The sequence below is a fragment of the Enterobacter sp. RHBSTW-00175 genome (assembly GCF_013927005.1).
Classification (GTDB): domain Bacteria; phylum Pseudomonadota; class Gammaproteobacteria; order Enterobacterales; family Enterobacteriaceae; genus Enterobacter.
The window spans coordinates 4,189,897-4,244,817 of the sequence record NZ_CP055930.1; the positions used below are offsets into that span (position 1 = coordinate 4,189,897).

64 protein-coding genes and 3 pseudogenes (2 of these 67 cut by a window edge) are annotated in these 54,921 nt (G+C 50.1%); 42 read left to right on the plus strand and 25 right to left on the minus strand.

The window, feature by feature from the left end:
• The 11 genes from HV107_RS20060 to HV107_RS20110 all read left to right on the plus strand — a co-directional run.
• Positions 1-2,481 carry the 3' portion of a phage tail tape measure C-terminal domain-containing protein gene (locus HV107_RS20060; protein ID WP_182060533.1) on the plus strand. It extends 492 nt beyond the left edge of the window, so 2,481 of the gene's 2,973 nt are visible here — the last part of the coding sequence; the start codon falls outside the window, past its left edge; the stop codon is at positions 2,479-2,481.
• Positions 2,481-2,831: a phage tail protein gene (locus HV107_RS20065; RefSeq protein WP_182060534.1), complete on the plus strand. Its 351-nt coding sequence runs from the start codon at positions 2,481-2,483 to the stop codon at positions 2,829-2,831. The genes HV107_RS20060 and HV107_RS20065 overlap by 1 nt, the downstream gene beginning before the upstream one ends.
• Positions 2,832-2,912: 81 nt before the next feature.
• A complete protein-coding gene (locus HV107_RS20070) occupies positions 2,913-3,662 on the plus strand; it encodes a phage minor tail protein L (protein ID WP_182060535.1) in 750 nt (249 codons plus the stop codon).
• Positions 3,663-3,664: 2 nt separating this feature from the next.
• Positions 3,665-4,381, plus strand: coding sequence for a C40 family peptidase (locus HV107_RS20075; protein WP_182060536.1), 717 nt, complete (start codon positions 3,665-3,667; stop codon positions 4,379-4,381).
• Complete coding sequence (locus HV107_RS20080) at positions 4,362-4,964, plus strand: tail assembly protein (RefSeq protein ID WP_182060537.1); 603 nt, start codon at positions 4,362-4,364, stop codon at positions 4,962-4,964. Before HV107_RS20075 ends, HV107_RS20080 begins: the two co-directional genes overlap by 20 nt.
• Positions 4,965-5,029: 65 nt before the next feature.
• Complete coding sequence (locus HV107_RS20085; protein WP_182060538.1) at positions 5,030-8,818, plus strand: phage tail protein; 3,789 nt, start codon at positions 5,030-5,032, stop codon at positions 8,816-8,818.
• Positions 8,819-8,861: 43 nt separating this feature from the next.
• Positions 8,862-9,176 carry a hypothetical protein gene (locus tag HV107_RS20090; protein ID WP_182060539.1) on the plus strand — a complete coding sequence of 105 codons (315 nt, stop codon included), beginning with the start codon at positions 8,862-8,864 and terminating at the stop codon, positions 9,174-9,176.
• A complete protein-coding gene (locus HV107_RS20095; protein WP_182060540.1) occupies positions 9,177-9,848 on the plus strand; it encodes a hypothetical protein in 672 nt (223 codons plus the stop codon). It abuts the gene before it with no gap.
• 108 nt (positions 9,849-9,956) lie between these two features.
• Complete coding sequence (locus HV107_RS20100) at positions 9,957-10,190, plus strand: cor protein (RefSeq protein WP_182060541.1); 234 nt, start codon at positions 9,957-9,959, stop codon at positions 10,188-10,190.
• A 58-nt stretch (positions 10,191-10,248) separates the two neighbouring features.
• Positions 10,249-11,409, plus strand: coding sequence for a tail fiber domain-containing protein (locus HV107_RS20105; protein WP_182060542.1), 1,161 nt, complete (start codon positions 10,249-10,251; stop codon positions 11,407-11,409).
• A 168-nt stretch (positions 11,410-11,577) separates the two neighbouring features.
• A complete protein-coding gene (locus tag HV107_RS20110; protein WP_182060543.1) occupies positions 11,578-12,738 on the plus strand; it encodes an IS30 family transposase in 1,161 nt (386 codons plus the stop codon).
• A 72-nt stretch (positions 12,739-12,810) separates the two neighbouring features.
• Here HV107_RS20110 and HV107_RS20115 read toward each other — a convergent pair whose 3' ends face one another.
• A complete protein-coding gene (locus HV107_RS20115) occupies positions 12,811-13,359 on the minus strand; it encodes a TetR/AcrR family transcriptional regulator (RefSeq protein WP_182060544.1) in 549 nt (182 codons plus the stop codon).
• A 130-nt stretch (positions 13,360-13,489) separates the two neighbouring features.
• Here HV107_RS20115 and HV107_RS20120 point away from each other — a divergent pair, with 130 nt between their 5' ends.
• From HV107_RS20120 to HV107_RS20140, 5 genes are all read left to right on the plus strand, one after another.
• Positions 13,490-14,581, plus strand: a complete 1,092-nt coding sequence (locus HV107_RS20120; protein ID WP_182060545.1) for an alkene reductase — start codon at positions 13,490-13,492, stop codon at positions 14,579-14,581.
• 72 nt (positions 14,582-14,653) lie between these two features.
• Positions 14,654-15,436 (plus strand): SDR family oxidoreductase, encoded by a 783-nt coding sequence (locus HV107_RS20125; protein WP_182060546.1) that lies wholly within the window; start codon positions 14,654-14,656, stop codon positions 15,434-15,436.
• A gap of 135 nt (positions 15,437-15,571) precedes the next feature.
• Positions 15,572-16,390, plus strand: a complete 819-nt coding sequence (locus tag HV107_RS20130) for an oxidoreductase (RefSeq protein ID WP_182060547.1) — start codon at positions 15,572-15,574, stop codon at positions 16,388-16,390.
• A gap of 2 nt (positions 16,391-16,392) precedes the next feature.
• Entirely contained in the window at positions 16,393-16,785 is a 393-nt protein-coding gene (locus HV107_RS20135; protein ID WP_182060548.1) for a hypothetical protein, read from the plus strand.
• 14 nt (positions 16,786-16,799) lie between these two features.
• Complete coding sequence (locus tag HV107_RS20140; RefSeq protein ID WP_182060549.1) at positions 16,800-17,819, plus strand: NADP-dependent oxidoreductase; 1,020 nt, start codon at positions 16,800-16,802, stop codon at positions 17,817-17,819.
• Positions 17,820-18,002: 183 nt separating this feature from the next.
• Here the strand turns inward: HV107_RS20140 and HV107_RS20145 are convergent, their stop codons facing one another.
• Complete coding sequence (locus tag HV107_RS20145) at positions 18,003-18,860, minus strand: phage tail protein (RefSeq protein ID WP_259349643.1); 858 nt, start codon at positions 18,858-18,860, stop codon at positions 18,003-18,005.
• Between the two features lie 33 nt (positions 18,861-18,893).
• On the opposite strand from HV107_RS20145, the gene HV107_RS20150 reads away from it, so the two are divergent.
• Complete coding sequence (locus tag HV107_RS20150; RefSeq protein WP_182060550.1) at positions 18,894-19,448, plus strand: recombinase family protein; 555 nt, start codon at positions 18,894-18,896, stop codon at positions 19,446-19,448.
• A gap of 145 nt (positions 19,449-19,593) precedes the next feature.
• On the opposite strand, the gene potB is transcribed toward HV107_RS20150, so the two are convergent.
• Both potB and potA read right to left on the minus strand, forming a co-directional pair.
• A complete protein-coding gene (gene potB / locus HV107_RS20155; protein WP_182060551.1) occupies positions 19,594-20,457 on the minus strand; it encodes a spermidine/putrescine ABC transporter permease PotB in 864 nt (287 codons plus the stop codon).
• A complete protein-coding gene (gene potA, locus HV107_RS20160) occupies positions 20,441-21,559 on the minus strand; it encodes a spermidine/putrescine ABC transporter ATP-binding protein PotA (RefSeq protein ID WP_182060552.1) in 1,119 nt (372 codons plus the stop codon). The genes potB and potA overlap by 17 nt, the downstream gene beginning before the upstream one ends.
• Before the next feature lie 267 nt (positions 21,560-21,826).
• On the opposite strand from potA, the gene pepT reads away from it, so the two are divergent.
• Positions 21,827-23,050 carry a peptidase T gene (pepT, locus tag HV107_RS20165; RefSeq protein WP_182060553.1) on the plus strand — a complete coding sequence of 408 codons (1,224 nt, stop codon included), beginning with the start codon at positions 21,827-21,829 and terminating at the stop codon, positions 23,048-23,050.
• A gap of 91 nt (positions 23,051-23,141) precedes the next feature.
• Here pepT and HV107_RS20170 read toward each other — a convergent pair whose 3' ends face one another.
• The 8 genes from HV107_RS20170 to rluE all read right to left on the minus strand — a co-directional run bounded on the left by HV107_RS20170 (position 23,142) and on the right by rluE (position 30,953).
• Positions 23,142-24,263: a cupin domain-containing protein gene (locus tag HV107_RS20170; RefSeq protein ID WP_182060554.1), complete on the minus strand. Its 1,122-nt coding sequence runs from the start codon at positions 24,261-24,263 to the stop codon at positions 23,142-23,144.
• A 91-nt stretch (positions 24,264-24,354) separates the two neighbouring features.
• Positions 24,355-25,818, minus strand: a complete 1,464-nt coding sequence (gene phoQ / locus HV107_RS20175) for a two-component system sensor histidine kinase PhoQ (protein WP_182060555.1) — start codon at positions 25,816-25,818, stop codon at positions 24,355-24,357.
• Positions 25,819-26,490: a two-component system response regulator PhoP gene (gene phoP, locus HV107_RS20180; RefSeq protein ID WP_182063557.1), complete on the minus strand. Its 672-nt coding sequence runs from the start codon at positions 26,488-26,490 to the stop codon at positions 25,819-25,821. It abuts the gene before it with no gap.
• Between the two features lie 125 nt (positions 26,491-26,615).
• Positions 26,616-27,986 (minus strand): adenylosuccinate lyase, encoded by a 1,371-nt coding sequence (gene purB / locus HV107_RS20185; RefSeq protein ID WP_182060556.1) that lies wholly within the window; start codon positions 27,984-27,986, stop codon positions 26,616-26,618.
• Positions 27,987-28,005: 19 nt separating this feature from the next.
• Positions 28,006-28,635 (minus strand): high frequency lysogenization protein HflD, encoded by a 630-nt coding sequence (gene hflD / locus HV107_RS20190; RefSeq protein WP_014069825.1) that lies wholly within the window; start codon positions 28,633-28,635, stop codon positions 28,006-28,008.
• 28 nt (positions 28,636-28,663) lie between these two features.
• Entirely contained in the window at positions 28,664-29,776 is a 1,113-nt protein-coding gene (gene mnmA / locus HV107_RS20195; protein WP_182060557.1) for a tRNA 2-thiouridine(34) synthase MnmA, read from the minus strand.
• Between the two features lie 40 nt (positions 29,777-29,816).
• Positions 29,817-30,290 carry an NUDIX hydrolase gene (locus HV107_RS20200; RefSeq protein ID WP_182060558.1) on the minus strand — a complete coding sequence of 158 codons (474 nt, stop codon included), beginning with the start codon at positions 30,288-30,290 and terminating at the stop codon, positions 29,817-29,819.
• A 9-nt stretch (positions 30,291-30,299) separates the two neighbouring features.
• On the minus strand, positions 30,300-30,953 hold the full coding sequence (gene rluE, locus HV107_RS20205) for a 23S rRNA pseudouridine(2457) synthase RluE (protein WP_182060559.1): 654 nt from the start codon (positions 30,951-30,953) through the stop codon (positions 30,300-30,302).
• Between the two features lie 117 nt (positions 30,954-31,070).
• Between rluE and icd the strand changes: the two genes are divergently transcribed.
• From icd to HV107_RS20220, 3 genes are all read left to right on the plus strand, one after another.
• A complete protein-coding gene (icd, locus tag HV107_RS20210) occupies positions 31,071-32,321 on the plus strand; it encodes an NADP-dependent isocitrate dehydrogenase (protein ID WP_063142859.1) in 1,251 nt (416 codons plus the stop codon).
• A gap of 414 nt (positions 32,322-32,735) precedes the next feature.
• Complete coding sequence (locus tag HV107_RS20215) at positions 32,736-33,218, plus strand: outer membrane beta-barrel protein (RefSeq protein ID WP_182060560.1); 483 nt, start codon at positions 32,736-32,738, stop codon at positions 33,216-33,218.
• A gap of 17 nt (positions 33,219-33,235) precedes the next feature.
• Positions 33,236-33,748, plus strand: a complete 513-nt coding sequence (locus HV107_RS20220) for a response regulator transcription factor (protein WP_182060561.1) — start codon at positions 33,236-33,238, stop codon at positions 33,746-33,748.
• A 10-nt stretch (positions 33,749-33,758) separates the two neighbouring features.
• Here the strand turns inward: HV107_RS20220 and HV107_RS20225 are convergent.
• Positions 33,759-34,456, minus strand: a protein-coding gene (locus HV107_RS20225) for an IS1-like element IS1B family transposase (RefSeq protein ID WP_095033700.1) whose coding sequence is annotated in 2 segments (ribosomal slippage) — positions 33,759-34,207 and positions 34,207-34,456 — 699 coding nt in all. Because the reading frame shifts where the segments join, the coding sequence is not laid out codon by codon here.
• Between the two features lie 235 nt (positions 34,457-34,691).
• Positions 34,692-35,291, minus strand: a complete 600-nt coding sequence (locus HV107_RS20230) for a helix-turn-helix domain-containing protein (RefSeq protein WP_182060562.1) — start codon at positions 35,289-35,291, stop codon at positions 34,692-34,694.
• A gap of 456 nt (positions 35,292-35,747) precedes the next feature.
• Here HV107_RS20230 and HV107_RS20235 point away from each other — a divergent pair.
• Positions 35,748-36,074: pseudogene (locus HV107_RS20235) on the plus strand (transposase); the annotation flags it as partial.
• A gap of 12 nt (positions 36,075-36,086) precedes the next feature.
• On the opposite strand, the gene HV107_RS20240 reads toward HV107_RS20235, so the two are convergent.
• Positions 36,087-36,380, minus strand: coding sequence for a YciI family protein (locus HV107_RS20240; protein WP_182060563.1), 294 nt, complete (start codon positions 36,378-36,380; stop codon positions 36,087-36,089).
• A 129-nt stretch (positions 36,381-36,509) separates the two neighbouring features.
• Here HV107_RS20240 and HV107_RS20245 point away from each other — a divergent pair, with 129 nt between their 5' ends.
• Both HV107_RS20245 and HV107_RS20250 read left to right on the plus strand, forming a co-directional pair.
• Entirely contained in the window at positions 36,510-36,749 is a 240-nt protein-coding gene (locus HV107_RS20245) for a hypothetical protein (RefSeq protein ID WP_182060564.1), read from the plus strand.
• 186 nt (positions 36,750-36,935) lie between these two features.
• Positions 36,936-37,337: a hypothetical protein gene (locus tag HV107_RS20250; RefSeq protein ID WP_182060565.1), complete on the plus strand. Its 402-nt coding sequence runs from the start codon at positions 36,936-36,938 to the stop codon at positions 37,335-37,337.
• Between the two features lie 150 nt (positions 37,338-37,487).
• Here the strand turns inward: HV107_RS20250 and HV107_RS20255 are convergent, their stop codons facing one another.
• Entirely contained in the window at positions 37,488-38,138 is a 651-nt protein-coding gene (locus tag HV107_RS20255) for a GntR family transcriptional regulator (RefSeq protein ID WP_259349644.1), read from the minus strand.
• A gap of 118 nt (positions 38,139-38,256) precedes the next feature.
• On the opposite strand from HV107_RS20255, the gene HV107_RS20260 reads away from it, so the two are divergent.
• Positions 38,257-38,730, plus strand: coding sequence for an OsmC family protein (locus HV107_RS20260; RefSeq protein ID WP_182060566.1), 474 nt, complete (start codon positions 38,257-38,259; stop codon positions 38,728-38,730).
• 79 nt (positions 38,731-38,809) lie between these two features.
• A pseudogene (locus HV107_RS20265) lies at positions 38,810-39,281 on the plus strand (transposase); the annotation flags it as partial.
• Between the two features lie 212 nt (positions 39,282-39,493).
• Here HV107_RS20265 and HV107_RS20270 read toward each other — a convergent pair.
• Positions 39,494-40,855, minus strand: coding sequence for a YncE family protein (locus HV107_RS20270; protein ID WP_182060567.1), 1,362 nt, complete (start codon positions 40,853-40,855; stop codon positions 39,494-39,496).
• A gap of 349 nt (positions 40,856-41,204) precedes the next feature.
• Positions 41,205-41,696, minus strand: a complete 492-nt coding sequence (locus HV107_RS20275) for a lysozyme inhibitor LprI family protein (RefSeq protein ID WP_182060568.1) — start codon at positions 41,694-41,696, stop codon at positions 41,205-41,207.
• 242 nt (positions 41,697-41,938) lie between these two features.
• Here HV107_RS20275 and HV107_RS27365 point away from each other — a divergent pair.
• The 3 genes and pseudogenes from HV107_RS27365 to HV107_RS27370 all read left to right on the plus strand — a co-directional run.
• Positions 41,939-42,058: pseudogene (locus tag HV107_RS27365) on the plus strand (hypothetical protein); the annotation flags it as partial.
• 134 nt (positions 42,059-42,192) lie between these two features.
• Positions 42,193-42,438 (plus strand): YmjA family protein, encoded by a 246-nt coding sequence (locus HV107_RS20280; protein ID WP_182060569.1) that lies wholly within the window; start codon positions 42,193-42,195, stop codon positions 42,436-42,438.
• 197 nt (positions 42,439-42,635) lie between these two features.
• Complete coding sequence (locus HV107_RS27370) at positions 42,636-42,944, plus strand: hypothetical protein (protein WP_259349645.1); 309 nt, start codon at positions 42,636-42,638, stop codon at positions 42,942-42,944.
• A 326-nt stretch (positions 42,945-43,270) separates the two neighbouring features.
• On the opposite strand, the gene HV107_RS20290 is transcribed toward HV107_RS27370, so the two are convergent.
• A protein-coding gene (locus HV107_RS20290) for an IS1-like element IS1B family transposase (protein ID WP_095033700.1) occupies positions 43,271-43,968 on the minus strand; the annotation gives its coding sequence in 2 pieces (ribosomal slippage) (positions 43,271-43,719 and positions 43,719-43,968; 699 coding nt in all).
• Between the two features lie 126 nt (positions 43,969-44,094).
• On the opposite strand from HV107_RS20290, the gene HV107_RS20295 reads away from it, so the two are divergent.
• Entirely contained in the window at positions 44,095-44,448 is a 354-nt protein-coding gene (locus tag HV107_RS20295; RefSeq protein ID WP_182060570.1) for a hypothetical protein, read from the plus strand.
• Positions 44,449-44,544: 96 nt separating this feature from the next.
• On the opposite strand, the gene HV107_RS20300 is transcribed toward HV107_RS20295, so the two are convergent.
• From HV107_RS20300 to HV107_RS20320, 5 genes are all read right to left on the minus strand, one after another.
• Positions 44,545-44,763, minus strand: a complete 219-nt coding sequence (locus HV107_RS20300) for a hypothetical protein (protein WP_182063600.1) — start codon at positions 44,761-44,763, stop codon at positions 44,545-44,547.
• Positions 44,750-45,772, minus strand: coding sequence for a chromosome partitioning protein ParB (locus HV107_RS20305; protein ID WP_182060571.1), 1,023 nt, complete (start codon positions 45,770-45,772; stop codon positions 44,750-44,752). Before HV107_RS20305 ends, HV107_RS20300 begins: the two co-directional genes overlap by 14 nt.
• On the minus strand, positions 45,772-46,131 hold the full coding sequence (locus tag HV107_RS20310) for a hypothetical protein (RefSeq protein ID WP_182060572.1): 360 nt from the start codon (positions 46,129-46,131) through the stop codon (positions 45,772-45,774). Before HV107_RS20310 ends, HV107_RS20305 begins: the two co-directional genes overlap by 1 nt.
• Positions 46,132-46,287: 156 nt before the next feature.
• Complete coding sequence (locus HV107_RS27375) at positions 46,288-46,446, minus strand: hypothetical protein (RefSeq protein ID WP_259349646.1); 159 nt, start codon at positions 46,444-46,446, stop codon at positions 46,288-46,290.
• 321 nt (positions 46,447-46,767) lie between these two features.
• Entirely contained in the window at positions 46,768-46,980 is a 213-nt protein-coding gene (locus HV107_RS20320) for a hypothetical protein (protein WP_182060573.1), read from the minus strand.
• A 331-nt stretch (positions 46,981-47,311) separates the two neighbouring features.
• Between HV107_RS20320 and HV107_RS20325 the strand changes: the two genes are divergently transcribed.
• The gene (locus HV107_RS20325) at positions 47,312-47,767 is read left to right on the plus strand and encodes a hypothetical protein (protein ID WP_182060574.1); all 456 of its coding nucleotides are present in this window, start codon (positions 47,312-47,314) and stop codon (positions 47,765-47,767) included.
• A 399-nt stretch (positions 47,768-48,166) separates the two neighbouring features.
• Here HV107_RS20325 and HV107_RS20330 read toward each other — a convergent pair whose 3' ends face one another.
• The gene (locus HV107_RS20330; protein ID WP_182060575.1) at positions 48,167-48,793 is read right to left on the minus strand and encodes a LexA family transcriptional regulator; all 627 of its coding nucleotides are present in this window, start codon (positions 48,791-48,793) and stop codon (positions 48,167-48,169) included.
• Between the two features lie 99 nt (positions 48,794-48,892).
• Here HV107_RS20330 and HV107_RS20335 point away from each other — a divergent pair, with 99 nt between their 5' ends.
• The 11 genes from HV107_RS20335 to HV107_RS20385 form a co-directional block, all read left to right on the plus strand.
• Positions 48,893-49,108, plus strand: a complete 216-nt coding sequence (locus HV107_RS20335) for a Cro/CI family transcriptional regulator (protein ID WP_001515606.1) — start codon at positions 48,893-48,895, stop codon at positions 49,106-49,108.
• A gap of 22 nt (positions 49,109-49,130) precedes the next feature.
• Positions 49,131-49,685, plus strand: a complete 555-nt coding sequence (locus tag HV107_RS20340) for a YmfL family putative regulatory protein (RefSeq protein ID WP_182060576.1) — start codon at positions 49,131-49,133, stop codon at positions 49,683-49,685.
• A 163-nt stretch (positions 49,686-49,848) separates the two neighbouring features.
• Positions 49,849-50,055, plus strand: a complete 207-nt coding sequence (locus HV107_RS20345; RefSeq protein ID WP_182060577.1) for a DUF4222 domain-containing protein — start codon at positions 49,849-49,851, stop codon at positions 50,053-50,055.
• The gene (locus tag HV107_RS20350; protein WP_182060578.1) at positions 50,018-50,959 is read left to right on the plus strand and encodes a conserved phage C-terminal domain-containing protein; all 942 of its coding nucleotides are present in this window, start codon (positions 50,018-50,020) and stop codon (positions 50,957-50,959) included. The genes HV107_RS20345 and HV107_RS20350 overlap by 38 nt, the downstream gene beginning before the upstream one ends.
• Positions 50,956-51,624, plus strand: coding sequence for an MT-A70 family methyltransferase (locus HV107_RS20355; RefSeq protein ID WP_182060579.1), 669 nt, complete (start codon positions 50,956-50,958; stop codon positions 51,622-51,624). Before HV107_RS20350 ends, HV107_RS20355 begins: the two co-directional genes overlap by 4 nt.
• Positions 51,621-51,839 (plus strand): hypothetical protein, encoded by a 219-nt coding sequence (locus HV107_RS20360; protein WP_182060580.1) that lies wholly within the window; start codon positions 51,621-51,623, stop codon positions 51,837-51,839. The genes HV107_RS20355 and HV107_RS20360 overlap by 4 nt, the downstream gene beginning before the upstream one ends.
• Positions 51,839-52,246 (plus strand): RusA family crossover junction endodeoxyribonuclease, encoded by a 408-nt coding sequence (locus HV107_RS20365; protein WP_182063441.1) that lies wholly within the window; start codon positions 51,839-51,841, stop codon positions 52,244-52,246. Before HV107_RS20360 ends, HV107_RS20365 begins: the two co-directional genes overlap by 1 nt.
• A 70-nt stretch (positions 52,247-52,316) precedes the next feature.
• Positions 52,317-53,111 carry a KilA-N domain-containing protein gene (locus HV107_RS20370; protein ID WP_182060581.1) on the plus strand — a complete coding sequence of 265 codons (795 nt, stop codon included), beginning with the start codon at positions 52,317-52,319 and terminating at the stop codon, positions 53,109-53,111.
• Positions 53,112-53,118: 7 nt separating this feature from the next.
• Positions 53,119-54,108: a DUF968 domain-containing protein gene (locus HV107_RS20375; RefSeq protein ID WP_182060582.1), complete on the plus strand. Its 990-nt coding sequence runs from the start codon at positions 53,119-53,121 to the stop codon at positions 54,106-54,108.
• A gap of 13 nt (positions 54,109-54,121) precedes the next feature.
• Positions 54,122-54,700: a DUF1133 family protein gene (locus tag HV107_RS20380; protein ID WP_182060583.1), complete on the plus strand. Its 579-nt coding sequence runs from the start codon at positions 54,122-54,124 to the stop codon at positions 54,698-54,700.
• A 155-nt stretch (positions 54,701-54,855) separates the two neighbouring features.
• Positions 54,856-54,921, plus strand: the 5' portion of a protein-coding gene (locus tag HV107_RS20385; RefSeq protein ID WP_182060584.1) for a phage holin family protein. The gene runs 330 nt beyond the window's last position; the window shows 66 of its 396 coding nt (coding positions 1-66); it begins with the start codon at positions 54,856-54,858; its stop codon lies beyond the right edge, outside the window.

Consider the following 54,921-nt stretch of genomic DNA (forward strand, 5'->3'; position numbering starts at 1 on the left):
AAAACCATCGAGGCCGCGCGCGCCGACCGCGAGCGCGCCTATGCGCTTGATGAGCATTTTGCCAAACAGGCCGAGGTGAACAAGCAGTACGGGCTGGCCGTCAGCTATGAGGCCGAGCACGTTAAAAACGCCCGAACCATCCAGGAGGCGAATCTTGCTGAAGCGAAGGCGAAGGGTATTCTTGCAGAAGCGACGAAAACGGTGCTGACGGCTGATATTGCCGAGTCTGCCGGGAAGCAGCAACTGGCCACCTCAACGCGGCAGCTGGCCGTGGTCAGCCAGGAGCTGTCGTTAGGTCAGCGAGCCGCTGCAGCCAGCGCGGGCCTGCTGCGCGGCGCGATGGCGATGGTCGGCGGTCCTGTCGGGCTGGCCGTCATTGCCGTCGCCGGTGCGGTGACTGCGATTTACTCGGCCTACTCCAACAGCGAAGCGGTCATTAAAGGGTATACGCAGGCGTTACAGAAATCCGGCCAGCAGTCCGTTATGTCGGTGATGTATCTGCAGAACCTGACCTCCAGCCTCGGTGATTCGGATCGTGCCGTTAAAGCTGTTACGGCATCCGTGTCGGTGGGGTTCGGCGGCACTATGCTGGAGCAGGTCGCCAGCCTCGGCACGCGAATGGAGGACATAGGGCAGAGTTCCGACGATCTCGTGTCGCTACTGTCGAGCCTGAAAGGCGATCCGCTGCAGGCGCTTCAGAAGCTTACCGACCAGGGGATTTTGCTCAACGGCAGCATGATAGACCAGATAGTCACGCTCGAGCGCCAGGGGAAAAGCTCTGAAGCAACGGCGCTTCTGCAGCAGGCGGCGATGAATGACCTTGATACAAAACTTAAGGAGCAGGAAGCGAACGTAGGTGGACTGAAAGGCGCATGGAAATCGCTGAAAGACTTTGTGTCAGATGCGTTTAAAACGATGGGCGATGCGCACATAGCCACCGCACAGGCGATGGCTGCCGGTGCAGGAGCTGACCTCAATACCACTCCTGACCCTGCGATTAAGCAGCGTGAAGAGGCTGAAAAGCAGTATCAGGCGCAGAAAAAGCAGCGGGAAGAAATCTCGAAGCGTCTGAAAGATGAAAACACGCTTTCAGGGCTGCTAAAAGCCGGCACATCGCGTGAAAAAGAGCGGGCCGATGCCGTTGCGCTTGTTAATGCCAGTTTCACCAAAGGAACGGCTGAATACACGCAGGCAATGCGCGGCATCGACAAAATGTATGCCGAGCAGAAAAAATCCCGCGAGAAGACGTACAGCGACGATGCTGCGACTACCCGCCTGAATCAGCTTCGGCAGGAAGAGGCTGCGCTGCGATCCCAGAACGAACAGACCGAGACGCTGACACAGTCGGAAAAGAAACTGGCGCAGTTCAACCAGGAAATCGCGGACCTTAAAGAGAAGCGTATCCTGACCGCTGGCCAGCGCAGCATTATGGCGCAGGAAACTGAGCTGCGTCACCAACTGGAAATTAACGCCAGCCTGGATAAAGCCAACCAACAGCGCAAACTCGGCCTACAGATTCAGGAGCAGAACCAGGAGCTTTACCGCTCAACGCTGCAGCTGCAGCAGGAATATGCGAACAGTGTCGCCCAGATGACCATGAGCTCCGATGCGTATGACCAGATGGTTGCTCAGCAGCAGGTTCGGGAGCGTTTTGCAAAGCTCCGGGAAGAGCAGGATAAAACTATTACCGATCACAGTTCCGAACTGTACCGGAAACAGACGGAGGTGCTGAGGGATGAAGAGCACAAACAGCTGGAAATTGTGCGTAGCGGTGCTGAGCGGAAAAAACAGGTTGAAGAGTCCTGGTATGACGGCATGAAGAAAGGGCTCACAGACTGGGGCCTCGACGCTGAGAATCAGTTTACCCAGGTTCGCAACATCGCCGTGAATGCTATGGACGGCATGGGGACCGCCCTCTGGGATGTCGCATCGAAGGGAAAAGGGGATTTCAAATCGCTGGCCGTGTCGATTATTGATGATATTGGCAAAATGATCACGAAGATGCTGATGATGAACGCCATCAAATCTGGTGCATCAGCTCTTGGCATCAGTAGCTGGTTTGGGTTCGCTGATGGCGGTTATACCGGCGACGGTGGCAAACATGACGTAGCCGGTGTGGTTCACCGTGGCGAATGGGTAGTGCCGCAATCGGTAGTAAATAAGCCTGGAATGCTCGGCTTCCTGAATCAGCTTACATACGGCAATGGCTATGCAGAAGGGGGGCTGGTTGGCGGCGGTATAGCAAAACCATCCGGCGAAGCATATTCGCAGCCTTCTGCTGGCCAGGGCAGCATCCACTTTTCTTTAACTATTCCGCTGCAGGTCATTCAGCAGGGCGGCGCGAGCCAGGAACCTTCCTCAAAAAGTCAGGAGCTTCTGACCAGCGAAACCAAAGCCCGACTCAAGCAGCTTGTAATTGAAACGCTTGACCGCGAACTGGCCAACGGAGGAATGATTGACACCAAAATGAGGACGACCTGATGGCATTGCAGACGTTTACCTGGTCTCCGCGTAATGGTCCAACGGCAGACATAAAGTACCGAACCAGCAGTGTGCAATACGGTGATGGCTATGAGGCAGTAACCGGAGACGGCATAAATCCGGAGACGCAGTCGTGGCCATTAACGTTCACCGGTATGAATGAGGATATGAAGCCTGTGCTCAAGTTTTTGCGTGAGCATGGCGAAGTCAAAGCATTCAAATGGACTAACCCTTTAGGGGAGATAGGTCTCTACCGGGCATCACAACTGAAAGTCACTGCTCTGGATTTTGCGCGCATGACCATTACAGTCACATTTGTCACGGCATATAGGGCAGAGCCACATAGCTAACCAATTAACTGTTCATCCATATGAAACCCCGCATTGCGGGGTTTTTGTTATAGGTGCCACATATCCACATTAGAGGGTTTTATGGGGATAACTGCTGACGATCAAAAACTTGAACCCGGCAATAAGATCATCCTGTTTGAAGTCGATGGCTCTGCGTTCGGAGCCGATGTTCTCTATTTCCACAACCATGCGATACCTTACACGGAGGCTGAGATTATCGCTGCCGGCAATGATGAGTCAAAACTCCCCGGAAAGCCGATTTACTGGCAGGGCATCAGATACGATCTCTGGCCATGTCAGATTGAAGATATTGAAGCGAACGGAGAGGGTGCACCGGTGACTCCCAAATTATCCGTTGGGAATCTGGATGGTTCGATTTCCGCGCTGTGCCGCCTGTTTCAGGATATGAAACAGGCAAAGGTCACCATTCACCGAACGTATGCACATTACCTCGATGCCAGTAACTTTCCTGACGGAAACCCGCAAGCCGATCCGACAGCCGAGCAACTGGAGGTGTTTTATATCGACAGTAAAATCGCAGATAACGAAACTGACGTTCAGTTTAAGCTGAGCTCGCCTGTTGACGTTACTGGGCAAAAGATTCCGGCAAGGCAAATGACCAGTCGGTGCGCCTGGTGCCTGCAGGGCCAGTATCGTGGCGCAGATTGCGGGTATACCGGATCTCGGTATTTCGACAAGTTCGGCAATCCGGTTGATAACCCTGCGGATGATGTGTGCTCCGGTACGGTCGCTGGCTGCAAGCTGCGCTGGGGGGAAGATGAGCAGCTGCCGTTTGGCGGTTTTCCGGCAATTGCGATCACAAGGATTTAATCATGCTGAGCCTGCGACTTATTACCGCAATTGAAAAACACGCTGCTGTAGCCTATCCCAATGAATGCTGTGGCCTGATTATTCGCTCAACGCGCCAGCGCCGGTACATCCCCTGCATTAATTCACACGAACACCCCACCGAGCACTTCATGATTTCTGCGCAGGCCTGGACGGATGCAGAAGATATGGGGGAAGTGCTGGCTATCGTCCATTCACACCCGGATGCGGGGCCACATGCTTCTTCCGACGATCTGAAATCGTGCCATGACTCCGGATTGCCATGGGTGATCATGTCGTGGCCAGGCGGCGAGTTCACGGTGACAACACCGGCAGACAAGCCCCCGATTCTTAAGCGGCCTTTTATACACGGTAGCTGGGATTGCTACGGACTTATCCGGGACTGGTACCAGCAGGAGCAGGGTATCGAATTGCCTGATTTTCACCGTGAAGATAACTGGTGGACACGCGGCGAAAATTTATACGTTAAACATTATGCCGAAGCGGGATTTTATTCACACGCTGACGAGCTGCAAGTGGGGGATGTGATCCTGATGCAGTATAAGGCGGAAGAAATCAATCACGCAGGCATCTATCTGGGCAACGGGAAAATGCTGCACCACATGTACGGCAGGCTGAGTGAAGTCGTTCCCTATGGCGGCATGTGGCGCGAGAGAACAATGTTGACCCTGAGGTATCAGAATGGCGATGAATACAGTTGAGAAAATGGTGCTTGTGCGGCTCTATGGCAAACTTGGAGCTTTATTCGGACGTGAGCATCGTTTGTCAGTCTCATCGGTACGGGAGGCCATCAGGGCGCTCTGTATCATGCTTCCCGGCTTTGAGCGCTGGCTTGATACGAGTGAAGGACGAGGCGTTACGTACAGCGTCTTTAACGGTTCCCGTAACATAACTGCAGAAGAAATGCGCCTGAATGGTGTGCATGATGTTATCAAGATTGCGCCGGTGATTATTGGCAGTAAAAAAGCCGGGGTATTCCAGACCATCTTTGGTGCTGTGCTGGTAGTGGTTGGCTTTGCGCTGAGTTTTACGCCAGCGGCAGTGGCTTCACCGTTCCTCTACAAAATGGGGGCTGCGATGATGCTTGGGGGCGTTGTCCAGATGCTCACGCCCAGCGGAACACAGGGCATGACGATGGACTCCGGTGATACCCGGAAAAGCTATTCGTTTGGCTCCCCAATCAACCAGTCGGCAGCCGGAAACGGCGTCAATCTTCTCTACGGTAAGCGTCTGATCGCTGGTGTTCTTATCAGCGGCGGCATCTACGCAGAAGAACAGCAATAAAGCTTATCTCGCGACATGTTTAATTTTCCCGCACAGGCGGGATTTTTTTTGCCCGGAGTTTGCATATGGCAGTAATCAGAGGTTCGAAAGGAGGCGGTGGCGGCGGTGATAAAGGTGGCAATCGTGGTACCGAGATTGCCTCTGTAGCGTACATGAAAATTCTGCTTGCGCTGACCGAGGGGGAAGCTGCAGGAGACTTTACCGGTAAAGATATTTATCTCGATGGCACTCCACTGCTTGATGATGCTGGCAATGAAAACTTTCCAGGTGTGACGTGGGAGTGGCGCAGCGGAACGTTGGACCAGGACTATATTGCTGGCTTCCCGGCCGTTGAGAACGAAATAAGCATCGGCACGGAACTGAAATACGGGACACCGTGGGTTAAATCCATTAACAACACCCAACTATCGGCCGTGCGTTTGCGTTTTAAATTTCCGAACGGCGTTTATTCACTGCGCGACAGTGGTGGGAAGAATGGATATCGGATTGAGTTCGCTATCGATATTTCAACCGATGGCAGTTCCTACGTTGAATACGGTAAGGATGCAGCGGACGGTATTGCAGATACCGGGTATGAGCGGAGCTATCGAATCGACCTGCCTGCAGCGACATCCGGCTGGCAAATCCGTGTCCGACGCCTGACTGAAAATACCAGCGACGGGCGACATGCGGATACTTCTCGTATTGAGTCGATGACAGATATTGTCGATGCCAAGCTGCGCTATCCGCACACATCGCTGCTGTTTATCCAGTTCGACTCTAAGCTGTTTGACGGCAGAACGCCAAACGTCACCGTAGGAATGAAGGGAATAATCGTCCGCGTACCGGCGAATTACGATCCTGTTTCCCGTACCTACAGTGGCATCTGGGACGGAACGTTTAAGTGGGCCTGGACAAACAACCCTGCCTGGATTTTTTACGATCTTGTGCTGAACAAGCGATACGGACTGGGAAAACGGATCACTGCGGATTTAGTTGATAAATGGACCCTGTACCAGATAGCACAGTATTGCGATGCACCTGTTTCTGACGGTGCCGGCGGGAAAGAGGCGCGGTATCTCTGCGATTTGTACATTTCTCAGCGTACCGATGCATGGACCGTGCTGATGGATTTGGCGAACATCTTCAGAGGGATGATCAGCTGGTCCAACAATCTTCTGTCGGTTGACGCGGATATGCCCCGCGAGCTGGATCCTGATTTTGTGTTCAATAAGTCGAATATAGTGGGCGCGTTTAATTTCTCCAGCACATCGGAGAAGACGAACTACTCATCAGCAATCGTCACCTACAGCAATCCCGCAAACGGCTATCAGGACGATCAGGCCAGTGCCTGGGTACCGGAAGTCTCGAACCGTTTCGGGTTTAATACCATAGAGATGTCCCGCATCGGGTGTACGCGGGAATCAGAAGCCCAGAGGCACGGGCTTTACGCTATAGAAACGAATCGAGATGACAATGGCGTGGAATTTAAAACAGGGATGGAAGGGCGTATCCCACGTATAGGCAAGGTTATCGGCATCAATAACGCTCCATTGGTTGGTCGTGACAACGGTGGTCGCGTGGCGGCAGCCTCAGGAACGAAAATAACGCTGGACCGTATTACGACCGCGAAAGCGGGGGACACGCTTATCGTTAACCTGCCCACCGGCAAATCTGAAGGCAGGAAGGTGAAAAGCGTCTCTGGACGCGCCGTGACCGTTGAGACAGCGTACAGCGTTGCTCCAAATGCCGAATCGGCGTGGGTTCTTGACCAGCCTGATTTAGCCATTCAGCTGTTCCGCGTTAAGCGGCTTATGGTTAATTCGGATAACACGGTCACCATTAACGGCCTGCCTTACAATCCGAATAAGTTTCCGCGCGTTGATGACGGGGCCGTGATTGAAGACAGACCCATTAGCGTTGTTCCGCCTCGCGGACAGGGGATGCCGGAAAATATCACTATCTCCAGCGTGTACCGTGTTGAACAGGGGATAGGCATCACCACGATGGTTGTTACGTGGGATACCGTCAAAAATGCCGTTGCCTATGAGGCGCAGTGGCGTCAGAACAACGGCGACTGGATTAATGTTCCGCGCACCGGCAACACGCGCTTTGAGGTCGACGGGATTTATGCCGGTCGCTACGTGGTTAGAATCCGCGCGGTTAACGCGCTCGATATTGCCTCGCTCTGGGCTACGTCAGCCGAGACGGAGCTTACGGGTAAGGTCGGAAAACCACCGATGCCCGTGAATCTCGCTACACAGCCTTTAGTATTTGGGATCGGTATATCCTGGGGATTTCCGACCGGGGCGCAGGACACGCAGAAGACAGAAATCCACTACAGCGCCACGGCGAACGGTGATTCCCCGCTACTGCTGGCAGACGTGCCTTATCCCTCATCGTCCTACCAGCAGATGGGACTGCTTGCCGGAAAAACATTCTGGTACCGGGCAAGGCTCGTTGATCGCTTAGGCAACCAGAGCGACTGGACCGAATGGGTTCGTGGCCAGTCCAGCGTGGATATATCGGATATCACTGATGCAATCCTCGAGGACATCAAAGGTTCTGAAAGCTTTAAGGACCTGATCGAGGATGCCGTGGCCAGCAGTGACAAACTGGCTGAACTGACTGATGCGATTAAGGAGAATGCTGAGGGGCTGGCGGCTGCTGTAGGCTCGAACAAGCAGACGGCGGAAGCCATTATTGGCAACGCGCTGGCCATCGCTGATGTCGTTGTTCGTCAGACGGCGCAGCAGGGTGCCAACACTGCCACCTTCGAGCAGCTCCGGGAAGTGATTGCCACGGAAACGGAAGCGCGTGTTACTGACGTCACCCGGCTGGAGGCGGAAACGGCAGACAATGCGGCAGGCATTACAGAGGTCAGGCAGGCGCTGTCCGATGAAACGCAGGCCAGGGCCACCGCAGTTGACCAGCTCACTGCCGCGACCCAAGTAATTTCCGACAAAGCGGATGCTGCCGGACAGACCAGCTCGCAGAACAGCGCGGATATCACCAGTTTGCAGCAGGTTGTAACGGATACCACATCGTCTATGGCATCCCGCCTGGATGAGCTGGGAGCCAGAACCGATACGGCAAATGGCGCTATCCAGAACAACGCGATTGCGCTTATCACCAGTACGCTTGCTCAGGCGAATCAGCGAATGACCCTGAGCGTGCAGTACGGTGACAACAAAGCCAGTATTGAACGCGTTGATAATGTCATGGCTGATGCCAGCAAAGCCGTTTCCGAATCGCTGAAAACGCTGGACTCAAGTGCCGGTGGGAACACGGCGAACGTCACTGACCTTTCTAAAACCCTGGCTGATTTCACCCAGGCTACCGCAACGCAAATCAACTCGCTTAAGGTCACGGTTAACGGTCAACAGGCCGCTATTGTCCAGAACGCTCAGGTGTCGGCAGATATCAATAACAACCTGAATGCGATGTACAGCATTAAGGTCGCTGTTGATTCTAATAATAACCAGTACGTAGCGGGGATGGGGATTGGTGTTCAGAATACGCCAGCGGGTATGCAGACGCAGGTGCTCTTCCTGGCTGACCGCTTCGCTGTAATGACCCAGGCGGGCGGGACCGTGACTCTGCCGTTTGTTATCCAGAACGGACAGGTCTTCATAAACGATGTCCTAATTAAAGACGCCACGATTACCCGGGCAAAACTGGCTGAAACAATCAGTTCGGTTAATTACGTTCAGGGACTGGCAGGGTTATCAATAAACTTCAGAACGGGGACGCTTGAGAACTACGGTTCGACAACTGGCGAAGGGGCCATGAAACAAACAAACCAGACAATCAGCGTCAGGGATTCCAGTAACGTGCTGAGGGTACAGATCGGGAGAATTACCGGTACATGGTAAATACGGGGCCTCATATGAGGGCCTGATTTTTAGGGTGAAAAGTATGGCTGAATACGGTGTTCAAACATGGGACGCGTCCGGCAAGGTTAACAACTACGGCATCAAACCAGTCAGTGTGAGTGGCACTCTCCAGCTGGCCGTTAACCAGAAAACAGGCTCTTATTCCGTGCCACTTCCCCCGGGCTGTAAGCTGACTTATTTCCAGATCATGAATGATGATCAGTGGGGAACGGGGCGGCGAAAGGTCACCCTCTCAGGGGGTACCGCAACTGTTTCGGCGGCCGGTGATACTGACTACTCAGCTGGAACGGAGCCCGCGGCTGCGGCTTATTTAATTTTCCAGATAGAGAAGGTTTAAATGGCGCAGTATGGGGTTTTACTGGCGACAACGAGCGGTGAAGTGTGGGTGACATCAAACAGCACACCCATCGCATTACAGGCTCGCAAAACGGCTGCTTTGCAAGGTACATCGGGGTTTAACACCCAGGTTACGCATACTTTCACCGCGGGTCAGCCGGTTGTGGCTTTTGTCCATTGCACGGTCGAAGTGGAGATCACCCAGAAGATTAGCGGAAACACAATCACCGTCGATTTTCTCAGACCAGGGGGGACGGGTACGGCCTATGTGTACTTTTTCTCAATCTTCCCGCAGACAAAACCGGATTATGGCCTGGCCGTCTGGGATGCTTCAGGGACGCTGATTTTAACAAACGAGACACGCACACTGAGTGACGTAGTCACTCTCGGCACCGCGGGGGTAGATGCCAGCTCAGGCTATAACATCAATACAACCAGGGCGGGGAAATGGGCCTGTATGCCTGTGATGCTCGGGCTGATCACCGGGGTAATTTCATCGGGAGGGCAGCCCCTGCCGTACGCAGCAATATACAAGAGCATGGCAAAACTTGAAGGCAGCAATACGCGTATTTACGCCCGGCCGCAGACGACACCCACTGGAAGTCTTCAAAATGTCGCGTACTCAAACATGAGAAACGTGATTATGGCCATCAACTGCGAAAACTATGATTGATCGTTTTAAACGATCAATAACGGATAATTGATCTATCGAATCAATTATATCCCACTGATTCATATTGCTATTGTGTCTCTTCATGAATACCCCTGGGATATCATAAATATGAAAAAGCTAATTTGCTGCCTGGCTGCGGTTATCTTGCTGTCCGGCTGCACTGGCGTTCTTGAGAGACAGCAACCCGTATGCACAGGAACGGCCATGATTGGCGGGCAGGAAAATACCGTGCAGATTTATGGCGTCCGAAAACAAAATAATCAGACGCAGTATCGTGCCGGATACCCCTTCAACTGGAACTGGATGAGTGCAAACACGTTCACCAGTACCACCTGTAAATAAACCATTCTGATTAATATCAACCCCGCCCCGGCGGGGTTTTTTATTGCGTGGAGAAAATATGATTTACACAACAGGCACAATTGCGATCAGCGGCAATACACTTACCGGAACGGGTACAGCCTTTAATGCTGCGGGCTCGCTTATCCGCAACGGATGCACTGTCATCGCGCTGACCAGTCCCGCCCAGGTATTCCAGATTACCGCTATCGGCGGGGCAACCAGTCTCACCGTGACACCTGCGGCAAGCCCTGCCATCCCTGCGGGGACGAAGTATTCGATTTTGCTTAGCGACAGCCTGAGTGTGGATGGCCTGGCGCAGGATATTGCTGAAACGTTCACGATGTACCAGCGTTACATGAGCGGTTTCGCTGATGTAATGAACGGTACTACAGACGTCACCATCACGATTAACGGCGTAGCTGTCACGGTACCGGGTCAGAAATCACTGGCGAAGAAAGGGGCAAACAGCGACATCACCAGCCTTTCCGGGCTGACTACCGCGCTCAGCGTTGGCCAGGGTGGCACTGGTGCGAAAACCAAGGAAGACGCTCGCACAAACCTTGGTTTAGGAAGTACTGATTCGCCGACCTTCTCTTCCATCGAATTATCAGCCGCATCGCCATTCCTCGATTTTCATTACGGCTCTACCAGTAATGATTATTCTGCAAGACTATGGGCATCAGGAACCACAAGCCTGGAACTGAAAGGCGGCACAGGTGGCGGAACGGGCATACTTCAGGTTGAAGGCGGTTATCAGTGTCGTTCCGGGACAAAAGGCAGTTACAGTGCGAGTGCGTTTAACATGCTCTGGACCAGTGGGGCTATGCGTCTTTATGTCGACACCAGTGACGTTGGTGCGATCACCGTTACTTCATCGGACCGGGAGCTGAAAGAGAATATCGTCTATCAGACCGACCGGGAAAAGGCAGCAGATGAAGTGAGCAGATGGCAGGTTGCTCTCTTCGATATGAAAGCCAGGGGAGTTCTCGATAAGAAACCGGGGCAGCTCGGCTTCATCGCTAACGACATGAAGGAGATCTCCCCTGAGGTTGTGAAAGGTACGGGCCTGCCTGCCGGGATTAACCTCGAAAGCGACGATCTCTCTGGCATGTACTATCTTGACCCAATGGCAGCTATCGCAAAACTGACCCTGACTATCCAGCATATGCAAGGGGAGCTGGTGGAGTTGAAACAGCTGCTTAATACACAGAAACCCTAAAATTGCTCACCAGGCAGATAGCTCTGCCTAGTATTTGAGTCATTTACATTAGCTCAGATTTGACCTAACACAGCTATGGCAGAGAGCCAAACCTAATCTGACAGACAGCTTTGTGCTGTGAGTTCAATGGGTCGATGCAACGCTATCCTTAATCAAGGGGGTGTTGCCATGAAACGAAGAACGCGTATTAACTACACGCCAGAACAGAAAGCGATTATCTGGGACAGGTACAAGCAAGGTGATTCCCTGCATGATATCGCCAGAATGTTCGACCGATATCATTCTTCTATTATGCCCACTATCCACCAGACTGGTGGATATCGTCCCCCTGTCCGAAAACGGCATCCGTTAGCTCTTTCACTTGATGAAAGAGAGGAAATATCCAGAGCGCTGGTAGCAAAAATCAGCATCAGGGCGATCGCAAACAAGCTATCGAGAGCCCCCTCAACGATTAGCCGCGAGATCAAGAGGCACGGTGGTACAAAACAATACCGTGCATCAAAAGCGGATACTGCTGCGTGGGAAAATGCTCTGAGACCAAAACCTTGCAAGCTAATTGAAAGACCCACACTGTGTAAAATCATCGCAGAGAAGATGCATCAGGACTGGTCGCCGGAACAAATCGCCGGTTGGCTGAAACGCTGTTATCCGGATAATCAGGAAATGCATGTGTCACACGAAACGATATATAAAACGCTTTTTATACAAACCCGGGGTGCATTAAAAAAAGAACTGCAGCAATGCCTCAGAAGCGGAAGAGTCGTGCGTAGATCCAGAACATCATCCCTTAAAGGGAAAGGATTAGGGTCAATCCCGGATACGATTTCTATCAGCGAAAGGCCACCTGAAGCCGCTGACAGAGCCATACCAGGTCACTGGGAGGGTGACCTGATCCAGGGCTCTAAAAACTCCTATATCGTCACCCTCCTAGAACGTCATTCCCGTTTTGTTATGCTGGCCAAGGTCAGGGACAACAAGACCATAACGGTTATATCTGCTCTCATCAAACAAGCCCGGGAATTACCTGCTGAGCTTTATAAAACATTAACATGGGACCGGGGCGCTGAAATGACCAGCCACACCCGGTTTACTGTAGCCACAGATATTCAGGTTTACTTCTGCGATCCTCAATCCCCTTGGCAACGCGGCTCCAATGAAAATACAAACAGATTGCTCAGGCAGTATTTTCCAAAAGGAACTGACTTATCGGTTCACAGCCAGCAAAGACTAAACAGTGTTGCCAGGCAGCTCAACGAGAGGCCAAGAAAAACGCTAGACTATGAATCACCCGCAGAGCGTTTTAACCAATGTGTTGCATCCATCGGTTGAACTCACAGCCAGAAGCGGACGTTCGCAATTTATTTAAATGCATCGCACAGCAAAATTCTTTTACCAGCAACTTCATCCCTTACAAGGGTCATGACGGATAAGACGCTCGCGGCAAACATCCAGAATTTCGTCAGCAAGAGCGGAATTATCTGGGCAGGCGCGAGACAGCACCAGGGCACCAACAAGATGCGCGATGGTATTTATCAGGTCAGCGCGCGTGCCGTTTTCAGTTCCTAAAACTTCCAGTTGCCGTTCAATTCCGGCTGCAAACGTCTCTTTGATTGACTCAGATTGACGAGCTGCATCAGTACCCAGAGCCGACATCACGCAGCCTTTTCCCATGTCATCACGATGTTGTCGGGAGAGATAATATTCAATAAATTTTTCCCTATTAGCACCCTCCGTTTTTTCTGCAGATCGCGTAAAACCGGAGTTCATGGCTTCAGACAGTAAATCAGCCTTGGAACCAAAGTGCTTATAAAAGCCACCGTGAGTTAATCCTGCCTCAGACATCAGTTCCGATATCCCGATACCATCGTAACCGCGCTCACGAAAAAGTTCTGATGCCGTTTCAACAACTCGTATCCTGTTCTCGCGAACCTGTTCTTTTGACACTTTCACGTTTCGACCCTCTTAAAATAGAGCCTGATTATACATTGATGATGATCATAATCAAACAAGTTGACTTTTTTGATTATGATCATCATCATTAAATAAACACATCGACCACCCCTTTAGCAGGCGAATAAACATGACTAAACAGGCATTATTTCAGTCCTACGATCTTGGCCCCATAACACTTGCCAACCACATTGTGATGGCCCCCCTGACGCGTAACCGAGCCGGTGCAGGGCTAGTCCCGAGCGGACTGGCAGCAACTTACTACGCCCAGCGCGCTACCGCAGGATTGTTGATTACCGAAGCCACGCAAATATCACCACAAGCGCAGGGTTATCAGGATACGCCGGGGATCTATACGCAAGCTCAAATAGAGGGTTGGCGCAAAGTGACTGACGCGGTCCATGCCAAAGGTGGGCGTATATTTGTTCAGCTCTGGCACGTAGGGCGAATTTCGCATGTCGATTTACAGCCTGGTGGCGCTGCACCAGTCGCACCGTCCGCTATTCGCGCTGAGACGAAAACCTTTGTGAACAACGGATTTGCTGATGTTTCTGAACCACGTGCGCTGGAGGTGGAGGAAATAAAGGGGATCATCGATGATTTTAGAAAGGCAGCTGCCAATGCCATTGCCGCCGGGTTTGACGGAGTCGAAATCCATGGTGCGAATGGTTATCTGCTGGAACAGTTCCTTAAAGATGGCGCAAATCAGCGTACCGATGAATACGGCGGCTCTGTAGAGAACCGTGCTCGCCTGCTTTTAGAAGTCACTGCTGCCGTAAAAGATGAGATCGGCGCAGATCGCACCGGCGTGCGCATTTCGCCGGTATCTCCTGCTAATGCAATTTCGTGCAGCGATCCGCAGCCACAATATGACTACCTCGCTGAACAACTCAATGCATTAGGCATTGTGTACCTCCATGTGGTTGAAGGTGCTACGGGCGGCCCGCGAGATGTATCACCGTTCGATTACGACGCACTACGCCAGCGCTTTAAAAACACCTGGATCGGCAACAATGGCTATGACCTGGCGCTGGCGTCCACTCAACTTGCGCAAGGCAAAGCCGATCTGTTCGCGTTTGGTCGCCCGTTCATCTCCAATCCGGATCTGGTCGAAAGGCTGAAGACGGGCGCGCCTCTGGCCCCACTCAATCCTGAAACACTTTATGGCGGTGGCGCGCAAGGCTACACCGATTATCCGTCGCTTGCCGAGAGCAGCAAGTAGATCTGTGGTGTCACGGTTCTACATATATCGCGCAGTGCGAATTCTGTTTACACATTATGAAAGAAGATCAACATGACTAAAGTTTCAGTTCTCATTACAGGTGCCTCCACGGGTATTGGTGCTGTCTACGCTGAACGGTTTGCCCGCCGGGGTCACGACCTTGTTCTGGTTGCACGTGACAAAGCGAAGTTAGAGATACTGGCCGAGCGCCTGCAACAGGAAAATGACATTTCTGTCGACGTTCTGCCTGCCGACCTCACGCGAGCGAGTGATTTAGCTGTGGTTGAAGCTCGCCTGCGTGAAGACACACAGATTGGCATTCTTATCAATAACGCGGGTATCGCGCAGTCCGGTAGTTTTACAGAGCAGACGCCTGAATCCATAGAAAGTCTCATCGCACTCAACGTCACTGCCCTGACAAGGCTTGCCAGTGCTGTGGCTCCTCGGTTTGTAAAAGCCGGAGAGGGGTCGATCGTCAATATCAGTTCTATCGTCGGACTCGCCCCGGAATTTGCCATGACGGTGTACGGCGCAACCAAAGCCTTTGTTCTTTTCCTGTCTCAGGGAATGAATGCAGAGCTGTCATCTAAAGGCATATATATTCAGGCTGTGCTGCCTGCCGGCACTTACACGGAAATTTGGGACCGTGCGGGTATCGATATCAGTAACTCGGCAAAATTCATGGAAGTTGGCGAGTTAGTGGATGCCGCACTGGTTGGCTTTGATCGCCGTGAGCTTGTCACCATCCCACCACTACAGAAGGCTGAACGCTGGGACACTCTCGATACCTCGCGTCAGACTTTGCTTTCTGACATCAAACAAGATGAAGTTGCTGAACGATATAAAGCACTTTAGTCAATGAGGTACGCTCAGCAGAACGCCCTTTGGTCTGTTCTGCTGAGAAGCAAACAAACCCAACCCCCACCCATTACAGCGTGACGTCTCATCAGCGATGAGAATTCTCAAATAAATCGTGAGGCCTTATTCAGTATGACAAAAAAACGTGTAGCACTGGTTACCGGTGCATCCTCAGGTATCGGCGAAGCGTCTGCTATTAAACTTTTAGCGGCTGGGTATACGGTATATGGCACGAGTCGGCATGGCTCCATGGCGGGAAAGCATCCGTTTCCCTTGCTGACGCTTGATGTAACAGACGACGCTTCTGTCAGGGCCGCCATTGAGGAGTTACTTCGTATGGAGGGCCGCATAGATCTTCTGGTGAACAATGCTGGCTTCGGGATCGCTCCGGCGGCGGCGGAAGAAAGTTCTGTCGAACAGGCAAGACTTATGTTCGACACCAACTTTTTGGGCATCGTCAGGTTGACTCGGGCGGTGATCCCTCACATGCGCCGCCAGGGCAGCGGGCGCATTATTAACATCGGCTCGATACTTGGGGTCGTTCCGTTTCCGTATGTGGCACTTTATGCTGCCAGTAAGTATGCGGTCGAGGGGTATACGGGGGCACTGGATCATGAATTACGCACGCAGGGTATCCGGGTTTCTGTCATCGAACCTGCTTACATGAAAACGCAGTTTGAAGCCAATACGATAGAGCCGGACGCCAGGCTTGAAGAGTATGACCTGATCCGGGCTAAGTTGGCGAAAGTGCTTAGCAAGGCTATGACCGAAGCGGAAAGCCCTGAGATAGTAGGTGATGTTGTGGTTAAAGCCGCTCAGGCTTTACATCCAAAAGTGCGATACACGGCGGGAACGCTGGCCGGTAAATTGAATTTTCTCCTCAGGTTCGCTCCTGCCTCATTCCTGGATAAGGTCGTGCGTAAAAGTCTTCAGTTGGATGCGAAAGGTTAAAAATGAAATTTTCTCAACTGGCTGTTCTGACTGCGGTGTTGTTTTTCATCCTAGCCACAGCATGGATGTTTTTCCCGGAACAGCTTTTAACGCAATGGGGCATTGAGCCCACGCCGGGTACCGACGTTATTTGTCGCCGCTCGGCTGCATTTTTTGCAGGAATAAGTGTTATGTGTTTCCTGGCCAGAAATGCCGGGCCTTCCCCGGCCCGTCATGCTCTGGCCGCGGGTATCAGCACAATAGCGATTATTTCAGCCGTGCTGGGCATCGCTGAATGGCGCGAAGGGCATGTTAGCGGGCAGATCCTTTTTGCCGTATTAATCGAGCTGTTCCTAGGTACCGCCTTTTTACTCAGCAACAAGCCCCCTGTGAAAAATGTTACTGGCAAATACTAAAGGGTAAAGAACAAATGAATAGCAGGACGATGAAAGCCTTTACGTTTAAACGTTATGGTAAATCCCCTGATCCGGGATTCGATGACGTGGATTTTCCTTCCCCCGGTGCTGATGAAATCCTTGTGAAGGTACACGCTGTTGGCCTTAACCCAATTGACAACATGATCCCAACCGGAATGTTTAAGCCGGTATTGCATTTTAAACTCCCTGCGACGCTGGGCAGTGATTTGGCCGGTGTCGTCGTTGCAGTGGGGGCTCGTGTGACCCGTTTTATCCCGGGTGACGAAATTTTTGCCAGTATTTTCGATACGGGAATGGGCTCCCTGGCCGAATTTGTTGTGGTTCCTGAAAGTCTCGCGGCTATTAAACCGGCAAATCTGGATTTTGTGCAGGCAGCTTCACTTCCGATGGTGAGCCTCACATCCTGGCAGGCGTTCACAGAGCGAGCGAATCTGCAGCCTGGACAGAAGGTTTTCATCCCGGCAGGTTCCGGAGGAATTGGGAGCTTTGCGATCCAACTGGCTAAGCACCTTGGTGCGAAGGTGGGAACAACAACAAGTTCAGTGAACGTCGAGTGGGTAAATCGTCTTGGCGCAGATGAAGTGGTCGACTATAAAAATCAGGAATTTGAAAACGTACTGAGTGGCTACGATATTGTTCTGGGCACTGTCAGAGGGGATGCAATTGAAAAGTCCACTCAAATTCTTAAACCTGGCGGAAAGATTATTTCTCTCATCGGGCCGTTAGATGCCGCGTTCGCACAGGCCCGGGGATTGAACTTTTTACTGCGTTTTGTGTTCGGGCTGATGAGTCGTAAGATTATACGTCTTACGAAAAAACGAGGCCTGACCTATTCATTTCTCTTCGTTCGACCTGACGGCGCTCAATTAACTCAAATAAGCAAACTCACAGAAGCGGAACACATCATCCCTGTGATCGACAAGGTTTTTCCCTTTACAGCGACAAAGGATGCTCTTGACTATCTTGCCCGGGGACATGCGAAGGGCAAAGTTGTTGTTATGATACAAGAGTGACAACAACGACGGTTTGCGTCTGCCCACGATAAGAGACAACCGCTAAAGTCTGTTGCCAGGAACTAAATCCGCTGCCTCATGGAAGAGATGCAGCACGTCCGCTGTTCGCTCAAAGCAGACTGTCAGACTTGATTGTGTGCTATTAGTGAAACCGTCAGTTCAAGTCTGAACTAGTACAAGCCATTAATCCCCGGATGCATCCTGCGCGGCAGCATTCACTTTCATTTTCCAGAGACTGTCTTCAGGCATATCAAGACGCACATCGATCCAGCTGTTCAGCGGCACGTCGATTGGAGCCCCCTTCGTTTTCACCATTTCCCCATCGTCGCTTAAGATATATTTGCGCTTGAACAGGCGGATTGTCAGCTCCCCGTTATCGCCTTGCTCAGCCTCTACAATACCGAACTCACCCATTCCGCCCGGATCCATCGGCGGCAGAAGTTGCCAGCCAGAGGATGCCAGACCGGTAGAGCCTGCCAGCACATAAACGCCGACATCGAGGCGGCTTACGTGAACTCCTTCAGCCTCCTCGTTCGCCGTGGCGCAACCACACCAGGAGAAGCCGTCTTCGGCTACATCATCACGCTGATTTTCTTCCTGTGACTTCACGATACGGGCGACCGGTGATGCGGCCTTGAGCGTACCGTCACTGGCCTTTGTGGTATTACCCGTTGTATACGCTTCATGGTAGGTCCATGCAGAACCGCTGTAATATGAGAACCAGGTTCCCCTGAGTGAATAGGACTGGTGAATACGGGTTGGCCTGTTCCCTCTGTTAATGATAAAAGTTGTCAGGTCTGCTGAAACACCAATTTCAGAGTATCCATCACCCGTGGAACCATAAAAACCTGTTGGAGTGCTGCCATCCTGGGTTCGGATACTTGCGCCACTACTAAAAGAAGCACCAAGGCCAAAGGCCCCCACGGTTAATGCTCTGCCTGAAGTGGTGTCTGAAGAGCCAGTCTGGACATCAGCAGTTGCAGCACTTCCTAAACCAACGTTTTCGATAATGCCTTTTGAAGTTTCATCCGATAACGTCACCGGGATTGTTTGAATAAAAAGGTGACTGGAAACATGCAAATAGGATATGTCAGGGTGTCAACAAATGACCAGAACACGGATCTTCAGCGACAGGCGCTTGAACGCGCAGGATGTGAACAGATTTTCGAAGAAAAAATGAGTGGAACAGTGGCGAACAGACCAGCACTGAGAAAGCTCCTCAAAGCTCTTAATGAGGGGGACACGCTGGTGGTCTGGAAACTCGACCGTCTCGGCCGCAGTATGCGCAATCTGGTATTGCTGGTGGATGAACTGCGCCTGCGTGGGATCCACTTCAAGAGCCTCACTGACAGCATTGATACTTCAAGCCCAATGGGGCGTTTCATATTTCACATCATGTCAGCCCTGGCGGAAATGGAAAGAGAACTGATCGTGGAGCGTACCCGTGCAGGTCTGGCAGTTGCGAGGGAGCAGGGAAGGATAGGGGGAAGGCGTTCTAAGCTATCATCGGAACAGTGGGCTCAGGCCGGGAGGCTCATCGCAAATGGAGTGGACAGGAAACGGGTGGCAATAATTTATGATGTGGCTGTGTGCACACTTTATAAAAAATTTCCCGCTCAAAAATGCTGAGGATTAAAGTGGTGATGGCAATTTTACTAAAAAATCGTTCTCCAAAACTCAAGCGTAAGTGCTTGAGTTTATTAGTTTTAGAGATTGCTTTACTGGCAATGACTAATGATCGAAAAATACAATGTAACCATTTGATTTTTAATCATTAATCATTAATTTCACTAACCTTCTTGTTCAGTAAACGTGCGGCGCGCCAGTACACCAGCAGCATCAGGCCCATTACCAGTGTCAGGGTAATGCTGGTGGCAGAGCCGAACGGCCAGTCACGGATGTTAAGGAACTGACTCTTAATGACGTTACCAATGAGCAGGTTTTTCGCCCCGCCCATCAGGTCGGAAACGTAGAACAGCCCCATGGCAGGTAGCATCACCAGCAGACATCCGGCAATAATCCCTGGCATGGTCAGTGGAAGAATGATGCGGATAAAGGTTTGCAGCCTGTTCGCCCCCAGATCCTTCGCGGCTTCCAGCAGCGGCTTGTCGAGCTTTTCAATGCTGGAGTAGAGCGGCATTACCATAAACGGCAGCAATATGTACACCAGACCAATGATCACCGCCCCTGGCGTAAACATGATACGCACAGGCGTATCGATCACTCCAAGCCAGAGCAGAAATTCATTCATGTACCCTTTGGTACTGAGGAATAACTTCAGCCCGTAAATACGGATTAATGAGTTGGTCCAGAAGGGAACAATCAGTAAAAACAGCAACAGGGGACGCACTTTCTGCGGCAGTCGCGCCAGAAACCACGCAAAGGGATAGCCCAATACCAGACAGGCGACAGTCGCTATCAGCGCCATATTGAGCGAATGCAGCAGCACCTCAAAATAGAGCGGGTCGAGCAGGCGTGAGTAGTTGTCCAGCGTAAAGACCAGCGTAACGAAATTGGCATCATCACGGGTTAAGAAGCTGGTCGCAATGATCATCAGGTTGGGTAAAAAGACAAACAACACAAGCCAACCGACGATAGTGGCAATCACCACATTCTGGAATTTACTTGTGTTCTTCATCAGCCAGTACAACCTCCCAGCTTTCTACCCAGTTAATAACCATTTTCTGATTGAGGGAGTGGTCAAAGTCAGGGTCGTCCTCGTTAAAGAATTCGCTGACCATCACCATTTTGCCATTTTCCAGCTCAACCACGGACTCCAGGGTCATCCCTTTGTAGTTCCGTTCCCGGATATAGCCGATAAGCCCTTCGGCATCCGCCTGATGGTGGATCTCATCGACGCGCAAGTCTTCCGGGCGCAGCAGCACATTCAGTTTTTGCCCCGGCTGAACATCAAAGTTCACGTAGATATTGCATTCGCGGCCTTCAACATTTGCCCGCACCCGCTGTTCGTCCAGGCGCTCAATCACCATTGCGTTGAAGATATTGATCTCGCCGATGAAGCTTGCCACAAACAGGTTTTTGGGTTCTTCGTAGATTTCGCGGGGCGTGCCGTCTTGCTCAATTTTGCCGTCACGCATCACCACAATGCGGTCTGACATGGTGAGCGCTTCTTCCTGATCGTGGGTCACGAAGACAAACGTAATGCCAAGCTTACGTTGCAGTGCTTTCAGCTCATTTTGCATCTGTTTGCGCAGTTTATAATCCAGCGCCGAGAGGGATTCATCCAGCAGCAGCAGGCGCGGCTTGTTGACCACGGCGCGTGCAATGGCGACACGCTGCTGTTGGCCACCAGAAAGCTGATGCGGTTTACGCTGGGCAAACTCTTCCAGCTGCACCATTTTCAGCGCGTCGGTTACGCGGGGTGGGATCTCGTTTGCCGGCGTTTTTTGCATCCGCAGGCCAAACGCCACGTTCTCAAATACGGTCATGTGCGGGAACAGGGCATAGCTCTGAAAGACGGTATTGACGTGACGTTCTTCGGCAGGAACCTGGGTTATATTGAGGTTCTCAAGGTGGATGTGGCCGTTATCGACATTTTCCAGCCCGGCGATAAGGCGCAATACGGTTGTTTTGCCGCAGCCTGAAGGGCCAAGCAGCGTAAGAAACTCACCGTCATTGATGGTCAGATTGAGATCGGAAATCACCTCTTTACCATCAAAGCTTTTACGAATTCGTTCCAGTTGCACCAGCGGCGAAAGGGAACGGGGTTGTGTATTCAATTTTTGCGCTGTCCCATATAGACGCTCCGGGTGGCATTCCGAAGCGGGGTTTGTGTGTAACCACCTTGGTGACTCTTAATGAGGGCGGACATTTTACGGCAAACCACTGTAATCGCCAATCCTTGTCACTGATTCATAAGCTACATTTATTATCGCACCTCAGCATAAACGGAAAAAATTCTCGTTTGCGGGATAAAAGTGACCTGACGCAATATTTGCGTTTTGATGCTTATTGATAATGTTGTCACAAAAAGTGAGGGTGACTGCATGGATAAATTACTTGAGCGTTTTTTACAGTACGTTTCGCTGGATACCCAATCTAAACCGGGTGTCCGACAGGTGCCGAGCACCGAAGGCCAGTGGAAGTTATTAAACCTGCTGAAAGGGCAACTCGAGGAGTTGGGGCTGGTCAACGTCACACTCAGCGATAAAGGCACTGTGATGGGGACGCTGCCTGCGAATGTCGACGCAGATATCCCGGCCATCGGCTTTATTTCCCATGTCGATACCTCACCGGATTTTAGCGGTAAGCATGTTAACCCGCAGATTGTCGAAAACTACCGCGGCGGTGATATTGCGCTGGGCATTGGTGACGAAGTGCTCTCTCCGGTGATGTTCCCGGTATTGCATCAGCTGCTGGGGCAAACGCTGATCACCACCGACGGTAAAACCCTGCTGGGTGCGGATGACAAAGCCGGTGTTGCCGAGATAATGACGGCGCTGGCGGTACTGAAAGGCAAAAATATCCCGCACGGCGATATCCGCGTGGCATTCACGCCAGATGAAGAGGTCGGTAAGGGCGCGAAGCATTTTGATGTTGAAGCCTTTAACGCGCAATGGGCCTATACCGTTGACGGCGGCGGCGTTGGCGAACTGGAGTATGAAAACTTCAATGCGGCGTCGGTCACCATTAAAATTGTGGGCAACAACGTACATCCAGGCTCGGCAAAAGGGGTGATGGTGAATGCGTTGTCGCTGGCGGCACGCATTCATGCAGAAGTCCCGGCAGAAGAGAGCCCGGAACTGACCGAAGGGTATGAGGGGTTCTACCACCTGACCAATATCAAAGGCACCGTGGACAGCGCGCAGATGCACTACATTGTCCGCGATTTCGACCGCAAAGCCTTTGAAGCCCGCAAGCGCAAGATGATGGAAATCGCCAAAAAGGTGGGCAAGGGGCTGCACCCTGATTGCTATATTGAGCTGATCATCGAAGACAGCTATTACAATATGCGCGAGAAGGTGATGGAACATCCGCATATCCTTGATATCGCCCAGCAGGCGATGCGGGACTGCGATATTGAACCCCTGTTGAAACCGATTCGCGGCGGCACCGACGGCTCGCAGCTTTCGTTCATGGGGCTGCCGTGCCCGAACCTGTTTACCGGCGGGTATAACTACCACGGCAAACACGAATTCGTGACGCTGGAAGGCATGGAGAAAGCGGTGAAAGTGATCGTGCGGATCGCGGAGTTAACGGCGAAACGGTAGCCACGTTAAGCCGGGTGGCGGCTGCGCCTTACCCGGCCTACGTTCAAATTTTAGGCCCGGTAAACGCAGCGCCACCGGGCGTTAAGACGACTCAGTCCTCAAAGAACCAATACCCGCTGTTCACCAGCGCGGCCAGCATCGCGAGAAATGACGGGTCTTCCAGCGCATCACCAAAGGTATCGGCAGTCAGCACCATATTGTTGGCGATGGATCCCAGCGCCGGGCGGTGCGGAGAATCCAGCTTCTCGCCGTTAACGAAAACATCTTCGCCAATGCGCAGCACGCGTAATCCACCCAGACGAACCAGCTTATCGCCCTGTTGCAGCGCATCATAAATTTCGTCGGCCTGGTATGGCGGCTCCGGCGGCGCAACGTCCAGCTCGTGACGGGACTGGCTGACAAACTCACCAAACCACTGTCTGAAATGTTCAGGTTCGTTAATCAAATCCAGCATCATCCCGCGCAACTTATCCAGCTCCTGCGGCAGGATATCGGCCGGATGCTCACGTGCCGGTACATCCGGGTCGCTGTAACGATAGCTGCCCAGCTCACGCTGCAACACGTAGTCGGCAAAACCGCTGATCATTTCCCGGCCGCTTGGCGCGCGGAAACCAACGGAGTAGTTCAGGGAGTTTTCCAGCGAGTAGCCTTCATGCGGGAATCCAGGTGGAATATAGAGAATGTCGCCAGGCTCCAGCTCCTCGTCGATAATCCCTTCAAACGGGTCCACCTGGAGCAGGTCAGGATGCGGGCAGTGCTGTTTCATTGGCACTTTCTCACCCACGCGCCAGCGGCGGCGGCCAGTACCCTGAATGATAAACACGTCGTATTGATCCAGATGCGGGCCAACGCCACCGCCGGGCACGGAGAAGGAGATCATCAGATCGTCCATTCGCCAGTCGGGCAGGGCGCGGAACGGACGCATTAACGCTGCGGTAGGTTCATGCCAGTTGTTGACCGCCTGAACCAGTAAAGACCAGTTGTTTTCACCCAGGTGATCGTAGCTTTCGAATGGACCGTGGCTGACTTGCCATTTCCCGTCCTGGTGGCTTACCAGGCGGCTGTCCACTTCGTTTTCCATTGCCAGACCGGCCAGCTCATCAGGCGAGATGGGGTCGACGAAATTGCTGAACCCGCGCTTCAGAACGACCGGGCGTTTTTGCCAGTAGCGTTCAATAAATTCGGGCCAGTTAAGTGTTAAGTGATATTCCATATTTTTTTATTCCGCAGGCTCTTACTGAAACGGATTATAACGGAAGCAGCAGAGACTGGGTGCGAGATCCTCGCATTTTTCACATAACGGATTAACTATCGTTCGATGTGGGTTGTTGACGACCAAAAATAGCTTCCATTCGTGCGCCACCCAGCAAGCTTTCGCCAGTTTCAATCTTGCCATCGTATTGATCAACAATCTCCAGCGCGACAGATAAACCAACGCCCTGGCCCGGGCGCAGCGTGTCGGCTCGTTGCCCGCGGTCAAAAACGACATCGCGTTTATTGCGCGGAATTCCCGGGCCGTCATCCTCAACAATAATATGCAGCTCGTTTTCTGTCTGTCGGGCAGACACCTCCACAAACTCCAGGCAATATTTGCACGCGTTATCGAGCAGATTCCCCATCACTTCCATAAAATCATTTTTCTCACCCACAAAGCTGATTTCCGGGGAGATATCGAGGCTGATATTTACCCCTTTGCGTTGATAAACTTTATTCAGCGCGGAAGTGAGGTTATCCAGCAGAGGAGCAACCGGATGCAATTCACGGCTTAACAATGCACTACCCGAACGCATACTGGCGCGATGCAGGTAATAGCCTATTTGCTGCGAAATACGACTGATCTGCTCAAGCATCACCGGCTCGGCATCATCGACGCTGAGCTTCGCGCTGCGCATTGAGCGTAACGTGCTTTGCATCACCGCAAGCGGTGTTTTCAGGCTGTGTGTCAGGTCGGTGAGGGTGGTGCGGTATTTATCGTAGCGTTCGCGCTCGCTTTTGAGCAGGCGGTTAAGGTTACGTACCAGGCTCGTCAGTTCGCGGGTGGTGTCCGGGTTGAGCTTCTCACGGTGATGCTCTTCCAGTTCGCGCACCTCTTTCGCCAGCGACTCTATAGGGCGCAGGCTCCACCAGGCGGCCAGCCAAAGCAGAGGGATGACCAGCAACAGGTTGGCTGCCAGAACGTAAATGAACCAGCTCCACACCTTATAGGAACGTTTTAGTTCAACCGGAATAGTGTCGATCACCACGATGGTCAACTGCGGCATGTGCGTTGTCGCAGGATAAAGGTTAATGGCGACGGAGTGCGTCATCTCCGTTTCGTTATCATCTGCACGGATCTCATCCAGTCGCTGCTGGAGGGAGAGATCGTTACGGATCAAGGTGCTGGAGGCGTTAAGATCGGCTTCTATTTCATGAAAACCGTTAGTTTTGAGCCACTCCGGGCGGATGCGCTGGACAAGCCATGGAACATCACGCTGCGCCCACAGCAATTTCCCTTTTTCATTGTAAATCAATGCCATGGTAGGGCTTTGCTGATTCAGGTTTTCCGGCATGTCCACGCTGATGTGGTCATCTTCCCACTTTGCCAGGGTGTAAAACAGGTTACTTTCACCGCGCAGCAGGCGAAATGTGGTTTTATCAAAACTAACGCTATACCCGACCAGGGCGACCATACCATAAGACAAGGAGAGCACCAGCACAACGGCTGCGGTCGCCAGCAGAAAACGAACCCGCAGCGAGAGAGGTAAAATATGGCGGAGTATCCTTTTCATTTAGCGTAATTCGAACAGATAACCCTGGCCACGAACGGTGGTTATCACATCCTGGGGATACTGAGCCTGGATTTTTTTACGTAAACGTCCCATCAGCACATCAATGGTGTGGCTCTCGCGCAGTTCGGCATCTGGGTAAAGCTGGAGCATCAGCGAATCTTTGCTCACCACTTTGCCGCTATTGCGGATAAGCGTTTCCATGATGGTGTATTCGAATGCAGTGAGTTTGATGACTTCGTCGTCAATGGAGAATTCACGGCGGGAGAGATCAACCTGGAAGGGAGGAATAGAGATAACCTGCGATGCCAGCCCACTGTTACGACGCAACAGTGCCTGCATCCGCGCGGCCACTTCTTCAATATGGAACGGCTTGGTCACGTAGTCATCTGCGCCAGCACTGAGCACTTCGACTTTATCCTGCCAGCCTTCGCGGGCGGTCAGCACCAGAACCGGCAATGAAACGTCATGACTGCGCCAGCGACGAATCAGCGACAGACCGTCTTCATCCGGCAATCCTAAATCGACGATGGCAATATCAGGCAAGTGTTCATTGAGATAATAATCGGCTTCTTTTGCATCTTCGGCATCATCCACCTGATGTCCCATCTCCTGAAGTTGTACTTTCAGGTGATGGCGTAGCAATGCATTATCTTCAACAACCAATACGCGCATCATCTCTTCTCCCTAAATTAATGGTATGAATAGTTTAACGCCGATTATGTTGTCGTGGGGATAAACATTTATTAAACCGGGGAAAAGCAACCCTCTTTCCGGGCGGAAAGAGGGTAGAAGGAGGATTACTTCAGTTCATCAACCATGGTGATGGCGCGACCGATGTAATTCGCCGGAGTCATTTCTTTCAGACGTGTTTTCTCTTCTTCCGGCAGTTCCAGGCTGTCGATAAACTGTTTCATACCTTCAGCATCAACGCGTTTACCACGGGTCAGCTCTTTCAGTTTTTCGTATGGCTTCTCAATGCCGTAACGACGCATTACGGTCTGGATTGGCTCTGCCAGTACTTCCCAGTTGTGATCCAGTTCGTCCAGCAGACGATCGCGGTTCACTTCCAGTTTGCTCACGCCTTTCAGGGTGGACAGGTAAGCGATCAGCGCATAGCCAATACCCACGCCCAGGTTACGCAGAACGGTGGAGTCGGTCAGGTCACGCTGCCAGCGAGAAACCGGCAGTTTGCTCGCCATATGTTGCAGTACGGCGTTTGCCAGGCCCAGGTTGCCTTCGGAGTTTTCGAAGTCAATCGGGTTTACTTTATGCGGCATGGTAGAAGAGCCGATTTCACCCGCGATGGTTTTCTGCTTGAAGTGGTTCAGCGCGATGTAACCCCACACGTCACGATCGAAGTCGATCAGAATGGTGTTGAAACGGGCGATACAATCAAACAGCTCGGCGATGTAGTCGTGCGGCTCGATCTGGGTAGTGTACGGGTTCCACTGGATCCCAAGAGACGTCACGAACTCTTCGCTGAACTGGTGCCAGTCAACTTCAGGGTAGGCGGCGATGTGGGCGTTGTAGTTACCGACCGCACCGTTGATTTTACCCAGAATTTCAACTTGCTCCAGCTGGCGGTACTGGCGTTCCATACGGTACGCCACGTTTGCCATCTCTTTACCCATGGTAGACGGGGTGGCTGGCTGGCCGTGGGTACGGGAAAGCAGCGGAATATCACGATATTCAACGGTCAGGGCTTTCACCGCATCGATGATTTTACGCCAGTAAGGCAGTACCACTTCTTTGCGTGCGGTAGAGAGCATCAGCGCGTGAGACAGGTTGTTGATATCTTCTGATGTGCAGGCGAAGTGAATGAATTCAGACACCGCGTGCAGAGCAGGCACAGCGGCCACTTTCTCTTTCAGGAAATACTCGACCGCTTTCACGTCATGGTTGGTGGTGCGCTCGATGGTTTTAATGCGCGCAGCATCTTCTTCGCTGAAGTCAGCAACGATTTTATCAAGGTAATCGTTTGCCTGGGCGTCAAAAGCAGGAACTTCCTTGATTGCTGCCTGGGCGGCCAGCTTTTGCAGCCAGCGTACTTCAACCTGTACACGGAACTTCAGCAGGCCATATTCGCTGAAGATCCCGCGCAGCGCGCTGACTTTATCGCCGTAGCGTCCGTCGACAGGGGAAACGGCGGTCAGTGAGGATAATTCCATAATTCGCAACTCCGGGAGGTTAACAATGAGCAAGAATTTGTTTTGCCTGAGTTGTCAGGCGATTACGTGAAAACATTAATTGCAGGCGGCCACCACCGACCTGATGCCACAGAACGGCAGCACGAATGCCTGCCAGCAGCGAGGCACGAACCTTCGCCTGTACTTGTGGACTTTGCAGCACGGCAGGGGAGCCGGTTACCTGAATGCGCGGCCCTAGTGGGCTTACCACATCAACATAGATGCCTGCCATGGCGCTCAGGAGGGTTTCAGATTGCAGATCGAAGTGATCGAGCTGACGCTGTAACCCGCCAATGCGGTCGCCGAGGGTATCCAGAGCCCCTTTGGCGGCATTTAATTTTCTTTCCAGGACCATCAGGCTTAACGTGTAACGGGTCAGTTCCGCGTTTAAACCCTGACGGTTGCTGGCGTTGAGTACGCCGAGCAGCGTTTCAAGACCGAGGCGAAGATTGGTTTCACTGCCACCGAAAACACCCAGTGTAGAGCCAGGGTTAAGGTCAATAACGCTGTTCAGTGAAACGTGCAGGGCGTCAGCGTCGCAATGACCCTGATGCGCAAGCTGTTGCACCAGACGGGCTGACTGGCAAATTCCCGCCAGTGCCAGGGTGATGTCGTAATAATTCTTCGCCACACGTTCTCCTTTATGTGTGCAATCGCTGTTAAACAGCGGGCAGCGGCAGGCGCTGTTCGATGATCCCACCACCCAGGCAAACTTCACCGCTATAGAAAACGGCAGACTGACCCGGGGTGACGGCAGCAACAGGTTCGTCGAAACGCACTTCGATGCGATCGTCATCCAGTGCGGTAACAGTGCAAGGAATATCGGTCTGACGGTAGCGTGTTTTTACAGTGCAACGCAGCGTGCCTGTTACCGACTCACGATCCACCCAATGCAACTGCTGGGCGATAAGACCAACAGACATCAGACGCGGGTGATCATGACCCTGAGCCACGATCAGGATATTGTTTTCAACATCTTTGTCGATGACGTACCACGGATCTTCGCTACCTTCTTTGGTACCGCCGATGCCCAGACCTTTACGCTGGCCGAGGGTGTGGTACATCAGGCCCTGATGCTGGCCAATCTCTTCACCGTCAACGGTGACAATTTTACCCGGCTGGGCAGGCAGATAACGACCGAGGAACTCGCGGAATTTACGCTCGCCGATAAAACAGATGCCGGTGGAATCTTTTTTCTTCGCGGTGATGAGATCAAGCTCTTCGGCAATTTTACGCACTTCTGGTTTTTCCAGCTCGCCGACCGGGAACAGGCTCTGGGCAATCTGCTCGTGGCTAAGTGTATAAAGGAAGTAGCTCTGATCTTTGTTGCCATCCAGGCCACGCAGCAGCTGGCTTTTGCCATTCACATCTGCGCGACGCACGTAGTGCCCGGTCGCAATGTAATCTGCGCCCAGATCTTCTGCGGCGAACTCCAGGAAGGCTTTAAATTTGATCTCTTTGTTACACAGAATGTCCGGGTTTGGGGTACGACCGGCTTTGTACTCTTCAAGGAAGAGTTCGAACACGTTGTCCCAGTATTCTGCGGCAAAGTTAACGGTATGCAGTTCGATGCCGAGCTTATCGCACACGGCCTGCGCATCGGCAAGATCCGCTGCGGCCGTGCAGTATTCCTCGCCATCGTCTTCCTCCCAGTTCTTCATGAACAGGCCCTCCACCTTATAGCCCTGTTGTTGCAACAGGTAGGCGGAAACGGAGGAATCGACACCGCCGGACATGCCGACGATCACTTTTTTCTGGCTGTTATCTGACATGGAATACTCACGACATTGAACTTCAAGGCGGCATATTCTATCACGCGCCCCCACCATTGACACCCTCTGTAAACGGCCAGTTAAATTCTGCAACGATCTCTAGCGGTAGACGGTTTCCGTTCTGATAACAACGAATGCTCTCAGCAACCAGCGGTGAACGCAGGTTTGGCGCGTTCAGGATCTCGTCGGCAGTGACCCACAGGCAGCAATCGATATCGTCATCATGCGGTTCAGTGGCGCACGTTTCGTTAAGCTCAATGGCAAATAAGAAGCGCAGGAACGGCGTGCGGTCGGGGGCAATCCACTGATGCAGACGAATGAAATGCTGCGGATCTGCATGAATGCCTGTCTCTTCCCACAGCTCGCGGCGTGCAGCCTCAACCAGCGTTTCGTCCGCTTCAAGATGGCCAGCAGGCTGGTTCCAGAGCGCCTTTCCGTTGATGGTTTCTTCGACGACCAGGAATTTACCCTGCGCGTGCACCACACAGGCAACGGTGACATGAGGTTTAAACATGTTTTCTCCTTAAGGGGCAACATCTCGCCATTCGCCGTTCGCCAGCGTTTCCAGAGTGTAGTTGCCCATGGCGTAGCGAATCAGACGTAGGGTAGGGAAGCCGACGTGTGCGGTCATGCGCCGAACCTGACGGTTGCGGCCTTCATAGAGGGTGATTTTGAGCCAGCTTGTCGGAATCGATTTACGTTCGCGGATGGGCGGGTTACGCGGCCAGAGCCACTCTGGTTCATTCACGCGTTCAATACCTGCCGGCAGGGTTGGGCCGTCGTTCAGCGTGACGCCGCTGCGTAATATTGCCAGCGTCTCGTCATCCGGCTCGCCTTCCACCTGTACGAAGTAAATTTTGCCGGTGCGTTTCCCGGGTTGCGTAAGTTTCGCCTGCAACGCGCCGTCGTTGGTTAAGACCAGAAGACCTTCACTGTCCCGATCCAGACGTCCGGCCGCGTAGACCCCATGAACAGGAATGTAGTCCTTCAACGTGCTGCGCCCGGCTTCATCGGTAAACTGCGGCAAAACATCGTAGGGTTTATTGAACAAAATAACCCGCTTCGGCTGGTTTTCCTGTGGTCTTCTGGCTGGTTGTCGCGAGCTGAATCGCTCAACCCGGTGTTTTGTAAAAGAAGTTTTCTTCATGGTATTTTCAGGCGTTATCAATTGCCGCATTATAGCCTAATAACGAAGACCTTTCATGGCGCAGGACAATCAGGTACTATCGAAAGGCTCATTACAATTTATTAACATAAGATCAGTAACAACCAGAAGCGCTCGAAGGAGAGGTTAATGGAAAGCAAAGTAGTTGTTCCGGCGGAAGGTAAAAAGATCACCCTGCAAAACGGCAAAATTAACGTTCCTCATAATCCGATTATCCCGTTCATCGAAGGTGACGGTATCGGCGTAGACGTTACCCCGGCAATGCTGAAAGTGGTTGATGCCGCTGTTGAGAAAGCCTACAAAGGCGAGCGTAAAATTTCCTGGATGGAAATTTACACCGGTGAAAAATCTACTCAAGTTTATGGCCAGGACGTTTGGCTGCCAGCAGAGACGCTGGACCTGATCCGCGATTACCGTGTTGCTATCAAAGGCCCACTGACTACCCCTGTCGGCGGCGGTATCCGTTCCCTGAACGTGGCTCTGCGTCAGGAACTGGATCTGTATGTGTGTCTGCGTCCTGTGCGTTACTACCAGGGTACCCCAAGCCCGGTGAAACACCCGGAACTGACCGACATGGTTATCTTCCGTGAAAACTCAGAAGACATCTACGCAGGTATCGAATGGAAAGCTGACTCTGCTGACGCAGAAAAAGTGATTAAATTCCTGCGCGAAGAGATGGGCGTGAAGAAAATCCGCTTCCCTGAACATTGCGGTATCGGCATTAAGCCGTGCTCCGAAGACGGGACCAAACGTCTGGTGCGTGCAGCAATCGAATACGCTATCACCAACGACCGTGACTCTGTGACTCTGGTTCACAAAGGCAACATCATGAAGTTCACCGAAGGCGCATTCAAAGACTGGGGCTACCAGTTGGCGACTGAAGAGTTCGGCGGCGAGCTGATCGACGGCGGCCCATGGCAGAAGATTAAGAACCCGAACACCGGCAAAGAGATCATCATTAAAGATGTGATCGCCGATGCGTTCCTGCAACAGATCCTGCTGCGTCCTGCTGAGTACGACGTGATCGCCTGTATGAACCTGAACGGCGACTACATCTCTGACGCCCTGGCGGCGCAGGTTGGCGGTATCGGTATCGCCCCTGGTGCTAACATTGGCGACGAGTGCGCACTGTTCGAAGCGACCCACGGTACTGCGCCTAAATATGCAGGCCAGGACAAAGTGAACCCAGGCTCTATCATCCTGTCCGCAGAAATGATGCTGCGCCACATGGAATGGTTCGAAGCTGCAGACCTGATCGTTAAAGGTATGGAAGGCGCGATCAACGCGAAAACCGTAACCTATGACTTCGAGCGTCTGATGGAAGGCGCTAAGCTGCTGAAATGTTCAGAGTTTGGCGACGCGATTATCGCGAACATGTAATCCAGACTCTAGGTTAAACAAGAACGGGAGCCAATGGGTTCCCGTTTTTATTATTAGTTTTCGAACGGTTATCAAAAATTTATCAAAACAGATTGTCAAAACCCTCTCTTAATCAGATGTTATTCCCTATTATTTCCGCATTTGCCATAACAATTTACCGCACGGCATATAAGTTACTATAAGCATATAGTATGTATTTGCGTGTTGTACTTCCCAAACTACCAAAAATATAAACAAACTTGGTTGTCATATCCTTATACTCCTTTATCTGGGAATGGCTGGTTCGTGTTGCCATCCTTAGTCAATATGCAAAAATATACATTTTATTGTGCTATTAAAACTTTTGCTTGCGTATTTATATGCTGGTAACACAATTTTATCTCTGTATATTTAAGAGAAATTTTTGGAGGAACTATGCATAAAATTAAGCTTGCAGTTGCGTTTCTTTTTATTTGCGTTTTTACCACGACTGTATCTGCTAGTAATTCAATGTCTATGAATTATGCGATAGGCAAGGAGAATGGGGCAGAAAATATGCATGGAATGAATGTGATGTTTAAACACGATATGAATAATTTTGCACTTGTCGCATCAGGTACTTATATACAGAGTACCAGCGGTTCTGGAGATTCATATTTAAAAAACAAATATGCATCTATTATGCCGGGGATAGCATTTAACATCACACAAGATATAAATTTATATGGGCTTGCTGGTCTTTCTTCTGGTTCAAAAATGAAACCTAATCAAAGTCATGAGATTTACGGAGTTGCTTTTGGTGCTGGTTTTTTTTACAACTTAACAGACAGCATTCAATTAAATTCAGGATATGAATTGGGTATTGTTGATAACAAAGAAATAGATACTTTCATCATTGGGATAGGATATTTATTCTGACTATCAAGGTGAATAAAATGATTTCTAAAAAATTACTAAGAATATACGTTATTACTGACAATTATTTTTTATATCACGGCATCAGGGAACTCATTGAAGATTCAAAAGTATTTGAATCTTATACATACAACGTTGAACAAACGACAAAACTTCCAACACTTATTTTTTATCATAAGTATCATACTCAAGACGTTATTATTACAGATAACTTTTTACATTGTTATGCAGTTTCAAAATACAGACCAGAAAAAACTTTGATTTTGCCATGTAATTATGACCTGGATAAATATATTGAATGTTTTAATGATTTAACAAACCAAAATGAATTTCATGATATGCTTCATTTTAAAAAGCTATCATCAAAAGAGACTCTTTTGTTCACTTTATTTTCTGAAGGAACAACAGATGATAACATTGCAATTATGCTTAACATAACAAAAAAGACAATAAGCTCTCATCGGCGTAATATTTTGCAAAAGTTAAATTTAAAGAATAGACATGAACTTTATATGTATGCTCTGGCAAGGTAATGACTCCAACTTATTGATAGTGTTTTATGTTCAGATAATGCCCGATGACTTTGTCATGCAGCTCCACCGATTTTGAGAACGACAGCGACTTCCGTCCCAGCCGTGCCAGGTGCTGCCTCAGATTCAGGTTATGCCGCTCAATTCGCTGCGTATATCGCTTGCTGATTACGTGCAGCTTTCCCTTCAGGCGGGATTCATACAGCGGCCAGCCATCCGTCATCCATATCACCACGTCAAAGGGTGACAGCAGGCTCATAAGACGCCCCAGCGTCGCCATAGTGCGTTCACCGAATACGTGCGCAACAACCGTCTTCCGGAGCCTGTCATACGCGTAAAACAGCCAGCGCTGGCGCGATTTAGCCCCGACGTATCCCCACTGTTCGTCCATTTCCGCGCAGACGATGACGTCACTGCCCGGCTGTATGCGCGAGGTTACCGACTGCGGCCTGAGTTTTTTAAATGGCGGAAAATCGTGTTGAGGCCAACGCCCATAATGCGGGCGGTTGCCCGGCATCCAACGCCATTCATGGCCATATCAATGATTTTCTGGTGCGTACCGGGTTGAGAAGCGGTGTAAGTGAACTGCAGTTGCCATGTTTTACGGCAGTGAGAGCAGAGATAGCGCTGATGTCCGGCGGTGCTTTTGCCGTTACGCACCACCCCGTCAGTAGCTGAACAGGAGGGACAGCTGATAGAAACAGAAGCCACTGGAGCACCTCAAAAACACCATCATACACTAAATCAGTAAGTTGGCAGCATCACCCTCTGGCAACAAAGGAAGGGCTGTATGAACATGTATAATATAATATCTATTGTATCGATAATGGTATTGATTCCATTCTCAATTTATTGTCTTTATGCTAATTATCGCATAAATGAAAAGAAGAGAATTGCATCAGAAACAACACCATTATGGCGAAAGATTTTCCTGCCCCCTAAATGATTAATATTTTAGCGGTAGATTTTTAATGTTTAAAAGCTTCCCTCTGTGAATTTTAATATATCCACCATCGTTGAGATCTTTTAGAACTTTATTTAAGGAACTACGAGAGATTGTACTTCTGGATAAAATGAATTTGAAAACTGAAATTTGAGATCTTTCATTCTCTGGTAACTCCCATATAGCTTCTAAGTTGTTTTTTATAATGTCGTAGGCATTTTTTGATGAAAATCGTTGATCTCTTTTGAAAAAGTTTGAAGCTATTTCACAAGTCATTAAGAAAAAATGCTTCCACAAATTATTACTATCAGCCAGGCAGTTCAGTTCTATAGTTGGAATTGCTGTAAATGTTGCATCTGTTGAAGCTCGAAAATAATGGTAATCATTCTTTTCGAACATGAAAACTATCCCTAGAATATAAGGTGCATATACAGTGAAAATTAAAATATCGTCTGTTTTTCTATAGATATCCACTCTACCTTCGGTGAGAAAGTAAACATGTGGTTTATTATTAAGTGTGCTGTGTATTCGTTGTCCATTTGACGCATAAACGCGTATAAATTTGTTAGATCCCTCAATAATCTCTAAGATATGGTCAAACATGATTTAATGCCTCTGCTATTATTTTCATTCTTAAAGTTTGATGTCAGGCAATCATATGATCTTTTTAGGAGATGACAAGTTTAAATTTAAATATGTTTTTGTGTAATTATACATAATTTATTTGTTTTTTTTATTATTTAAATTTCCAACAGTTAGTGCCGGGTTCGTTAAAAATTATCAACCTATCATTCTTAATAGTCGTTTGGATGTAGATTTTGTGTTAGTTGAGCGTTTTGTATGATACTAATAACTTATGTTATAACTAATCGTAATATATGAATTATATACTAATGTTTACCTTGGTTGAGTATTGCTAAAAAAACCTGCAATTCTATATTTTGCTATGCGTATTACCAGGCCACTCATTCTGTTTTAACTTATGTTGATTTTAAATTGAGTGTTAAAAAGAGGGTTGAATATGTTGCTTCTACTTTCTTGTATTGTCTTATTGATACTGATACCAGTAGTTGCTGGGCAATAAAGGAACTGACTCGGGAACTCTGGAACCGGCAGTACGACGAGCACGGCAGACGGCTGTGGCTGGAATGGATGACGATGGCAAAAGATGTTGGCATTCCCCTACTGACAAGCGCTGCACGGACGTTACGTAAACGACTCTACGGGATCTTGAATGCAATGAAGCACCGGGTTTCAAACGGTAGCGCCGAATCGCTGAACAGGAAAATACGGTTGCTCAGAATCAAGTCCAGATGATACCGGAATAAAGAACGTTTCAAAGTAGCAGTAATGTTCCATTATGGTCGGCTCAATATGAGCTATTGAGCCGATGCATGGTCAGAACATATTTTCCAGAAACTCGGCCTTCATAGTGGCTTCGAATGGTATTATTTCAGCTTTAGCGATATTTAACTTTTGGAAGGGATCCTGGCTGAGGCGTTCTTCCAATGATTCAATACTGTCGCACTTTGCGATAATGACACCGCCATTACGGGGAACTCTCCTTCCTGAGGCCAAAAACACACCATCTGAGTAGCCTTTTTTAAGCCATTCAACATGTTCTGAAATTTGAGAGTCAACTTCTTCTAGTGGCTTTACATAAGTTAAAACAACAACATAAATGATGCTCATTTTATAATCCCTGTAAAAGGAAGGTGTTAAAAATGGTATCACTCTGTAAGGTAAGGATAAAGTAACCCTGTGACTTTCTACCATGATCGGGGAAGAACCATATGAATACAGTATTTTGTGATGTGTTATATGCCGAGACCACACGAGATAAGGGCTGCATTCATCGAGGCAATACAGCTCAACCCAAAAGGCTACCGCTATCTCAGCACGGAAAGCTTCATTGCCAGACTGAGGGAGAAGAACTGGCACTTTAGCCAGGCTGATGCTAACCAGTGGATTGAACATTATCAGCCAGACTATGCCGACAAGACCATTGACGGCAGCGAAAACTGCTACTGGATCCTGCGCAACATGGAGAGGGTATTGTGATGGGATTTTTTCAAAGCTAAGTTCAGATATCCGGGATGGGGCAAAGCTGAGATGTCCGCTCTGTGCCAGGAGCGGACATTGAGAACAAGAGTCTTAATTGGTCAACGGGGAGCAGGTCAGCGGTTGTTGTCAATGCCAGGCTTCAAAGTTATAAATATTGCATTCACAATGGTAGGGATTCTACACATGAAAAAACAATTGTTACTGCTTATATTGCTCGTCACTTCCCAATCGTGGGCAAATCAACCCTCCCCAGGGGAGCAAGCGAAACAAATGGCTGAAGCAGCATGTCTATACCAATACAATGTCATCTACGCTCGCTTTACTTTGGGTTTTTCTGAGGAAAAAGCAATTCAAGCATCGTCTCAAATACTAACTAATTATTTGGAGAGTCATAAAGAAAATGCAGGGGATTTTTTTCTCTCCTCGATTCGTAGAAGCACAATTGCACAATTACGGGAGTTAGAAGTAAATAAAGCGGTAGTACAGCAACTAAGAACTCCCCCATCAGATTTTAAAGATAATTTTTTATCCTCTTGTAATGAAATGAAAAAAAAGCAATTGGAAACTATGCATGTTTTTGGTTAAATCCACCATACATGCTGATGCGCTTATTTTGCGGCCATCGCATTTGTTACTTTTAAGCGTCGCGCATAGCATATTTCGCGGCGCTTCAGGCGGTCCGCCCCGTGCCATGAGCGGACGAATGCCTTCAGTATTTCTTTTTTTTTCGGACCGCTAAGCAGTTTTGCTGCTGACGAATGCTTTCAAGAGCTTCCCTGCTATGTGAATGTGCCGAATCACCTCATCTCGTGCTTTCCCGGCGTTACGCTCCTGACAAGCCGCTAAAATGGCAGCATGATCGTCCTGAAACGCCTGGGTTTTAGCGAGCAGCTGCCGCTGTAGATATTCATAGCGCTCAATCTGATTGCGGGAATCATTAATCAGCATCAGCAAACGTTGATTTTTGCATCCACTATAAAGAAGGTCATGAAATTCACGGTTCAATACACCCTGGTTTTCAAAATCGGCCGTAGAAGCAAGCAAGGAGTGCGCCAGTTCAGCTCTTGCCAGAGTATCCTCATTCAGAGCCTTTACAGCATGAAAAATAGCCTCACCTTCCAGTAATGCCCGAAGTTGGTATATCTCGTCCAGATCGTCTACGGAAAGGGTCCTGACTACTGCACCACGATTTCTATAAATATCAACCAGGCCATCATGCTCCAGCTGTCTGATGGCCTCTCTCATGGGTATGCGGCTAACAGAAAAATGGGCAGCAAGATCCCTTTCGACAAGTCTGTCGCCGTCACGAAGGGTTCCGTTATTAATCAATTTTCTTAGCTCAATAGCGAGCAGGTCTGCAGTGGATTGGCTGGTCAGGTTCATCATTTACTCCATAAACTCATGGAATAATGGTATACCATTTGATATATTGAGTCTAGTTACTCGGAGTTAAATTCCTTAACATCAAGAAAATCAATAAGTTTTACTCATCAGGAGATCGGGCATGGGCAAGCGTGAGCATCATTATCAGGTGAATATTGAGTGGAAAGGAAATACAGGGAGAGGTACTGAATCTTATAAAGCCTATGATCGCAATTATGAAATAACATCAGGTTCAAAATCTGTCATTTTGGGATCATCAGACCCGGCTTTTCTTGGCGATGCCGCTCGCTGGAATCCGGAAGATCTTCTTGTTGCCTCGGCATCAGCCTGCCACAAACTATGGTATCTGCACTTATGCGCCGAAGCGGGAATAAGCGTCTATTCGTATATTGACCGGGCTGAAGGCACAATGCTTGAAGGGGAAAAAGGGTGCTTCACTGGAATTTGTCTTAAACCTGAAATAACTCTCCGAAAAGGTGATGATATTGAACGTGCTTTGCATCTTCATCACCGTGCGCATGAACTTTGTTTTATTGCCAACTCACTGAATTTCCAGATCTCCTGCCAGCCAGTCATAACCCACAGTGTAGATTAAATACCAGAAGAAGTTCATTAGGCCGTTAGAGGCGGCACAGGTAGGTCTGATAATTCTCGACGTCCGCTCCGTGCCAGCAGCGGTGTGGTTCTCCTACTCTCCCGACCGCAAAGGTATCCACCCGCAGCGACATCTGGCGGACTACAACGGTATCCTGCAGGCCGATGCGTACGCGGGTTACAACGCCCTCTATGAAATTGGGCGGGTAACCGAAGCGGCCTGCATGGGCATGTCCGACGCAAGATCCACGATGTACATGTTCGCCATCCAACGGCAGTAACAACAGAGGCGCTCAGCCGTATCGGGGTGCTGTATGCTATCGAATTGGGGAACGACAATAGCCTGTGTGAAAACGCGCTCCGTGTGGTTACGTTGGGATGCCGTAACTACATGTTCTTCGGCTCTGATGGTGGTGGCAGTGCGGCAGCGATGTACAGTCTGATCTCAACGGCATCGAGCCGGAAACGTGGCTACGTCACGTCATCAACATCTGGTCCGCCAACCGGCTGAAAGAGTTACTGCCATGGAACGTCACCCTCTCTGTAAACTAATTTTTACCCTACGTCCTTGGTGGGGAGCTTACCAATGCCGGGTATTATTGAAAATAAGTGTTTATGGATAGCGATACACGTCAGCCAGTGTCAAGTAAGAGGATATGAATCTCGGTCAGATACATCGGGAACATACCCCCACCATATAGGTGGCAGGGGTTAATAATAATGTCAGCCGGTCTGCCCGCGAATAACATAGCGGACTCATGTCGCTATTTTTTAGGAGTGATTTTCGTCACTGAACCTGTTTGAGCTTTATCCCCGGCAGTTCCATACATGGACACCAGATAAACGGCACCATCAGTCGCGGCGGTGAGGTGGTTTGGCGTTTCGTCCATCGGGATATTAGCGACCAGTTTACCGTCCTTGTCCAGAACAGCAACGGTTCCGCCTGCACGGGTGGCGGCGAAAACCTGCGACGTCACAGGATCCCAGACGACAGATACGCCCCCGGCACCAATGTAAGTATCAGCGAGAACCTTGCCTTCCGCATCAAGAACCACGACATTGTTCGTCTCCTGGGAAACGACGTAAAGACGGCCGCTCTCCGGATCGCGAGCGATGTCGGTTGCGCCTTGCGCCTCAGGTACCTTCACCGTCGTGCTCTTGCCCGTTTTAAGATCAATCCAACCTACCCATGGCGTATCGCGGCTGACGCCATAGAGTTTCCCACCAGCACTATCGAGGGCAAGATCGGTATTGTTAAAGAGGTTTTTGCCACGCTCCACCACGAACTCAAGTTGACCGATGTGTTCCAGCGTTTTTGTGTCATATACCTCGATAAAACCGGTCAACGCCGCGCTGACATAGGCCCGATTGTGGGCTTCATCAACAATCACATCGCGTGGATGTGCGACAGATCCCTCGGGAAAGACTTTCACAACGGAAAGGGTCTTGGCGTCATAGACGGTCACCGTCTCGGCAAGCGTGTTCGTCGTCCAGACATGATGATGGACATTATCAACACCGACGCCGAAGACGCCAATCTGCCCACCCTTTTTGTCTTTAGGCAGCGTAGCCTCCGCTTCGACAGCCAGCGTTGCGGCATTCAGCCTCATCAGGCGGCTACCATCCTTCGGGCCGCGTGCAGAGGTCACGAACAACTTCCCGTCGGCCGAAACTGCCGACTGATAAGCCCGCTCGCCGACGGAAACGTGTTGCAGCCTGAAAGCCTCGGTGTTTTTCGGGGGAACAACCTGGGATAATTTCAGCATGACCTGCGAAACGCTCGCGGGATTTTGCGTGATCACAGTGAGTGGATGAAGACCTGTAGCAGCATCGGCCGGAACGTTTAGCGGAATAGTAAGGTTTCCCTTCTCGTCAGCGGTCAGTGGTTTCGGTGTCAGGACTTCAGCGCCATTCAGCACGGTGACGGTCGCCCCCGCCTGCAGGCTCTTAATCGTTATAACCGTTTTATCTCCGGGCTTAACAGGAATTTCCCGTGATCCGGCACGGACACTTCCCGGAAAGGTGGTGCTGGCGGCTACCCATTGGCTATCGGCGTATGCCGTTGTGGCGGTTGACATCGCAATAGTGGAGGCCAGCAACATTGAACGGACTGAAATTCTTCTCATCTTATCTCCATAAACTGTATTGATGCTGCATCTCAATGCAGCCAGACGTTATTCCCCACGCACTGAGTCTTACCTTCCGCCATGAGAAATATGTCTTGTTATAAGCGCAATCAACATACCATACAGATGAAAATAATTATCATTACTGTTTTTAGTGATATCTTAAATGCAGGGGGAGTTTGATGTAAGCGGATGAACGAGCTGGAGATTTTTCGGTTAGGGCGGCAGTGTGCCAGAAGCTGAAGTGACTAACAACAAACTGTGTTAATCAACAGGGAACGGGTAAGAGTGTGAAAGCGCCGAAGAGTACCCACAGTACATTGGTGTATCATGCGCAGTTTTTAGTACCTCATTCTACGTTCTGGAATAGTGGCTCCGGTAGTATCGGCGGGGTAGAGTCTTCATAGCGCAGCCAGTTCTGCCACTGGTTATGAATCCTTAATTCAATCAGAGCTATTTCACGATCAGCAGCTTTAATCCCCTGAATGCTACCTCCCTGCCACTCTACACCAGTAGCATTTGATGCCGTATCAATCAGAATGTCCCACGCCTTATTTTCTGCCTCAAAGGCATTAAGGGTCTGCTCATCCCGTGTTGCCAAAATGCGCTGACGTGCTGCGCTTACATACTTCGCTTCGACAGACTTAACTGCATCACGTTTTGTGCCCATACAATCATTCATATCAATGGTGGTCTGCTGGGGATTGTCAGGGCAAGCTATCTCAAAAGTTTCGGCATTATCTTTGAGTACACTGCCTGGCAGCGGAACTTCGGCATGACCTTGTAAACCGTATCCTAATAAAATAGCTAGCGGTATCAGGCGATAGTGTAGTTGAGACATATTGGGAAGTTATTAAAGATTATTGTTATATCGACAGTAGCACATCTCGAATGCAAAGAGCACCCTGCCTGGGTAATTTCTGAATGAGGACCGAAGTTTTCAAAGTTACCTCCATTTAGCAGCAAAGTGGTTATCAAAACTCTACGTAAACCATACAAAATCAGCTAGTTATGAAGAAGGTAAAAATCATTGAGATAGTTGCCTGTGAACCATTAAATCCAATCGACTAATCTTGATTACTAAAACTACTGCTGCGCCATATGGAATGGTTCGAAGCCGCAGACCTGATTGTTAAAGGTATGGAAGGCGCTAAGCTGCTGAAATGTTCAGAGTTTGGCGATGCGATTATCGCGAACATGTAATCCAGACTCTGGGTTAAACAAGAACGGGAGCCGATGGGTTCCCGTTTTTTTTCGTGTCGTTTATCTGTAAGAAGCAGGCGTTTACCCTTAAGATGCGCACTGCAGAACCCGCTAATCGCCAGACGAGAGACAAGATGAACAACGACATCCCCCTGAAATACTACGACATCGTAGACGAGTATTCGACTGAGGCCGCTGAGACGGTGAGCGAGGCAGAGCGTGACTCGCTTGCTAACTATTTCCAGCTGCTGCTCACCCGTTTAATGAACAACGAAGAAATCAGCGAAGAAGCGCAGCAAGAGATGGCCAGTGAAGCTGGCATTAATGCGTTGCGCATTGATGATATCGCCAACTTCCTGAATCAATGGGGTAACGAGTAACGGAAAAAGCGCCGTGCCGTACTCTTAAAACGTTTTGCCCTGATGTTTTGCTATGCAGCTCAGCATGACGCTATCGGACCACATGCATTTTTTTCGTACCACGTGCGAAGAGGGCTGTTCGACGAACAGGGCGAACATAAGCGTCAGGAAAAAGAGTATCAAGGGAACCGCTGAAGATAGTTTCACGTTTTTACCAAATGAGTGATTTTGCCAGGCTAATCTACAGCCTGAATATGACGGCTTTATTGTTGGAATATGAAATACAAACGCCTGAGTTAGACAACCTCTACAGCTCAACCAACTTAGAAACGCTGGCGATTTGGCGTGAGAGTATAGATACGGGTAACCTGATACAAGCGTATTATGCACCTCAGAAGTTTGCTCTGGCGACAGGTTTTCAGCCGCAGATGTCCGGGGGCATTGAATTGCTGTTCAGTGAACGACAGTCTTTGACCCGAAAATTCTGCTGCAGCCCTTCGCCAGACTTTTTGCGAAGAAGTCCTTAACCCCCCATGAAAGACGAGCTACTGTTGCGCCACGCACACACCGTTACCCGCGCCATTCTTGCATACGACTTTGCTGCGCTATGGGGCGGAACGTTTACCTGTGTCCCTGAGGTTGTTCTTTCTTGAGCACGGATCACAGCGTTACGGAGAGGTTGCAGTGCGCATCAATAACAACTGGACGCGTTGTTATCCCGTTACGCTAGCGACTGGGGGAGTTGACTGAGCCTGTGAGGATTTTCGACAGTTCGTTTCGGCTGAGTGATTTTGAAAAATACCAGCCCTGGATCAGCGAATCACGGTAGCGTGAAGAGGGTAATGACTCCAACTTATTGATAGTGTTTTATGTTCAGATAATGCCCGATGACTTTGTCATGCAGCTCCACCGATTTTGAGAACGACAGCGACTTCCGTCCCAGCCGTGCCAGGTGCTGCCTCAGATTCAGGTTATGCCGCTCAATTCGCTGCGTATATCGCTTGCTGATTACGTGCAGCTTTCCCTTCAGGCGGGATTCATACAGCGGCCAGCCATCCGTCATCCATATCACCACGTCAAAGGGTGACAGCAGGCTCATAAGACGCCCCAGCGTCGCCATAGTGCGTTCACCGAATACGTGCGCAACAACCGTCTTCCGGAGCCTGTCATACGCGTAAAACAGCCAGCGCTGGCGCGATTTAGCCCCGACGTATCCCCACTGTTCGTCCATTTCCGCGCAGACGATGACGTCACTGCCCGGCTGTATGCGCGAGGTTACCGACTGCGGCCTGAGTTTTTTAAATGGCGGAAAATCGTGTTGAGGCCAACGCCCATAATGCGGGCGGTTGCCCGGCATCCAACGCCATTCATGGCCATATCAATGATTTTCTGGTGCGTACCGGGTTGAGAAGCGGTGTAAGTGAACTGCAGTTGCCATGTTTTACGGCAGTGAGAGCAGAGATAGCGCTGATGTCCGGCGGTGCTTTTGCCGTTACGCACCACCCCGTCAGTAGCTGAACAGGAGGGACAGCTGATAGAAACAGAAGCCACTGGAGCACCTCAAAAACACCATCATACACTAAATCAGTAAGTTGGCAGCATCACCGGGTTTGCCATATGTCTAATTGAAATTATTAGTTCTGATGGGTATTCTTCCATCTAAAAACAGGAGTGATCATGCGCATTAAATCCATTCCATCCCCAAATGCTAAAAAGAGTTCTCGGAAAAAAAACGCCGGGACGGCCTCTGTTTCTACTCCACTTTTTGGTCCCCATAGTGTTAGGCCTGTTGGTGATAGTCCTGAAAGTATCGCTCGGGAAAATGCAACAAAATTGCGTGAGCGAAATTTCAGAAAAATTGCTGAGACTCTCTACAAATCTGGTGTCATAACATTGGTCACATTTGATAGAGAGTGCTCTGCAGTAGGAAAAGACAGGAAGTATTTACGACATATCTTTTCTCTCCTTTTGGCCGAAAAGGTCAAGGCTAAGAAAAAGAAGCTTGCCTCCAAAAGCAAGAAGAAAAACTAAACTCTCTTTTTTGGTGTTTTCCTTGCAGCTAATCATTCTTGGCCCCCAGAACGTTCTGAATCTCTTCGTCTATTTCATCGTTGGTTGGGTCTTCGTTCATAAGTCGCGAGCCTCTTTGTGAGCCTGTTCCAGCACTTCAGCAAAGGCCTTAACATCATCACGAACTTGTCGTAACTCCAGAACGGCAACCTGAACTGCATACGCGAACATAGCAGTAGAGCGGTCACCTGATTTTTCACTGTCGCGCTGCATATTGACTGCAACAGTCATCAGTTCATCCAACTGTTCACCGGTCATTGGTTTATTGGTGGTCATGATGGGCATCCTGTTGCAATTTATGTTGCTTAACGAAGTGGGCCACGGCTTTTGACTGGCTGGTAACAACCCCGTTAAGGGTTACGTTTTTGCCGCGGTAGATTTGAGCGGTGCCGATTTCAACGCCGCCGAGGCTGACGTGAAGAGTTTTCCCGCGCACTTCAGTGGAAGGTATTGGCTGTGACAGGCGGTAGGTTTCACGGGCATCTGTGATCGCTTTGTGCTCGTCGATAATCGACAGGGCTTCAGCCAGGGCAGCACCTTCAAGAGTGAAAACCCCCTCATCACTGATTGCAGCCTGGGCCATCAGCTCGACGAAACGGCGCGCGTTCTTGATGCTGAGTTCTGGAGCGATAGAGCTGCGGGTAACTTTCGTTTTGCCCTGTGCGGCGGCTACTGCTTTGTCATGCTGGAGAACTTCACCGGCCTGTTCGCCATACTCACGAACGCGGTCAACGGCTACATCAACAGACACTGCACCTGATTTAACTTCCTGCTGTACGTCATGGTTTGCTGTACTGAGGAGTAACAACTTCTCGACGGTGGCCACAGACTTATTAACCAGCTTTGCGATCTCGCTGGTGGTCTGGTTGAAAGCGTTATGCAGCTCCTGAATAACCGCTGCCTGTTCCATATCGGAGAGAGGAAGCTGGTTGTTACTGGTCATGATGCGGGCCAGGCGCTGAACATCGTTACCGTTAAACGGCATGATGTGGATTCGGTCTACTGGCTTGCCAGCTTCTGCGCAGCGCGCATAGCAACGGCGGCGGCGGTGGCCTTCAACAACCCAGACACCACCTTCATCACGGGCGATAACTTCCAGTGGAGGAACGGAACCACCATTCATCAGGTAGTTAAACAGTTCATCATCAGCCTGGCGGGTGCGCTCGTCGTCTTCACGTTTGTTGAAGCCTTCACGCACATGGATATCGGACAGGGCGATAAACATCCCGGTGTCGGTACGCTTAATGCTCCCGTCACGGGTCATCTGTTTGAATGAGTTAGCCATCAGAGAACTGCCTCGTTTTTCTGAGCAAAGACAACTTGCGGCAGTTCACGTAGTTCGCGCTGCGCTTCCAGTGAATGCACATTAGTTGGCGTCTTTGTGTGGCGTTCTTCGAGGCGGTCACACTCCTTTGCCCAGCTAACGACATCATCACGAAGGGTAGTGTTCTGGTCGGACAGTTCTTTGCGCTGAGCCATCGCTTCGCAAAGTGCTACGCTGGTGATGTCGAGACGGTTGGCAAGCTCATTCATAAGCTGAGATGATGCAATTGGCAGGAACTTCGCTGCGGTACGTGCCGCGTCAATCAGTTGTTCCCTGGTCATACGTGGTTGTAACTCGGTGACGTTCTGTGTGTTCGTCATGGATAGTTTCTCCGTGTTATAAGCGCTCTGCACAGCGCTGAATTAATGACCTTACTACTTAGAAGAGGCCGCCTTGGTTTTTAGGGGCGGTGCGTTTTCTCCGGGTGACTTCAGCTTTTGAAACCTGTTTGTCTGCCCAGGCTTTCGCATGCCGCATCACATCATCGAAAATCGCGCCTTTCTTGCTGGCTTGCGACATGCGCTTATATAAATCAAGCGCTTGCCATGCCCCCCCCCCTGAGCCACCGAAGAGGAAAAGCCTTGTTTAATCAGCTGTTCTCTCACGTTCTTCTCAATAAATTCGAGGTGGTTCATCAGTCCTCCAGTGGAAATATCCGCTGAATTTTGGTTGCACGAATCCCTCGCCAGATGGCGACAAAAAATAAAAGGATTTCGTTTTAGTAAGCACCCAACCAGGGCACTTAGTGAAACGGGCGGCTGCAACCGCCTGTTAGCTTCTCCACAATTGGGAGCGCGTTCTCCTGAGGTTGATTTAACGACTGAGGCCTCTCAAGGAACGGGCTGAACGCGCTTTCAGTTGTGAAAAGGGGCGGTCGACATTAAGGACATTCACAACTGCCGACCGCCAAGACTACACACAGCATTTCATACAGTTACTACGGGTTACCGCGCTGGCTACGCGATAGGGTGAAAATCTTCGAGTGCAACTAATCCATAGCCGCCATTTCCATAGCACTCTTTCATACGTCTAATTTCAGCAACATCGGTACTTTCATAACCCATGCGCTCACGTTCATTTTTCAGTGTTTCGATAGCTTCACTTTCGCTGTTCGCACAATTGACAGTGCTAACCCAACCATTGCTAAGCTTGATGTCATAAGCGGCCATGCTTACTCCTTAAAACAGCCATCATTAGATGTTGTGGCGGTGGTGCCTCCACCTGCCGGTTAAGCCATTACCAGCGACGTCACACTATCAAGAGCGCATTCATTAAAAAGTTGAATGGTTTGGCTTCGTCACGTGCGCATAGCCGCATTACCACAACTGGGAGCTCACTCCAGTTTGTTTCACACCTGTCATCCACAACTGATGGTTTAAGGAGTGCGCTTTCATGTTGTGTGCCTGTCTTTTCACCACTTCAGGCTCAGTGGATCCTGCTATTCCCCAACAACAAGGATTCGGTTAATCTGGATATCCCCAACAATGCAAAGGAAAATGTATGAACAAGAATCTATACAGTCTATTTCTTGAGCATCAGGAAAAGATTGCCAGCACCCGTGGAATTAAGATCAGTGGTGTGGTTGACGCGCATGAAATCAATAAAGTCGAATCGAGAGCAACATTTTTGACGTTGCTTGATGCCAGGTTATTTGAGCACCGTAAAAAATACGCTACGCCTTTTAATAACCTTTCGGGAAGGCTCGGGCTTGAACACCTGATATTGATTAAACACCACTGGACGCCAGAACAAATCCGTAAGTTAACATTTACTGATTTACTACTTGCAATTCAGGATGAGCTTACCTATCAAAATTCAACCGATGATACAAAAGCCTTCCTTGATCACCGCTACTGGGACTCGATGATTAATCACTTTGAAGATTTTATTGATGGGGAATGGGATCCTGAACTTGCCGCTCGATATTTAAGGTGGCGTCCAGCGATAGACAACTAATCATGTCATCGTACCTGGCTATTAAGGATTGTGATTCCTGCCGGTATCCCTGCAATTCTGAAAGCTGGTCAATCGCAGCCAGCTTTTTTCTCATCCATTCAATTATCTGCTCGTCTGAACAACCATTTGCGATGATTGTTGGTTCGCTATTACTCATAAAGTTCACTCCATCTATGAGGTGAACATTGTTGGGGAATCCAGATTGTTAAAGAGCAAGGCGTCCTAATGGCGCTTTTTTGTTATCTGCGAATCATCCGGTTATTCGTATGCCACCGGCGGCTACTTCGTGGGCGTCCTGCCTGTTCGCTGTTGATGAATGAAATCTAACTTAACTTAGTTTTAAGGTCAAGGATAAACACCAAACTTTTCTTAGTTTAGTGTTTTGAGGAGGCAGGGAACTTAGATTTCGTACTGAACGCCTTTAACGACGCCAATAATAAGGCAGTTACCGTTGATCGGTATGTTGGGGTAGCGAGGATTTAGTGGGACTAAAAATTTCTGCGGGCCATCAATGACAAGTTTTTTAACAGTCGCTTCGTTAGTGCCATCAATACGCGCAACAACAATCTTCCCATGAAGGGGTTCGACATCTGGATCAACAATAACGGTAGCCCCTTCAGGGATTGTTGGGAGGCCATTTGGATTGGTCATTGAATCCCCTTTGACCTCTAAAGCGAACGAGCTATCCCCAATGCGAAGTGATGTCTCAACCCATTTATCGACATCGCTGAACAAATCAGCAGTTTTACATTCCGTAAACTGCCCAGCTTGAACCCAGGAGATCACTGGCACACGCCGCATTTTAGTTATGAGGGCACCTTCAAACTCGGTACCGTAAAGAATGTAATCTATTGATGTATTGAAAAATTTCGCCAGCTTAACCAGCGATTCACCGTTTGGGGTATTCACATCCTTTTCCCAATAACCGACCGCTACGTCACTAACCCCGCAGAATTTACCCAGTTCTTTTTGAGAGGTTCTTGTAACCCTACGTAGGGCTTTAATGCGCTGACCAACCGTTTCCATGAAAGCACCAAATTTAAAAAAGACTAAGTAATCTTAGTTTTTATTGACCAAAGTTAGATTGGTTATTAATATCTAACCTAACTTAGCTAAGGAGGCTTCATGACAACCGACGAGATTGAACAACATTTCGGCAGCACTGAAAAAGTTGCCGAATTTTTTGGCATCACCAGCGAGGCCGTTTACCAGTGGCGTAACCGCCCAGGACGCTTAATACCAAAAGGACGAGCTGCTGAAGCTGCATATCGAACCGCTGGTGAACTGGAATTCAACCCAGAACGTTATGGCAAGAATACATCACCAAACGATCAGAAATAACCACAGAGATAAGGGGTTAACCGTGGGTATAAAACCTGAATGGAAAGTTGAAAAGCAGCCAGCCTGGCTGGTGTCTGCAATCAGAAAGACGATCGCCGCTTTGCCTGGTGGGTACGCGGAAGCAGCGGAGATTCTGGATGAAACCCAGAACTCTCTTTTTAACCGTCTACGTGCTGGTGGTGATCAGATTTTCCCAATGGGCTGGGCGATGGTGTTACAGAGCGCAGCTGGCGTGAGTTATATCGCAGACGCGTTCTCTCGTGAAACCGATAACGGAACTCATGTTCCTGGTGCTGTGCCAGATGACGAGAACGAAGAGATTGGACTGAGGCTGGCTGAGTTGGTCGGTCGTCTTGGTGATCTTGTTAACGCATACCGCCATTACATCGAAGACGGCGTGGTTGACAGGGGTGAGTGGCAGAGCCTTAACGATATCGCATATCAATTCAGGGTCACTCTGATGACGTTCCTGAATCTGATTTCCCGTGTTTATTGTCTGCCAGAAATGAGTGAGGCCCGCGAGTGTGCAGCTCCGGGCCCCTTGGCGTGTCGATTCAGTGGAGAAACTAACGCATGAACAGTGTAACGGTAAACAACCGTCTTCCGCAACTACGGGGAATTCCCGTATATGGAACCTCGTCGTTTCGGTATGAGCGCATGGTATCAGGCCGCTGGGTTCCATGTAACCACAGAAGGGCCATGGCGATTGTGGGTGTCTGGCGTCGTAAGGGGGAATCTTTATGCGAGAACTTAACCGGCGGTTCAAAGACCACAGAGGCATCCCAGTCCACGTCATCAGATGGGAGCCCGAGACTCGACGCGTTATATACCTTCGCGAAGGGTACGATCATGAGTGCTTCAGCCCTCTTGAACAATTCCAGCGTAAGTTTACAGAGTTAAAGGATTGCCATGAGCCTATTAATGCCATCCCGGCCGATAGTGATTAACCCTGACCTTGCATTCAGCATTGGCCTGAACGAAGCCATTGCATTGCAGCAGGTTAACTACTGGCTGAAAGAAACCACCTCCGGTCTGGAGCGTGACGGCGTGCGCTGGATTTACAACACCAATGAGCAATGGCTGGAGCAGTTCCCGTTCTGGTCGGAGTCGACTTTGAAGCGCACGTTCACCCGCCTGAAGACACTTGGCGTGCTCAAAATTGAGCAGCTGAATAAGTCTCAGCGCGACATGACGAACTACTACACGATCAACTATGAGAGCGAGCTTTTAGATGAGGTCAAAGTGACCAAATCGAAGAGTTCAAAATGCACTCTTCCATCAGGTCAAAATGAACCGATGGAAGAGGTCAAAGTGGAACGCTCCAGCAGGTCAAAACGAACCGCTCTCATCAGGTCAAATTGCACTGATGTTCTTACAGAGAATACAACAGAGAATACTACAGAGAATAAAACCCCTTCTTGTCCGGTTGCGGCGCAACCAGACGATGCCGATCCTGCAATGCGTGTTCTGGCTCATTTCAATCAGGTCACCGGTTCTGATTACGGGAAGGGGGGGCGCAACAAAACCGTTTTGGGATACATCAGGGGAAGACTTTCCGAGGACTACAGCGCTGAAGACCTGATTCTGGTGGTGGATTACCTCACAGCAAAATGGGCTGACGATCCGAAAATGGATGATTACCTTCGCCCGAGCACTCTCTTTGGGCCAGAAAACTGCGTTGAGTATTTCGACAAGGCTCAGAAATGGCAAAAGCGCGGTAGGCCTGCTTGTGTCAAAGGGCGATGGCAAATTGGCGGTAGCTCAGACCAAAACTTTAAGGCCTCCTTCGAAAACGTTGATTACAGCGTTCCAGCCAACTCAGGTTTTCGTGTATCCGGAGGCCCTCAATGAGCTTTGAAAAATACTCACTGATTTACGCCGATCCTGCCTGGGAATACGGGAACACCGTCAGCAACGGCGCAGCTACCAACCACTACGGCACGATGAAACTCATCGACATGAAGCGCCTGCCTGTATGGGACCTGGCCGCTGATGATGCCGTTCTGGCCATGTGGTTCACCGGTACGCATACCCGCGAAGCCATCGAACTGGCAGAAGCCTGGGGCTTTAAGGTTCGAACCATGAAGGGCTTTACCTGGGTGAAGTTAAACCAGCTTGCAGAGCAACACATCAACAAAGCGCTTCAGGCTGGTGGAGTGGAGGACTTTTACGACTTCCTCGACTTGCTGAACGCGCAGACACGCATGAATGGCGGTAACTACACCCGTGCCAATACCGAAGACATGTTGATCGCCACCAGAGGTAACGGCCTTGAGCGCAAGAACGCCAGTGTGAAACAGGTTATCTACAGCCCACTTGGTGAACATAGCGAGAAGCCAGCAGAGGCCCGTTACCGTCTCGAAAAACTCTACGGTGACGTTCCGCGCATCGAACTCTTCAGCCGTTGCGCCGCGCCTGGCTGGGACCACTGGGGAAATCAGGCCGACTCTGCTGCTGTTGAAATGATCCCCGGCACTGTGATGCCGGTGATTAAACCGCAGGAGCGTGCCGCATGAACCAGGAAACGGAGAACGCAATTCAGGCCGAGGCCAAGCGCTGTAGTGATGCAATTAAATCGGCCATGAAGGTTAAGCCAAAGCCTAAATTCGACAGCGTGAGCAAGCCATTGCTGAGCAAGCACTATGCAAAGGTGAAGCCTCTTGGCGTGTCGTTCGTGAAGTTTGTCAGTGTCATTGGCCGCCTGAACGGGCGATATGGAGTGGAGTCATGATGAAACTGGTTCTCCCGTTCCCACCGAGCGTAAACACATACTGGCGCTCTCCGAATAGCGGCCCACTCAAAGGTCAACATCTCATCAGCGCAAAGGGAAGGGCATTCCAGAGCGCTGCTTGCGCTGCGATTATTGAACAATTGCGCCGCCTGCCCAAACCATCTTCATCACCAGCAGCGGTTGAGATTGTTCTCTATCCACCAGATGCCCGCCGCCGTGATATCGACAATTACAACAAGGCGCTTTTTGATGCACTGACACATGCTGGTATCTGGGAGGATGACAGTCAGGTTAAACGAATGCTGGTGGAGTGGGCATCGCAGGTGCCTGGTGGGAGGGTTGAAATAACGATCACCAGCTATGTCGAAAATGGTAGGCAAAATAGCAATGCATTGGTGCGCGAATGAGTGTTAGATTAAAAAGTGTCAGCGAAGCGGGAGTGCAGACCCGCTCGCACTACAACAAGTGGAGAAACACATGAATCAGTTATTCGTAATTGATGGCGTTTCCGTACGCCGTGATTTTGATGGTCGTTACTGCCTGAATGATTTGCATCGTGCGGCGGGGGGTGAAAAACGTCACCAGCCTTCCAACTGGTCCTGTCTTACCCAAACGCAAGAACTCATAGCTGAAATTTCGAGCGCTCCCGGAATTACAGGAGCGGCCCCGTTGGTCACCCTTACTGGTGGCGTTAATCAGGGGACATTCGTTTGCAAGGAGTTGGTTTATTCCTATGCGATGTGGATCAGCCCGAAATTTAACCTCAAAGTCATCAGAACGTTCGATGCCGTACAGAACCCTGCACTCAATGCGCCGACATCCGACAAAATTCAGGCTGGCGTGATCCTGCTTGAATCGGCGGCGAAAATGCTGAACCTCTCAAACTCTTCAAGACTCGGTGCTTATCAAAAACTCCAGCAGGTAGCTGGTCTTCCAGATCTGATGCCGCATTACGCGATCGATGCACCTGCCGGTGCGCAGGATGGGTCAAGCCGTCCGACCCAATCACTCAGCGCATTGCTTAAAGCAAAAAACATCCGCATCACTGCCAATCAGGTTTATCACATGATGTCCCGCTTTGGGATTGTGGAACAAAAAGAGCGAAACAGTCGTTCTGGTGTGAACGGTGTTAAAAAGTTCTGGTCACTTACTGCTAAAGGCTGCATGTACGGCAAGAACATCACCAGTCCTGCAAACCCACGAGAAACTCAGCCTCATTTTTTTGAGTCGAAGTTTGCGGAGCTTCTTAAAATAATTGACATCGTAGCCTGAGGTAACAGTGAGAGCATTACTGACACCTGAAGTTGCACCAATGTCCGGGGTGGTTCTGTTCCGCCCTGGCAATGAACTGCTCTGGCTGTTTCGTCAGGGAAGGGTGGTTATTGAGACGCCATCAGAAGCAATCCAGCATTTGCCGTCAGGTCTTATCCCGGAAGCACATCAACCTCTGACAGATGATGTCAGTATGCAGGCTATTTTTGAGAACGAGAGGGTTATTCAGCGCGCTGGTGGCCTGAATGGTCTTGATAGCTGGCTGGAACGAAAGCTTGAATGCCAGTGGGAGCTCAACGACTGGCACGCCAGGGACTTCACAGTGATGCGCCATGCCCCTGGCAGCATCCGTCTTTGTTATGGCTGTGATAATCAATTACGTGAGCAAACCACTGAAAGGCTGGCAGGAATTGCCAGACAGAACCTGGTACAATGGATACTCGAAAGGGTGAATATTGAGTTGGGTTTTAACTCTTACCATACCCTGACACTTCCAGAGTTCTGCTGGTGGATGGTACGCAATGATCTGGCTGACCTCATTCCTGAATCGGTAGCGAGTAAAGCCCTCAGGATGAAGCCTGAATCGCACAGTTCCTTGATGAGGGAAAGCGAAATTGTCCCTTCATTACCGGCAACTGAAATCCTCCAGGAGAAAGCAAAGAAGATAGTGGCGGTGAAGGTTGATCCAGAAACCCCAGAGTCTTTTATGCTGAGGCCAAAGCGCCGCCGCTGGGTTAATGAGAACTGGACACGCTGGGTTAAGTCCCAGCTTTGTGTCTGCTGTAACAAGCAGGCAGACGACCCCCACCACCTGATTGGCCACGGGCAGGGTGGAATGGGTACAAAAGCGCACGACCTGTTTGTGATACCGCTGTGCAGAGCGCATCACGACGAGTTGCACGCTGATCCTGTGGCATTTGAAGCGAAGCATGGCGATCAGTTAACGCTGTTGTTTCGGTTTTTAGATCGTTCGCTGGCAATCGGCGCACTGGCGTAAGTGGAGACGCAACATGATCAATCCTTCAGAAGTTGGTAAATCCGGCGAGATGGTTCGCCTTCGCACTCTCGAAAGCATCTGGGTACAGGGTAAGCTCCGTATGTGGGGCCGCTGGTCATACATCGGTGGTGGTTCAGGCGGGAACATGTTCAACCAGCTGCTTGCATCCGGGAAAATCACCAAGACCGCAATCAACGATGCACTGCGCCGCATGAAGAAATCCGGCATTACTAAACCTGAGCTGGAAGCATACCTCCGCGAAATCCTCGACAGCAAAAACAAAAGCGGCCTGGCGTTCTGCTCGGATGAAGAAGGTCTGAAGGTGGATGGTGTTATTGCTTCCGTCCTGATGAATGACGACTACCGATCACTTTATGGCGTCATCGTCGACCGCCACCGACTCCGTAAGAGCAAGCTGCAGATGGCCAACGAGCTTAATGCAAAACATCCTGACTGGACCCTCATCACATGCCGCCGTCGAATTGATACATGGGTTAGTCTTGCAGAATTGATCCTTTACGCACCACTTTGTGACGCGTTCGGCACAAATAGCGACAGATTTAAGTTGCAGAGTGAGCAAGAAAGTGCTTAAATTGTGGTACGCTCGGGACGTTAAAGCGAACTGAGCAACAAAACAAAACATAAACCCGCCACTGCTGCGGGTTTTTTATTTTAAGGGCTGCCTACGGGTGGCCTTTTTTGTTTCCCCTCGTTCTGAGAGGACTCACGGCAATAAGAGGGGGCTAAATGTCCGATCCTGTTTCTGGCACTACGGTAGCGGCTGGTGGTCTGATGGGGGCCAGTATGTTCGGT

Excerpts from the sequence above, each read along its gene's own strand:
- HV107_RS20370 (WP_182060581.1), top strand. The coding sequence starts at position 52,317 with ATGAATCAGTTATTCGTAATTGATGGCGTTTCCGTACGCCGTGATTTT.
- HV107_RS20120 (WP_182060545.1), top strand. The coding sequence starts at position 13,490 with ATGACTAAACAGGCATTATTTCAGTCCTACGATCTTGGCCCCATAACA.
- HV107_RS20335 (WP_001515606.1), top strand. The coding sequence starts at position 48,893 with ATGACAACCGACGAGATTGAACAACATTTCGGCAGCACTGAAAAAGTT.
- HV107_RS20085 (WP_182060538.1), top strand. The coding sequence starts at position 5,030 with ATGGCAGTAATCAGAGGTTCGAAAGGAGGCGGTGGCGGCGGTGATAAA.
- HV107_RS20260 (WP_182060566.1), top strand. The coding sequence starts at position 38,257 with ATGGGCAAGCGTGAGCATCATTATCAGGTGAATATTGAGTGGAAAGGA.
- HV107_RS20320 (WP_182060573.1), bottom strand. The coding sequence starts at position 46,980 with ATGGCCGCTTATGACATCAAGCTTAGCAATGGTTGGGTTAGCACTGTC.
- HV107_RS20250 (WP_182060565.1), top strand. The coding sequence starts at position 36,936 with ATGAAAAAACAATTGTTACTGCTTATATTGCTCGTCACTTCCCAATCG.
- HV107_RS20345 (WP_182060577.1), top strand. The coding sequence starts at position 49,849 with ATGCGAGAACTTAACCGGCGGTTCAAAGACCACAGAGGCATCCCAGTC.
- HV107_RS20065 (WP_182060534.1), top strand. The coding sequence starts at position 2,481 with ATGGCATTGCAGACGTTTACCTGGTCTCCGCGTAATGGTCCAACGGCA.
- HV107_RS27375 (WP_259349646.1), bottom strand. The coding sequence starts at position 46,446 with ATGAACCACCTCGAATTTATTGAGAAGAACGTGAGAGAACAGCTGATT.
- HV107_RS20200 (WP_182060558.1), bottom strand. The coding sequence starts at position 30,290 with ATGTTTAAACCTCATGTCACCGTTGCCTGTGTGGTGCACGCGCAGGGT.
- HV107_RS20150 (WP_182060550.1), top strand. The coding sequence starts at position 18,894 with ATGCAAATAGGATATGTCAGGGTGTCAACAAATGACCAGAACACGGAT.
- HV107_RS20310 (WP_182060572.1), bottom strand. The coding sequence starts at position 46,131 with ATGACGAACACACAGAACGTCACCGAGTTACAACCACGTATGACCAGG.
- HV107_RS27370 (WP_259349645.1), top strand. The coding sequence starts at position 42,636 with ATGAGTGATTTTGCCAGGCTAATCTACAGCCTGAATATGACGGCTTTA.
- HV107_RS20300 (WP_182063600.1), bottom strand. The coding sequence starts at position 44,763 with ATGACCACCAATAAACCAATGACCGGTGAACAGTTGGATGAACTGATG.
- HV107_RS20135 (WP_182060548.1), top strand. The coding sequence starts at position 16,393 with ATGAAATTTTCTCAACTGGCTGTTCTGACTGCGGTGTTGTTTTTCATC.
- HV107_RS20330 (WP_182060575.1), bottom strand. The coding sequence starts at position 48,793 with ATGGAAACGGTTGGTCAGCGCATTAAAGCCCTACGTAGGGTTACAAGA.
- mnmA (WP_182060557.1), bottom strand. The coding sequence starts at position 29,776 with ATGTCAGATAACAGCCAGAAAAAAGTGATCGTCGGCATGTCCGGCGGT.
- HV107_RS20140 (WP_182060549.1), top strand. The coding sequence starts at position 16,800 with ATGAATAGCAGGACGATGAAAGCCTTTACGTTTAAACGTTATGGTAAA.
- rluE (WP_182060559.1), bottom strand. The coding sequence starts at position 30,953 with ATGCGGCAATTGATAACGCCTGAAAATACCATGAAGAAAACTTCTTTT.
- HV107_RS20325 (WP_182060574.1), top strand. The coding sequence starts at position 47,312 with ATGAACAAGAATCTATACAGTCTATTTCTTGAGCATCAGGAAAAGATT.
- HV107_RS20095 (WP_182060540.1), top strand. The coding sequence starts at position 9,177 with ATGGCGCAGTATGGGGTTTTACTGGCGACAACGAGCGGTGAAGTGTGG.
- HV107_RS20350 (WP_182060578.1), top strand. The coding sequence starts at position 50,018 with ATGAGCCTATTAATGCCATCCCGGCCGATAGTGATTAACCCTGACCTT.
- HV107_RS20110 (WP_182060543.1), top strand. The coding sequence starts at position 11,578 with ATGAAACGAAGAACGCGTATTAACTACACGCCAGAACAGAAAGCGATT.
- HV107_RS20255 (WP_259349644.1), bottom strand. The coding sequence starts at position 38,138 with ATGATGAACCTGACCAGCCAATCCACTGCAGACCTGCTCGCTATTGAG.
- HV107_RS20360 (WP_182060580.1), top strand. The coding sequence starts at position 51,621 with ATGAACCAGGAAACGGAGAACGCAATTCAGGCCGAGGCCAAGCGCTGT.
- HV107_RS20380 (WP_182060583.1), top strand. The coding sequence starts at position 54,122 with ATGATCAATCCTTCAGAAGTTGGTAAATCCGGCGAGATGGTTCGCCTT.
- HV107_RS20305 (WP_182060571.1), bottom strand. The coding sequence starts at position 45,772 with ATGGCTAACTCATTCAAACAGATGACCCGTGACGGGAGCATTAAGCGT.
- HV107_RS20080 (WP_182060537.1), top strand. The coding sequence starts at position 4,362 with ATGGCGATGAATACAGTTGAGAAAATGGTGCTTGTGCGGCTCTATGGC.
- HV107_RS20070 (WP_182060535.1), top strand. The coding sequence starts at position 2,913 with ATGGGGATAACTGCTGACGATCAAAAACTTGAACCCGGCAATAAGATC.
- HV107_RS20280 (WP_182060569.1), top strand. The coding sequence starts at position 42,193 with ATGAACAACGACATCCCCCTGAAATACTACGACATCGTAGACGAGTAT.
- HV107_RS20090 (WP_182060539.1), top strand. The coding sequence starts at position 8,862 with ATGGCTGAATACGGTGTTCAAACATGGGACGCGTCCGGCAAGGTTAAC.
- phoQ (WP_182060555.1), bottom strand. The coding sequence starts at position 25,818 with ATGAAAAGGATACTCCGCCATATTTTACCTCTCTCGCTGCGGGTTCGT.
- HV107_RS20215 (WP_182060560.1), top strand. The coding sequence starts at position 32,736 with ATGCATAAAATTAAGCTTGCAGTTGCGTTTCTTTTTATTTGCGTTTTT.
- HV107_RS20295 (WP_182060570.1), top strand. The coding sequence starts at position 44,095 with ATGCGCATTAAATCCATTCCATCCCCAAATGCTAAAAAGAGTTCTCGG.
- pepT (WP_182060553.1), top strand. The coding sequence starts at position 21,827 with ATGGATAAATTACTTGAGCGTTTTTTACAGTACGTTTCGCTGGATACC.
- HV107_RS20245 (WP_182060564.1), top strand. The coding sequence starts at position 36,510 with ATGCCGAGACCACACGAGATAAGGGCTGCATTCATCGAGGCAATACAG.
- HV107_RS20170 (WP_182060554.1), bottom strand. The coding sequence starts at position 24,263 with ATGGAATATCACTTAACACTTAACTGGCCCGAATTTATTGAACGCTAC.
- phoP (WP_182063557.1), bottom strand. The coding sequence starts at position 26,490 with ATGCGCGTATTGGTTGTTGAAGATAATGCATTGCTACGCCATCACCTG.
- HV107_RS20125 (WP_182060546.1), top strand. The coding sequence starts at position 14,654 with ATGACTAAAGTTTCAGTTCTCATTACAGGTGCCTCCACGGGTATTGGT.
- HV107_RS20355 (WP_182060579.1), top strand. The coding sequence starts at position 50,956 with ATGAGCTTTGAAAAATACTCACTGATTTACGCCGATCCTGCCTGGGAA.
- HV107_RS20275 (WP_182060568.1), bottom strand. The coding sequence starts at position 41,696 with ATGTCTCAACTACACTATCGCCTGATACCGCTAGCTATTTTATTAGGA.
- HV107_RS20100 (WP_182060541.1), top strand. The coding sequence starts at position 9,957 with ATGAAAAAGCTAATTTGCTGCCTGGCTGCGGTTATCTTGCTGTCCGGC.
- HV107_RS20270 (WP_182060567.1), bottom strand. The coding sequence starts at position 40,855 with ATGAGAAGAATTTCAGTCCGTTCAATGTTGCTGGCCTCCACTATTGCG.
- purB (WP_182060556.1), bottom strand. The coding sequence starts at position 27,986 with ATGGAATTATCCTCACTGACCGCCGTTTCCCCTGTCGACGGACGCTAC.
- HV107_RS20105 (WP_182060542.1), top strand. The coding sequence starts at position 10,249 with ATGATTTACACAACAGGCACAATTGCGATCAGCGGCAATACACTTACC.
- potB (WP_182060551.1), bottom strand. The coding sequence starts at position 20,457 with ATGAAGAACACAAGTAAATTCCAGAATGTGGTGATTGCCACTATCGTC.
- HV107_RS20365 (WP_182063441.1), top strand. The coding sequence starts at position 51,839 with ATGAAACTGGTTCTCCCGTTCCCACCGAGCGTAAACACATACTGGCGC.
- HV107_RS20240 (WP_182060563.1), bottom strand. The coding sequence starts at position 36,380 with ATGAGCATCATTTATGTTGTTGTTTTAACTTATGTAAAGCCACTAGAA.
- HV107_RS20130 (WP_182060547.1), top strand. The coding sequence starts at position 15,572 with ATGACAAAAAAACGTGTAGCACTGGTTACCGGTGCATCCTCAGGTATC.
- HV107_RS20075 (WP_182060536.1), top strand. The coding sequence starts at position 3,665 with ATGCTGAGCCTGCGACTTATTACCGCAATTGAAAAACACGCTGCTGTA.
- HV107_RS20220 (WP_182060561.1), top strand. The coding sequence starts at position 33,236 with ATGATTTCTAAAAAATTACTAAGAATATACGTTATTACTGACAATTAT.
- HV107_RS20230 (WP_182060562.1), bottom strand. The coding sequence starts at position 35,291 with ATGTTTGACCATATCTTAGAGATTATTGAGGGATCTAACAAATTTATA.
- icd (WP_063142859.1), top strand. The coding sequence starts at position 31,071 with ATGGAAAGCAAAGTAGTTGTTCCGGCGGAAGGTAAAAAGATCACCCTG.